General features: G+C 66.6%; 44 protein-coding genes and 2 riboswitches. Of the genes, 21 read left to right on the top strand and 23 right to left on the bottom strand.

Going from position 1 to position 45,175, the window contains the following annotated elements; genetic code table 11:
- A partial coding sequence (locus LPN03_RS10935; protein WP_262454254.1) for a threonine/serine exporter family protein occupies positions 1-816 on the top strand: 816 nt, incomplete at its 5' end.
- Between the two features lie 30 nt (positions 817-846).
- On the opposite strand, the gene LPN03_RS10930 is transcribed toward LPN03_RS10935, so the two are convergent.
- Positions 847-1,701 carry a siderophore-interacting protein gene (locus tag LPN03_RS10930; protein WP_262454253.1) on the bottom strand — a complete coding sequence of 285 codons (855 nt, stop codon included), beginning with the start codon at positions 1,699-1,701 and terminating at the stop codon, positions 847-849.
- A 68-nt stretch (positions 1,702-1,769) separates the two neighbouring features.
- A complete protein-coding gene (locus LPN03_RS10925; RefSeq protein WP_240902003.1) occupies positions 1,770-2,435 on the bottom strand; it encodes a uracil-DNA glycosylase in 666 nt (221 codons plus the stop codon).
- A 314-nt stretch (positions 2,436-2,749) separates the two neighbouring features.
- On the opposite strand from LPN03_RS10925, the gene LPN03_RS10920 reads away from it, so the two are divergent.
- Entirely contained in the window at positions 2,750-3,019 is a 270-nt protein-coding gene (locus LPN03_RS10920) for a DUF3263 domain-containing protein (RefSeq protein ID WP_165182304.1), read from the top strand.
- A gap of 42 nt (positions 3,020-3,061) precedes the next feature.
- Positions 3,062-3,664: a LytR C-terminal domain-containing protein gene (locus LPN03_RS10915; RefSeq protein ID WP_165182273.1), complete on the top strand. Its 603-nt coding sequence runs from the start codon at positions 3,062-3,064 to the stop codon at positions 3,662-3,664.
- Positions 3,665-4,177: 513 nt separating this feature from the next.
- Here LPN03_RS10915 and LPN03_RS10910 read toward each other — a convergent pair.
- A complete protein-coding gene (locus LPN03_RS10910; RefSeq protein ID WP_240901986.1) occupies positions 4,178-4,630 on the bottom strand; it encodes a TM2 domain-containing protein in 453 nt (150 codons plus the stop codon).
- A 424-nt stretch (positions 4,631-5,054) separates the two neighbouring features.
- Here LPN03_RS10910 and groL point away from each other — a divergent pair, with 424 nt between their 5' ends.
- Together groL and LPN03_RS10900 are read left to right on the top strand one after the other, a co-directional pair.
- Positions 5,055-6,683 carry a chaperonin GroEL gene (groL, locus tag LPN03_RS10905; RefSeq protein WP_165182274.1) on the top strand — a complete coding sequence of 543 codons (1,629 nt, stop codon included), beginning with the start codon at positions 5,055-5,057 and terminating at the stop codon, positions 6,681-6,683.
- Between the two features lie 89 nt (positions 6,684-6,772).
- On the top strand, positions 6,773-7,747 hold the full coding sequence (locus LPN03_RS10900; protein WP_165182275.1) for a ribonuclease HI family protein: 975 nt from the start codon (positions 6,773-6,775) through the stop codon (positions 7,745-7,747).
- 30 nt (positions 7,748-7,777) lie between these two features.
- Here the strand turns inward: LPN03_RS10900 and LPN03_RS10895 are convergent, their stop codons facing one another.
- The 3 genes from LPN03_RS10895 to LPN03_RS10885 all read right to left on the bottom strand — a co-directional run bounded on the left by LPN03_RS10895 (position 7,778) and on the right by LPN03_RS10885 (position 10,398).
- Positions 7,778-8,071 (bottom strand): WXG100 family type VII secretion target, encoded by a 294-nt coding sequence (locus LPN03_RS10895; protein WP_165182276.1) that lies wholly within the window; start codon positions 8,069-8,071, stop codon positions 7,778-7,780.
- 110 nt (positions 8,072-8,181) lie between these two features.
- The gene (locus LPN03_RS10890; protein WP_165182277.1) at positions 8,182-9,681 is read right to left on the bottom strand and encodes a sensor histidine kinase; all 1,500 of its coding nucleotides are present in this window, start codon (positions 9,679-9,681) and stop codon (positions 8,182-8,184) included.
- A 6-nt stretch (positions 9,682-9,687) separates the two neighbouring features.
- On the bottom strand, positions 9,688-10,398 hold the full coding sequence (locus LPN03_RS10885; RefSeq protein WP_165182306.1) for a response regulator transcription factor: 711 nt from the start codon (positions 10,396-10,398) through the stop codon (positions 9,688-9,690).
- A 245-nt stretch (positions 10,399-10,643) separates the two neighbouring features.
- Here LPN03_RS10885 and LPN03_RS10880 point away from each other — a divergent pair, with 245 nt between their 5' ends.
- The gene (locus tag LPN03_RS10880) at positions 10,644-11,279 is read left to right on the top strand and encodes a TetR/AcrR family transcriptional regulator (RefSeq protein WP_165182278.1); all 636 of its coding nucleotides are present in this window, start codon (positions 10,644-10,646) and stop codon (positions 11,277-11,279) included.
- Positions 11,280-11,288: 9 nt separating this feature from the next.
- Complete coding sequence (locus LPN03_RS10875; RefSeq protein ID WP_165182279.1) at positions 11,289-12,125, top strand: maleylpyruvate isomerase family mycothiol-dependent enzyme; 837 nt, start codon at positions 11,289-11,291, stop codon at positions 12,123-12,125.
- Between the two features lie 19 nt (positions 12,126-12,144).
- Here LPN03_RS10875 and LPN03_RS10870 read toward each other — a convergent pair whose 3' ends face one another.
- The 4 genes from LPN03_RS10870 to LPN03_RS10855 all read right to left on the bottom strand — a co-directional run bounded on the left by LPN03_RS10870 (position 12,145) and on the right by LPN03_RS10855 (position 17,942).
- Positions 12,145-12,936, bottom strand: coding sequence for a class I SAM-dependent methyltransferase (locus LPN03_RS10870; RefSeq protein WP_262454252.1), 792 nt, complete (start codon positions 12,934-12,936; stop codon positions 12,145-12,147).
- 312 nt (positions 12,937-13,248) lie between these two features.
- Positions 13,249-14,907: a DNA repair helicase XPB gene (locus LPN03_RS10865; RefSeq protein WP_262454251.1), complete on the bottom strand. Its 1,659-nt coding sequence runs from the start codon at positions 14,905-14,907 to the stop codon at positions 13,249-13,251.
- Positions 14,904-17,669, bottom strand: a complete 2,766-nt coding sequence (locus LPN03_RS10860) for a helicase-associated domain-containing protein (RefSeq protein WP_262454250.1) — start codon at positions 17,667-17,669, stop codon at positions 14,904-14,906. Before LPN03_RS10860 ends, LPN03_RS10865 begins: the two co-directional genes overlap by 4 nt.
- A gap of 36 nt (positions 17,670-17,705) precedes the next feature.
- The gene (locus LPN03_RS10855) at positions 17,706-17,942 is read right to left on the bottom strand and encodes a hypothetical protein (protein WP_165182283.1); all 237 of its coding nucleotides are present in this window, start codon (positions 17,940-17,942) and stop codon (positions 17,706-17,708) included.
- 198 nt (positions 17,943-18,140) lie between these two features.
- Between LPN03_RS10855 and LPN03_RS10850 the strand changes: the two genes are divergently transcribed.
- From LPN03_RS10850 to LPN03_RS10840, 3 genes are all read left to right on the top strand, one after another.
- Positions 18,141-18,521: a cold-shock protein gene (locus LPN03_RS10850; protein WP_165182284.1), complete on the top strand. Its 381-nt coding sequence runs from the start codon at positions 18,141-18,143 to the stop codon at positions 18,519-18,521.
- An 11-nt stretch (positions 18,522-18,532) separates the two neighbouring features.
- On the top strand, positions 18,533-19,153 hold the full coding sequence (locus LPN03_RS10845; RefSeq protein ID WP_165182285.1) for a DUF3027 domain-containing protein: 621 nt from the start codon (positions 18,533-18,535) through the stop codon (positions 19,151-19,153).
- A 68-nt stretch (positions 19,154-19,221) separates the two neighbouring features.
- The gene (locus LPN03_RS10840) at positions 19,222-19,623 is read left to right on the top strand and encodes a nuclear transport factor 2 family protein (protein ID WP_165182286.1); all 402 of its coding nucleotides are present in this window, start codon (positions 19,222-19,224) and stop codon (positions 19,621-19,623) included.
- Positions 19,624-19,710: 87 nt separating this feature from the next.
- Here LPN03_RS10840 and serC read toward each other — a convergent pair whose 3' ends face one another.
- Positions 19,711-20,838 (bottom strand): phosphoserine transaminase, encoded by a 1,128-nt coding sequence (gene serC, locus LPN03_RS10835; protein WP_262454249.1) that lies wholly within the window; start codon positions 20,836-20,838, stop codon positions 19,711-19,713.
- A 226-nt stretch (positions 20,839-21,064) separates the two neighbouring features.
- On the opposite strand from serC, the gene LPN03_RS10830 reads away from it, so the two are divergent.
- From LPN03_RS10830 to LPN03_RS10820, 3 genes are all read left to right on the top strand, one after another.
- Positions 21,065-21,760: a metal-dependent transcriptional regulator gene (locus tag LPN03_RS10830; protein WP_165182288.1), complete on the top strand. Its 696-nt coding sequence runs from the start codon at positions 21,065-21,067 to the stop codon at positions 21,758-21,760.
- A gap of 144 nt (positions 21,761-21,904) precedes the next feature.
- Positions 21,905-22,130, top strand: a riboswitch (cyclic di-AMP (ydaO/yuaA leader).
- 2 nt (positions 22,131-22,132) lie between these two features.
- Positions 22,133-22,975, top strand: coding sequence for a M23 family metallopeptidase (locus LPN03_RS20815; protein WP_306987322.1), 843 nt, complete (start codon positions 22,133-22,135; stop codon positions 22,973-22,975).
- Between the two features lie 142 nt (positions 22,976-23,117).
- Positions 23,118-23,316, top strand: a riboswitch (cyclic di-AMP (ydaO/yuaA leader).
- Positions 23,317-23,319: 3 nt separating this feature from the next.
- Positions 23,320-24,102, top strand: coding sequence for an NlpC/P60 family protein (locus LPN03_RS10820; protein WP_240901987.1), 783 nt, complete (start codon positions 23,320-23,322; stop codon positions 24,100-24,102).
- Between the two features lie 62 nt (positions 24,103-24,164).
- On the opposite strand, the gene LPN03_RS10815 is transcribed toward LPN03_RS10820, so the two are convergent.
- Together LPN03_RS10815 and LPN03_RS10810 are read right to left on the bottom strand one after the other, a co-directional pair.
- Entirely contained in the window at positions 24,165-25,781 is a 1,617-nt protein-coding gene (locus tag LPN03_RS10815) for an MDR family MFS transporter (protein WP_262454248.1), read from the bottom strand.
- 116 nt (positions 25,782-25,897) lie between these two features.
- A complete protein-coding gene (locus tag LPN03_RS10810; protein WP_165182291.1) occupies positions 25,898-26,524 on the bottom strand; it encodes a TetR/AcrR family transcriptional regulator in 627 nt (208 codons plus the stop codon).
- A gap of 100 nt (positions 26,525-26,624) precedes the next feature.
- On the opposite strand from LPN03_RS10810, the gene LPN03_RS10805 reads away from it, so the two are divergent.
- The 4 genes from LPN03_RS10805 to LPN03_RS10790 are packed head-to-tail and all read left to right on the top strand — an operon-like array spanning position 26,625 to position 29,877.
- A complete protein-coding gene (locus LPN03_RS10805; RefSeq protein ID WP_262454247.1) occupies positions 26,625-27,422 on the top strand; it encodes a molybdenum cofactor guanylyltransferase in 798 nt (265 codons plus the stop codon).
- A gap of 29 nt (positions 27,423-27,451) precedes the next feature.
- Positions 27,452-27,778 carry a DUF6457 domain-containing protein gene (locus LPN03_RS10800; protein ID WP_240901989.1) on the top strand — a complete coding sequence of 109 codons (327 nt, stop codon included), beginning with the start codon at positions 27,452-27,454 and terminating at the stop codon, positions 27,776-27,778.
- Between the two features lie 6 nt (positions 27,779-27,784).
- Complete coding sequence (locus tag LPN03_RS10795; RefSeq protein ID WP_262454246.1) at positions 27,785-29,002, top strand: molybdopterin molybdotransferase MoeA; 1,218 nt, start codon at positions 27,785-27,787, stop codon at positions 29,000-29,002.
- Positions 28,993-29,877: an alpha/beta fold hydrolase gene (locus LPN03_RS10790; RefSeq protein WP_262454244.1), complete on the top strand. Its 885-nt coding sequence runs from the start codon at positions 28,993-28,995 to the stop codon at positions 29,875-29,877. Before LPN03_RS10795 ends, LPN03_RS10790 begins: the two co-directional genes overlap by 10 nt.
- Before the next feature lie 64 nt (positions 29,878-29,941).
- On the opposite strand, the gene LPN03_RS10785 is transcribed toward LPN03_RS10790, so the two are convergent.
- Positions 29,942-31,384, bottom strand: coding sequence for an MFS transporter (locus LPN03_RS10785; protein ID WP_165182292.1), 1,443 nt, complete (start codon positions 31,382-31,384; stop codon positions 29,942-29,944).
- Positions 31,385-31,461: 77 nt separating this feature from the next.
- On the opposite strand from LPN03_RS10785, the gene LPN03_RS10780 reads away from it, so the two are divergent.
- Positions 31,462-32,133 (top strand): TetR/AcrR family transcriptional regulator, encoded by a 672-nt coding sequence (locus tag LPN03_RS10780; RefSeq protein ID WP_165182293.1) that lies wholly within the window; start codon positions 31,462-31,464, stop codon positions 32,131-32,133.
- A gap of 14 nt (positions 32,134-32,147) precedes the next feature.
- Here the strand turns inward: LPN03_RS10780 and LPN03_RS10775 are convergent, their stop codons facing one another.
- A complete protein-coding gene (locus LPN03_RS10775; RefSeq protein ID WP_165182294.1) occupies positions 32,148-32,579 on the bottom strand; it encodes an Lrp/AsnC family transcriptional regulator in 432 nt (143 codons plus the stop codon).
- Positions 32,580-32,707: 128 nt separating this feature from the next.
- Here LPN03_RS10775 and LPN03_RS10770 point away from each other — a divergent pair, with 128 nt between their 5' ends.
- Entirely contained in the window at positions 32,708-33,742 is a 1,035-nt protein-coding gene (locus LPN03_RS10770) for an ornithine cyclodeaminase (RefSeq protein ID WP_165182295.1), read from the top strand.
- A gap of 67 nt (positions 33,743-33,809) precedes the next feature.
- Here the strand turns inward: LPN03_RS10770 and LPN03_RS10765 are convergent, their stop codons facing one another.
- On the bottom strand, positions 33,810-36,155 hold the full coding sequence (locus tag LPN03_RS10765) for an FdhF/YdeP family oxidoreductase (protein WP_262454243.1): 2,346 nt from the start codon (positions 36,153-36,155) through the stop codon (positions 33,810-33,812).
- A gap of 142 nt (positions 36,156-36,297) precedes the next feature.
- Between LPN03_RS10765 and fdhD the strand changes: the two genes are divergently transcribed.
- Entirely contained in the window at positions 36,298-37,134 is an 837-nt protein-coding gene (gene fdhD, locus LPN03_RS10760; protein WP_262454242.1) for a formate dehydrogenase accessory sulfurtransferase FdhD, read from the top strand.
- A gap of 52 nt (positions 37,135-37,186) precedes the next feature.
- On the opposite strand, the gene LPN03_RS10755 is transcribed toward fdhD, so the two are convergent.
- The 6 genes from LPN03_RS10755 to LPN03_RS10730 form a co-directional block, all read right to left on the bottom strand.
- Positions 37,187-37,555 carry a hypothetical protein gene (locus tag LPN03_RS10755; RefSeq protein ID WP_165183543.1) on the bottom strand — a complete coding sequence of 123 codons (369 nt, stop codon included), beginning with the start codon at positions 37,553-37,555 and terminating at the stop codon, positions 37,187-37,189.
- A gap of 46 nt (positions 37,556-37,601) precedes the next feature.
- Positions 37,602-39,053, bottom strand: a complete 1,452-nt coding sequence (locus tag LPN03_RS10750; RefSeq protein ID WP_262454241.1) for a hypothetical protein — start codon at positions 39,051-39,053, stop codon at positions 37,602-37,604.
- On the bottom strand, positions 39,050-39,925 hold the full coding sequence (locus LPN03_RS10745; protein WP_262454240.1) for a hypothetical protein: 876 nt from the start codon (positions 39,923-39,925) through the stop codon (positions 39,050-39,052). The genes LPN03_RS10750 and LPN03_RS10745 overlap by 4 nt, the downstream gene beginning before the upstream one ends.
- Positions 39,926-40,178: 253 nt before the next feature.
- Positions 40,179-41,027: an amino acid ABC transporter ATP-binding protein gene (locus tag LPN03_RS10740; protein WP_165183540.1), complete on the bottom strand. Its 849-nt coding sequence runs from the start codon at positions 41,025-41,027 to the stop codon at positions 40,179-40,181.
- Positions 41,014-41,667 carry an amino acid ABC transporter permease gene (locus tag LPN03_RS10735; RefSeq protein ID WP_262454239.1) on the bottom strand — a complete coding sequence of 218 codons (654 nt, stop codon included), beginning with the start codon at positions 41,665-41,667 and terminating at the stop codon, positions 41,014-41,016. Before LPN03_RS10735 ends, LPN03_RS10740 begins: the two co-directional genes overlap by 14 nt.
- A gap of 35 nt (positions 41,668-41,702) precedes the next feature.
- The gene (locus tag LPN03_RS10730) at positions 41,703-42,533 is read right to left on the bottom strand and encodes an amino acid ABC transporter substrate-binding protein (RefSeq protein ID WP_165183538.1); all 831 of its coding nucleotides are present in this window, start codon (positions 42,531-42,533) and stop codon (positions 41,703-41,705) included.
- Between the two features lie 309 nt (positions 42,534-42,842).
- Between LPN03_RS10730 and LPN03_RS10725 the strand changes: the two genes are divergently transcribed.
- A complete protein-coding gene (locus LPN03_RS10725) occupies positions 42,843-44,744 on the top strand; it encodes an ABC transporter ATP-binding protein (RefSeq protein ID WP_165183537.1) in 1,902 nt (633 codons plus the stop codon).
- Positions 44,745-44,799: 55 nt separating this feature from the next.
- Here the strand turns inward: LPN03_RS10725 and LPN03_RS10720 are convergent.
- A partial coding sequence (locus LPN03_RS10720) for an NUDIX hydrolase (RefSeq protein WP_262454238.1) occupies positions 44,800-45,175 on the bottom strand: 376 nt, incomplete at its 5' end.

The following is a 45,175-nucleotide window of genomic DNA, read 5'->3' as shown; positions in this document are numbered from 1 at the left end:
GCCGGCCAGGTGGCCCGCGTGCTGGGCAAATGGCGGGTGCCGGACTTCTTCGTCACCGCGATCAGCTCCTTCATTGTCACCGTGGTGGCCGTGCTGTGCTTCATGTTCCACGTCCCGCTGAGCCCCTCCGTGGTGGTGGCCGGCGGGATCCTGCTCATGCTGCCCTCGGGGCGGCTGGTCTCCGCCGTGCAGGACGCCATCAACGGCTTCCCCGTCACGGCCGCCGGGCGCTTCCTCTCCGCTTTTTTGACCTTTGGGGCCATAGTTTCCGGCATCGCCGTCGCACTTGTCATCGGGGCGCTCTTCGGCACGGACAGGCTCAACGTGGCCGAGCCCATCGCGGCCACCCTGCCGCTGTACGTGGTGTTGCTGCTGGTGGCGCTGTCCACCGTGGCGATCTGCATTGCCGAGCAAACCTCGGTGCGGCTGCTGCTGCCCACCACGGCGGTGGCGCTGGCGGGCTACCTGGCCTACTACTACGGCATGGAATTTGGCCTCGGCGCACGGTTTGCGCCCGCGCTGGCAGCCATTGTGGTGGGCATCCTGGCCCGGGTCATCGCCCTCCGCCTGGGCGCCCCGCAGCTGGTGGTGGCCGTTCCGTCCATCATTTTCCTGCTGGTGGGGCTTTCCATTTTCCGGGCCATGTTTGTCATGACCCTCACGCCCAACGACTCCGTGACGGGCGCCGTCGGCATCTTCAACGCCCTGGTGGTGATCCTGGCCGTCGCGGCCGGCGTGGTCCTGGGCGACAACATGGCCCGCCCGCTGACCCGCTCCAACGGCCAGAAGGACAGGCGCCGCAACCGCCGGCGGTAGAACCGCTGGCGCCGCAACCGCCGGCGGTAGTTAGAGGATCTGGCCGATGGGCTGCTTCTTTTCGGCCTGGAAGTAGTCCTCCGTGCGCCCGTAGGCCCAGTAGCCGGACAGGGAGACCTGGGAGCGGTCCAGTCCGCGCTGCTTGAACAGGACGTCACGCAGCTGCTTCATGTACTCCCGTTCGCCGTGGATGAAGGCATCCACGCGCCCGGCCGGCCATGTCCCCGAGGCCACGGCGTCGACCAGTGCCGTGCACCGGCCCGGGGTGGCGCCTTCGCGGAACAGCCAGGTGACGTCGACGCCGTCGGGCGCGTCAATTGGCTGGATGTCCGCCGCGGTGTCCACCTCAAGGTAGGCCAGCCCGGAGGCCCCGGCGGGCAGGGCCTCGAGGGCGGCCGCGATGGCCGGCAGGGCGGCCTCATCCCCGGCGAAAAGGTACCAGTCGGCATCCGGATTGGGCCGGTAGGCGCCGCCGGGCCCGGAAAAGATGATCCTGTCCCCGGGGGCTGCTGCCGCGGCCCACGGCCCGGCCAGCCCGGAGTCGCCGTGGACCACAAAGTCAATGGCGATTTCCTGCGCTGCCAGGTCCACCCAGCGGACGGTGTACGTGCGCGTGGCCGGCCACTGCTCGCGCGGCATGAACTCACGCAGGGCAAACACGTCCACCGGCTCCGCGTATTCCACGCCCGGCTGCAAGAAGTGGATCTTGACGTACATGTCCGTGGCATCCTTGGGCACAAACGCCGCCAGCCCGGGCCCGCCGGCCACCACGCGCACCATGTGGGGGCTGAGCCGTTCGGTGCGGACCACGGCCAGGGACACCTGCGTGCGGGGCTTGACGGCGGGGGCAACAAACGGTTCCGGGCTGGTGCCAGCGGGATTCACAAAATACTCCTGGGGGTTGGTGCCGCCGCGCGGCCGCGTGAGATGGGCCTAAGAATATCAGCCGCCGCTCAGGCCGCCGGCAGCGCCCAGTCGATGGGGGAGGCGCCCTGCGCGCGCAGTGAATCGTTGATGCGGCTGAACGGGCGCGAGCCGAAGAAGCCCCTGGACGCCGACAACGGGCTGGGGTGTGCCGATTCAATGATGGCCGTGCCGCCCAGCAGCGGCGCCAGTTTTTGCGCGTCGCGGCCCCACAGCACGCTGACCAGGGGCCGGTCCCGGGCCGCCAGCGTCCGGATCACGGCCTCGGTGACCTTTTCCCACCCACGACGGCGGTGCGAACCCGCCGCTCCCGGCGCCACCGTGAGCACCCGGTTCAGCAGGAGGACGCCCTGCCCGGCCCAGGCGCTCAGGTCGCCATGGGCGGCCGGCGGGATGCCCAGATCCGCCTGGAGCTCCTTGTAAATGTTGTTCAGGCTGCGCGGCAGGGGGCGCGTGGCCTTGTCCACGGCAAAGGCCAGGCCCACGGAGTGGCCCGGCGTGGGGTACGGGTCCTGGCCAACTATCAGCACCTTGACCCCTGAAAGGGGTGCTCCCAAAGCACGCAGCACACCGGTGGGCGGCGGCAGGAAGGAGGCACCGGCGTCGTACTCCCGGCGCAGCATGGTGCCGAGGCCGCGCAGCGTGTCCTCCTGGGGCGCAAGGGCCTCCGCCCAGTCCGGGGCCATGAGCGCCATGGGATGGGACGCCAGGGTTTCCAGGGCCTGCAGCTGGGCGCCGTCCCAACCGGCGGGGGAAGCGGGTTCGGGCAGTTCGAACAGTGCAGGCAGGGAATCCATGGTTCCATTCTCGCCCCCTGCCGTGCAGGCTTCATCCCTCCACAGGCGCGGCCCGCTGCCTGCCTGTCCACAACCTCCCAAATGACACTCGTGTGATTCGCCATTATCATGGTAGAAGGAGCGGTGCCTGCCGGGCGCGGCCGTGTGGACAGGAAAGAGAGCGTGTTGTGACGCAAGCAGCTGAACCCCTGCCACCTGCACACGGCGGAAACATGGTGCCGGATGCGGGCCGGGAGCACGGGCTGACCGAGCGGGACACGCAAATGCTGGCACTGGAACGGCAGTGGTGGAAGTACGCCGGGGCCAAGGAGCAGGCCATCCGCGACTTGTTCGACCTGTCCGCGACACACTACTACCAAATCCTCAATGCGCTGATCGACACGGAGGCCGCCCTGGCCCATGACCCCATGCTGGTCAAGCGGTTGCGTAGACTACGTACGTCGCGACAAAAGGCCCGGACCGCGCGCCGGCTGGGCAACTGACGCACGCCCTTACTGCCTCACCCACAAGGACAGCACTGCACTATGAGCAATTACCCGCGGGATGAATTTGACCGTGTCCTGGAGAACTCGGCCCGTCATGGCGTCCACCGTGCCTCCCTTGAGGCGCCGCCCCGGAGCCTGATGCCGCTCATGACCTTCGGTGTGGCAGCCCTGTGCATTGGCCTGCTGGCGTTCCTGATTGTGCCCAAGCTGAGCGGCAACCACGCCGTGACCAATCCTCCCGCGGCCGTGTCGTCGACCTCCGCCAAGGCCACCACGCCCAGCCCGCTGCCCTCCAGCGCCGCCCCCCACACCACGGCTGCCGCGGAAACGCCGACACCGACCCCCACGCCAACGCCCGACTCGGTCCTGAACAAGGCCACCCCCGTTGCGATCTACAACGCCACGGGCATCGGCGGGCTGGCGGCCAAGTATTCCGGAATAGTCATGACGGACGGCTGGACCGTGTCGCAGGCGGCCAACTGGGCGGGCCGGCCGCAGGGGGCGTCGTCCATTGTCTACAACGGCGTGGCCCAGAAGGCGAACGCCGAGGAATTGGGCAAGCTCCTGAACATCCCCACCCTGCTGGACAGCGCCGAAATCGGGACGCCCCTGGCTGTAATCCTGGGCCCCGGCGCCCAGTAGCCCGCAACTGGGCCGGGTTGGGGTCCGCCGATTTGTACGCTGGATTCAGGACGGGTTTGGCGCCGGGAGTCCCGAGCGTTCCGTCCAGGCTGAGTGCACGACGCCGGGTCCCCGCCCTTCGCTTGCGGCCACGTTGCGCTTGCGGCCACGTGGGGAAGACGAAGCCCCTTCGCGTAGTTGGCATGTGGCGACGGCGGGGGAAAGCAGCCGCAAGCCAAGCCCTGCTCGCCGATAACGGGGCCAAACCGCCGCAAGCTGGGCTCTGCTCGCCGATAACGGGGCCACTCCGCGGTGCCGGGGTATCTTGTCGGTGCGTTCGCGGGTTCGCCCCGCAGTTTAGAAATCTGCCCGGGGACCCACCGTTCTCATGGCTTGCCCCTGGTTCGGCGGGGTTCGGCCTCACTGCGCGGCACCCCGCGTTCACCTTTTACCGCCGACAGCACAGATATGGCGGGCGAACTGATGGTTCGCCCGCCATATCTGCGCTGTCGTCATGCGATTGCGCCCGTGAATTCAATCCTTCAGCGGTACACCGTTTGCGTCGCGCTTGAAGGGATCTGCGCCGACAAGGATCATGATGCCTTCGATAAAGCCCCAGATGCCGCCGAATCCGATGGTCACAAATGTCACGACGATCTGGATGATGCCGATCTTCGTGTAGCCAAGGTAAAAGCGGTGGATGCCGAGGCTGCCCAACAGGATGCCCAGTATGCCGGCCACGATCTTTGACTTTTGCTCATAGCCGGGCTGCTGGAAGCCGGGCTGCTGCGGGTAGCCCTGCTGCTGGTACGGCTGGGCCTGGTAGGCAGGGGGTGCCTGGTCCATGGGCTGCTGGTACGGCTGTTCCTGGTAGACCGGAGGTGGCGGTGCATCGGCATAAGCTGCCGGAGCTTCGGGGGCGGGAAATGGGGGAGCCGGCGCGGGCTCTGGTTCTGCAGGCAAATCGGGGTTTTGGTTCTCACTCATGGTGACTCCTTCAGTGGTGCCGTTGATGTTGGTGAACGGGTGCATTGAGTTCGTATGTCACAGGTGCGGAATGCGATGCTGCACGCCCCACGCTAGCCGGTTGTGTTGGCCCGGGGAAGTATTTGCAAGATGGCGGCGGCCGTTCGTGGCAGAAATGGCGCAGCATTCCGTTCGCCGTCAGCACATCGGGACAATCCGCGCTTGCACTCTAGGGTGTCGAGTGCTAATTATTGACTTAGCACTCTGTGGTGGTGACTGCTAGTTCCTAGCCAGGCAGCCGCCGTCGGAGGTAATAACTTTCCTCATGTGGTGAGGATTCCGCTGCCGGGGTGAAATAGATCGCCGGTGCCGGGTCCGTCCGTCGCGGGCACCACTGTGGGGAACAAGAGTCCAAAATGACTGTCCCGAAAGGACTGAAGCCTAAATGGCCAAGATCATTGCATTCGATGAAGAGGCACGCCGCGGCCTTGAGCGGGGCCTGAACATCCTCGCCGACGCCGTCAAGGTCACCTTGGGCCCGCGCGGCCGCAACGTCGTTCTCGAAAAGAAGTGGGGCGCCCCCACGATCACCAACGACGGCGTTTCCATCGCCAAGGAGATCGAGCTGGACGACCCCTACGAGAAGATCGGCGCCGAGCTGGTCAAGGAAGTTGCCAAGAAGACCGACGACATCGCCGGTGACGGCACGACGACGGCAACCGTGCTGGCCCAGGCACTGGTCAAGGAAGGCCTGCGCAACGTTGCGGCCGGAGCAGACCCGCTCTCGCTCAAGCGCGGCATCGAGAAGGCTGTTGCAGCCGTCATCGAGCAGCTGCTGATCTCCGCCAAGGAGATTGAGACGAAGGAAGAGATCGCGGCCACGGCCTCCATCTCCGCCGGCGACACCGAAATTGGCGCACTCATTGCCGAAGCCCTCGACAAGGTTGGCAAGGAAGGCGTCATCACTGTCGAGGAGTCCAACACCTTCGGCCTGGAACTGGAACTCACCGAAGGCATGCGCTTCGACAAGGGCTACATTTCCGCTTACTTCGTCACGGACACCGAGCGCCAGGAAACGGTCCTCGAAGACCCGTACATCCTGATCGTCAATTCCAAGATCTCCAACGTCAAGGACCTGGTTGCGGTCCTGGAAAAGGTCATGGCGTCCAACAAGCCGCTGCTGATCATCGCCGAAGACGTTGAGGGCGAGGCCCTGGCCACGCTGATCGTGAACAAGATCCGCGGCCTGTTCAAGTCCGTTGCTGTCAAGGCCCCCGGCTTTGGCGACCGCCGCAAGGCACAGCTCGCTGACATCGCCATCCTCACCGGTGGCCAGGTCATCTCCGAGGAAGTCGGCCTCAAGCTGGAGAACACCACCCTTGACCTGCTGGGCAAGGCCCGCAAGGTTGTTGTCACCAAGGACGAGACCACCATTGTTGAAGGTGCCGGCGAAGCCGACGCCATCGCAGGGCGCGTGGCGCAGATCCGTGCCGAGATCGAGAACTCCGATTCCGACTACGACCGCGAGAAGCTGCAGGAGCGCCTGGCCAAGCTGGCCGGCGGCGTTGCAGTCATCAAGGCCGGCGCGGCAACCGAAGTTGAGCTCAAGGAACGCAAGCACCGCATTGAGGACGCAGTCCGCAACGCGAAGGCTGCCGTTGAAGAAGGTATCGTCCCCGGCGGTGGCGTTGCCCTGATCCAGGCCGGCGTGAAGGCCTTCGACAGCCTGAACCTGGAAGGCGACGAGGCCACTGGTGCCAACATCGTCAAGGTTGCCATCGACGCCCCGCTGAAGCAGATCGCCTTCAACGCCGGCTTCGAGCCCGGCGTGGTTGTCGACAAGGTTCGCGGCCTGCCCGTGGGCCACGGCCTCAATGCCGCCACCGGCGTGTACGAGGACCTGCTGGCTGCCGGCGTCAACGACCCGGTAAAGGTGACCCGTTCCGCACTGCAGAACGCGGCGTCCATCGCCGGGCTGTTCCTGACCACCGAAGCCGTAGTGGCCGACAAGCCCGAAAAGGCTGCACCGGCTGCCGGCGGCGGAGACGACATGGGCGGCATGGGCGGCTTCTAGCCCTCAGCTGCCAGCACCAGGGCGCACTTTCCACTTCGGAAGGTGCGCCCTGGCGTTTAAGTATCGGTGGCATCTGAAAGTATGGACATATGACTATTGTTGCGGCAGCCGACGGTTCGGCATTGGGAAATCCTGGCCCCGCGGGCTGGGCCTGGTACGTGAACGACGACTGCTGGCGTGCAGGGGGCTGGCCGCACGGCACCAACAACATGGGAGAGCTCATGGCAGTGCTGGACCTTTTCCTCTCCACCGCCCATGTCCCGCAGGAGCCGCTGCACATCCTGTGCGACAGCCAGTACGTCATCAACTGCGTGACCAAGTGGATGCCGGGCTGGAAGCGCAAGGGGTGGCGGAAGTCCGACGGCAAGCCGGTGCTCAACGTGGACCTGCTCAAGCAGATTGACGCCGCCATTGTGGGCCGCAATTTCACGTTCGAATGGGTCAAGGGCCACGCGGGCCACGACCTCAACGAGGCTGCCGACGACCGTGCCCGGGATGCGGCCACGGCGTACCAGGGCAGGCGCGCCCCCGACGAAGGCCCGGGCTTTCCCGGCGCGGCAAGCGGCGGGCCACAGGCGCCGGCACCCGCTTTAGTGCAGGCTGACGTTCCCCCTGTAACCGCCGCAGCAGCACCCGCAGCGGGGCCGGCGGAGGCCGTGGCGCAGCTCGATTTATTCTCCAGCCTCGACGATGAGCCGGACCCCGCCTTTGCCCCGTCCCCGGATGGCGGCCTGGGCATCCTGGTGGAGCTGGAACGCGAGCTCATGGACCCCGAGGTGCGCGCCGACCCCACGAGGGTGGGCCGCCTGCTGCACCGCGACTTTGTGGAGTTCGGCGCTTCCGGCCGTTCCTGGTCCCGCGAGGACCTGATTGTCTCCCTCGCCGAAGAGGACGGCAGCCCGGCCACGCTTGACGTCCTGACGCTTGACAGCGTGGACACCGATACGGCCCTGCTGACCTACAGGTGCGTCGGGCTGCACGGCACTTCGCTGCGCAGTTCCCTCTGGCGCCGGGACAACGGCCGGTGGCAGCTGCGCTTCCACCAAGGGACCCGCGAAGCATAGCCGCCTGGCTGCTCCCGAATCAGACACGCATCAACGTGCGCTGAACATCCTGGCGTTGGCGTCCTCGGCCTGTGCGTATTGGGTGGCTGCCATCGACAGGGCCGAATTGATGCTCTCCAGGGAAGCTTCCACCTTGACCTGGGTGGCATGCCATTCCTGCAGCAGGGCCTGGAAGTTGGTGGCGGCCGACCCCGTCCAGGTGCCTTCCAGGTCCAGCAGGTTGCGCTTCATGGCGTCCACTTCCATGCGGATGCGCTCCACTGAACCCTTGACGGCCGTACTCTTGATCGCGAGGTCGTCGGAGTTGACGTTGAACTGTGCCATGGCGGGGGTTCCTTAACTGCAGTGTCCCGTGCGGGAATGTTTGTTGGATGCCTCCACCATAGGGTCCCCGTAGCCGACAGACGGAGCCGCCGCCGCAATCTGTGGATGGGTTAGTCGTTGCTGCCGTCTGTGGAGGGGGCATCGGCGCCGTCGTCCGTGAATGGCAGCTCAATGGCCATGGTGGCGCCGCCTCCAGCGGTCTGCTCCAGGCGGACCGTGCCCCCGTGCGAGGCCACAATGGCCGAGACGATCGCCAGCCCCAGCCCGCTGCCGCCCGTGTTGCGGTCGCGGGAGGTGTCGGCGCGGTAGAAGCGTTCAAAGATGCGCGGCGAATCGTCCTCGGAGATGCCGGGGCCGTGGTCGCGGATCTTGATGACAGACATCTTTTGCCCAACCTCCTGCCGCGTGCCAACCACAATTTCCACGGGAGAGCCGGCCGGGGTGTAGCGCAGGGCGTTGCCCATGAGGTTGGCCACCACCTGCCGCAACTTGGCCTCGTCTCCCAGCGTGGGGGCCGGGGCCCCGCGGCCGCCGTCGAGCCCCACCACGGAGAACGTCCGGTCCCTGGCGGATGCCCGGGCGTCCAGAACCGCGTCGTGGCCGATGAGCAGCAGGTCCACGGGACGCAGCTGGAGGGGGCGCTGCTCGTCAATGCGGGCCAGCATGAGCAGGTCCTCAACAAGTTCGCCCATGCGCTTGGCCTCGCTTTCAATGCGCCCCATGGCCGTGCCGACGTCGTCCGGGGTTTGCAGCGCGCCGTGGCGGTACAGCTCGGAGAATCCCCGGATGGTGACCAGGGGGGTGCGAAGCTCGTGGGAAGCGTCCGCCACGAAGCGGCGCATCCGTTTCTCCGACGCAGTCCTGGCGGCAAAGGCCTGCTCAATGTGCGCCAGCATGGTGTTCAGCGATCCGGAGAGGCGCCCCACCTCGGTGGCGGGGTTTTCAATGTCCACGCGCCGGGTCAGGTCTCCGGCAGCAATCGCGGCGGCCGTCTTTTCAACCCTGCCCAGCGGCTGAAAGGAGCGGGTGACCGTCCAGTACGCGATCATGGTGCCCAGGGTGACGGCCAGAATGGCCACGCCGGCGATGACCACGGCCAGGCGTTCCAGGGTGATGTTGAGGCCTTCATAGGGCAGCCCGACCACCACGTAGCCAAGGTATTCAGGCGGGCTTCCCACCAAATTGGGCGGTCCGTAGGAGAAAGCCTGCGGGGCGATGATCGTGATCCGCCACGGCGCCCCGCCGTCGGTGCTGGGGACGGTGAACATCTTCCCGTTCAGGGCAGCTGCCTGCTTCATCGAGTAGGCCGGGTATACCGGTTTGTCCTGCCCGGAGCGGTTTTGGGACGCCAGCACCGAGTCCGAGTACCGGAAACCCACGTAATAGTCGAAGCCAAACACTGAACGTCCGGCGCTGGTCGAATCCACCGTGCCAATGTTCACAATGGACTTTTGGAAGGTGGACAGCTGGGCATCCATCTGTTCTTCCAGAAAGGAGTGGAGCAGCAGGAACGTTGAGGCGGCCAGCGCCAGCAGCGACAGCGTCAACAGCGCGCTGATGATTGCCACCAGCTGCGAACGCAGGGATGCGTTCTTCCACAACTTGATCAAGGCGTGTTAGCGCTTGTCGGCCGTTCGCAGCACATAACCCACGCCGCGCTTGGTCTGGATGAGGGCAGGCAGCGAGGCATCCGTGTCCACCTTGCGGCGAAGGTAGGAGATGTACGACTCCACAATGGAGGCGTCGCCGTTGAAGTCGTACTCCCACACGTGGTCAAGAATTTGCGCCTTCGAAAGCACCCTGTTGGGGTTGAGCATCAGGTAGCGCAGCAGCTTGAACTCGGTCGGGGAGAGCTCCACGGTCTGGCCGGCGCGGCGGACCTCGTGGGCGTCGTCGTCGAGCTCCAGGTCGGCAACGCGCAGCACGGCGTCGTCGTCCTCCATGGGTTGGGTGCGGCGCAGCACGGCACGGATGCGGGCCACCACCTCGTCCAGGCTGAACGGCTTCGTCACGTAGTCGTCCCCGCCCACGGTCAGGCCCGTGACCTTGTCCTCGGTGTCGTCACGTGCCGTCAGGAACAGGACGGGAAAGTGCCTTCCGGCCGCGCGGAGGCGCCGCGTGACAGTAAACCCGTCCATGTCCGGGAGCATGACATCCAGCACGGCCAGGTCAGGGTTGTACTCTTCAGCGGCGGCCAGGGCTTCGCGGCCATTGGCGGCGGCCACCACTTCGAAACCGGCAAACCGGAGGGAAGTGGAGAGCAGTTCGCGAATATTGGGCTCGTCGTCCACAACGAGCAGCTTTGCTTCAGGTCCGGTCTTCTTCACCATCTAAGTCTCCGACCATTGGCTGGGAATAAGCTGGCTATTCCTTGGGTAAGTTCTGTCAGCTTACGCTCAGGCAGCTCCCAGCGGCTAGTGGGGCGGGTGAAAACTTGTCCCTGCCCCGGGAAGTTCGACGGCGGACGCGGCCCGCGCGGGCCGGCGGCGGTTGGGCAGGGGTTGAGTCAGGGGCCGGGATATTTCCTAATGGCCTATTGATTTCCTAATGCCATTAGGTAGATGATAAGGGCATGGAGCCAGAACAGGAACACCGCCCGGTGCTGGACCGGCGCAAAGCCCGCCGGGACGCCACCATGGGTGAAATCCTGGCCGCGGCAGTGGAGCTGATGGCCCGGGACGGCGTGGCGGGCATGTCCCTGTCGGCCGTGGCCCGCAGCGTGGGCATGCGCCCGCCGTCGCTCTACGAATACTTTCCCTCCAAAAATGCCGTCTACGACGCACTCTTTGAAAGGGCTGCCGCCGGACTCCGCGACGCCGTCGGCGAGGCCGGCGGCAGGCACCCGGACCAGCCCCTCGCGGCCCTTCGCGCGGGGGCGCAGGCGTTTGTGGCGTGGTCGGTGGGGAATCCAATCGTCGCGCAGCTGATCAACTGGCGGCCGGTGCCGGGGTTTGAACCGTCGCCGCGGGCCTTCGCGCCCAGCCAGGAGATGGTCGCCCGGTTGCAGGAACAGATCGTGCTCGCCGTCGCACGCCGGGAACTGCGGGCGTCCGCAGCCACCGAGGAAGCCGTACTGCTGTTCACCACGGTGGTGGCGGGAGTCGTCTCACAACAACTGGCCAACGAGCCCGCGGGAGGGGGGTCCGGGCGCTACGCGCGCCTGGCCGAGCCCGCGGTCGAGCTGTGGCTCGAACACTACGCACCCTAAGAAGGAACCATGAGCGCCATGACCATTTCCGCAACGTCAATCCCGGCTGCCGGCAGCGAATCCGCCGCTGCAGGCTACCTCACCGTCATGAAGGCCGTGACCGGCCAGCTGCGCGCCCTGCCCGCTGCCAGCTGGGGTGCCGGCACGGACTGCACCGGATGGACGGTCCGCGACATGGCGGCCCACCTGCTCGGGGCGCAGGAGGATGTGATGGGCGTTCGCGCCACCTTGCGGCACCGCAGGCAGGGGCACAAGAGGCACCCATCACTTTCACCCCTGGATGCCGCAAACCAGGCGCAAATCGACGCCCACGCGGAATTGTCCCCGGCTGCGCTGGTGCAGGCCTACGAGGCCAACTTTGCCAAGGTCTCCCACCGGGTCCGCACGTTTCCCAGGGTGCTGGCAGGGATTCCGGTGGACAAGTCCATGGCGCCCGGCCACTCGCCGTTGCGGCTGGGCTACCTGTACAACGTCATCTACCTGCGCGACGCCTGGATGCACGCCATTGACCTGGCCCGCGCCACAGGGGTGCCCCGCGGAACCGCTGGCGCGGACCAATTGGTGGTGGAGCAGATCATGCGCGACGTTGCGGTGGAATGGGCTTCCGGGCCGGCTGCAGCCGGCGGAATTGAGCCGGCCTCCGGACCCGGCCTGGAATTGGAACTCACCGGGGAGATTTCCGGAAGTTGGCACCTGGGTGGGGCCGGCCTGCAAACCCGGGCGGCCGGCGTCGGGCTTGAATTTGTCAGGGGACTCTCCGGGCGGACTCCTGACTCAGGTCTGGCCTGCGTGGCGGGCGACCCCCGCCAGGTGGAACGGCTGGCCGCGCTGCGCATCTTGTTCTGACGTGCCCCGGTGAGGGACTTCAGGGGCGGTGGGCATAGATTTCAACGGGTGCCAAAATGCCCGCGCGGAAGGCAGTCAGCAAGTTTGCCAGGGCGGACCCGGCCAGCCCCACGGGACCTCCGGCGTCAAGCGCGTGCTCCAGGAAGGCGATCCCCTCGGGCAGCGGCTTGGCTTCATGGCCGACGTCGAATCCAGCCTGGGCCAGCGCATCCGAATAGGCGAGCGGGGGCTGGACAAAGGACGTCTCCGCGGTGGGGGCCCAGGGCATCGGGTAGGCCTCGATGTCCCCGCCCGTGACCATGATGTCGTAGACGGCAAGGACGCCGCCGGGCCGCAGGACGCGGGCTGCCTCGGCAAACAGCCGGTCCTTGTCGCGGATGTTCATGCCCACGTGGACCAGCACGGCAGCGTCAAATGAAGCGTCCGCCAGGGGGAGGGCAAGGGCGCTGGCCTGGGTGAATTCCAGCTGTCCGGCCAGCCCGGTTCGCTCGGACAGGTTCTGCGCGGCGGCCACAAATTCCGGCGTAAGGTCCACCCCGTGCACTGTGGCGCCGAAGTCGCCGGCCAGGTGCCGTGCCACCCCACCCAGCCCGGAGCCGATGTCCAACACGCGGGCGCCCGCCCTGATTCCGGCCCTTGTGGCCACCCTGGACGTGGCGGCCGGGCCGCCAATGTGGAGCTGGTCCGCGCCGCGGAGGTCCGCCGGCGCAAAGTGTTCAGGATTGCCCCCGGCATTGCGCACCACGGCCAGCATCCGCTCCAGGACGCCGCCGCTCCCATAGTGTGCGGCAACGGAATCTTCATAATCCATGACGCCTCCAGCTGGAACGGACCTGTGTGAAGCGATCCTACTCCGCACCACTCCCGGACGCTCGGTTGCGATCGGGGCGTTTTTTCAAGACGCTCGCTCGCAATTGGGGGTGTTTTCGCGAACGCTCCCTCAGCGGCATGCGGGAGGGTCGGGGCTTAGTGCCCCGGTTGCAACCGAGCGTCGGGGATTAGTGCCTCGGTTGGAACCGAGGGTCGGGGCTTAGTGCCCCGGTTGGAACCGAGGGTCGGGGAAAAGTGCCCCGGTTGGAACCGAGGGTCGGGGAAAAGTGCCCCGTTTGGAACCGAGGGTCGGCTAGGGGGCGTCGATGATGCGGTAGGCGTAGCCCTGCTCGGCCAGGAAGCGCTGGCGCTTCGCAGCGAAATCCGCGTCGATCGTGTCGCGGGCCACGAGGGCGTAAAAGCGCGCGGTGCGGCCGTCCGCCTTGGGGCGCATGAGCCGGCCCAGCCGCTGGGCCTCCTCCTGGCGGGAGCCAAAGGAGCCGGAGACCTGGATGGCCACGGATGCCTCGGGCAGGTCGATGGAAAAGTTGGCCACCTTGGAGACCACCAGCGTTTTCAGCAGCCCCTGCCGGAATTCCCCAAACAGCCGTTCGCGTTCCTTCACTGTGGTGCTGCCCTTGATCAGCGGGGCATCCAGCCGCCCGGCAATCTCATCCAGCTGGTCAATGTACTGGCCGATCACCAGGATTTGTTCCCCGGCGTGTTGGGCCACCAGCTTTTCAACGACGTCGGACTTGCTCTCGCTGGAGGCGCACAGCCGGTACTTGTCGGAGTCGTCGGCCATGGCATAGGCCATCCGCTCGTCCCTCGGCAGGTCAATCCGCACTTCCACGCAGTCCGCCGGGGCAATGTAGCCCTGCGACTCGATGTCCTTCCACGGGGCGTCGTACCTCTTGGGCCCAATCAGCGAAAACACCTCTCCTTCGCGGCCGTCCTCGCGCACCAGGGTGGCGGTCAGGCCCAGGCGGCGGCGCGCCTGGAGATCCGCCGTCATGCGGAAAATGGGGGCCGGAAGCAGGTGGACCTCGTCGTAGATGATCAGGCCCCAGTCGTTGTCATTGAGCAGTTCCAGGTGCGGGTGGAGGCCGCCGCGGCGCATGGTCAGAACCTGGTACGTGGCAATCGTGACGGGCCGGACCTCCTTGGCGGCGCCGGAATATTCGCCAATTTCCGCCTCCGTCAGGGAAGTGCGCTTGAGCAGTTCGGCCTTCCACTGCCGGGCCGAGACGGTGTTCGTGACCAAAATCAGGGTGGTGGTGCCGGAGACCGCCATGGCTGCCGCGCCCACAATGGTTTTCCCGGCCCCGCAGGGCAGCACCACCACGCCGGAGCCGCCGGCCCAAAAATTCTCCACCGCCAGGTTTTGGTACGGGCGCAGCGACCAGGCGCCGTCCTTCGGCGCCACGGCGTCGGCATCCCCTGCCGTCAGCTCAATCGGGTGCGGCGTGCCGTCCACGTAGCCGGCCAGATCCTCCGCGGGCCAGCCCGCCTTCAGCAGCAGCTGCTTCAGGGCGCCGCGCTGCGAGGAATGCACCACCACGGTGGAGGCGTCAATCCGCGGCCCCAGCAGCGGCCCCACCTTCTTGGCATGCATGACTTCCTCGAGCACGGGAAAGTCGGTGGTGCGCATGACCAGCCCGTGGACGGGGTCTTTTTCCAGGCGCAGCCGCCCGTACCGGGACATGACGTCCTCGATGTCCACCAGGAGCGGATGCGGCACGGGAAAACGGGAATACGTCAGCAGCGTGTCAAGCACCTGCTCGGCGTCCAGCCCGGCAGCCCGCGCATTCCACAGCCCCAGCGGCGTGATGCGGTAGGTGTGCATGTGTTCCGGCGCCCGTTCCAGCTCGGCAAACGCGGCAATGGCGTGCCGTGCCTCGGTGGCCTGGGGGTGGTCCACCTCCAGCAGGATGGTCTTGTCGCTTTGGACGATCAGCGGCCCGTCCGTCATGGCGCCCCTTTCCGTTTCGCAATAATTTCCACACCCATCACGCGGTGGATGCCGATGGCCCGTTCCCTGCCGCTGCCCGGATCGAACACCCGCACCCGTCCGCCCGCCACCGACACCGGGAAAAGCTGCCGCCGCTCCGGGTGTCCGTCACTTCCGACGGCGGTCAGCCAGACTGCCTGCTTGCCCCGGACTGCCGCGTGCAGCTGTTCCAGGGCCAGGGCAGGTGCCGATTCCCCCGTGCCGGGCGTCCAGGCCGGCCGGCTGCGCAGCAGTCCCAGTTGCGCTGCGGCAGCGGCTTCGGCCGCACTGGCAAGAACGACGGCGGCAGTGGCGGCGCCGCTGTCTGCATCCGGTCCGGCGCCGCCTTCAAAAGTTTCGTCGGCTTCCTCGGCCAGGAGCCGGGCCACCTCGTGTGGGGCCAGCATTTCGGGCCCGGACTGCGCCGCCCTGTCCCGGCTGCGCGGGGCGCCGGACGTGGTGCCCCGCCGGGTGCCGCCGTCGTCCGAGCCAGCGGCAAGGGGTGTGCCGGGCGCAATGCCGGGGGAGTGCCCTGCTTCCCGCAGGGCGGAAACCACCTCCGCCGGGCTGCGCGGGCTGACAGCCGCGGTGGGGGAAATTGCCGTCAATTCCAGGGCGGCCGCGGCACCCCCGGCCAACAGCTCGGCCAGGGCGGCGGCGTCCGCAGCCGTGAGGAACGTCCCGGCCTGGCCAACGGTGAACCGGCCGTGCCGGGACTGGGCATCCCTGAGCAGGTACTCGAGGGGCTGCGGCACGGGGGTGGCTGAATGCTGCGCGAGGAAGGAGAGGATGCCTTCCGCCGTGCGGCCGGCAGAGAACGCCCGCTGGATGGACGCGGCACTGAAGCGGTAGACGCCTGCCGCGCCCCGGCCCTCCGGATCGGCCAGCAGGGCCAGTTCCGCAGCGAGGTCCGGGGCCAGGAATCCGGGGGCCACTGCCGTGAGATCGCCCTGGAGCAGCAGGTGCTCCACGGGTTCGGGCAGAGCCGCGGCGACCAGGGCGAGGGCGCCGTCCCAGTCCCGGTGCACAATGGCCCTGCCATGGTCCGTCAGTGCGCCCGCACCGCTGAGCCCCAGCAGCTCCGCTTCGGACAGGAACCCCGCCAGCGCCTTGGCGACCCTGCGGGCCGGGCGCGGGTGGTGCCAGCCGAAGTGGGCCAGCACCTGGTCCCCGCGGGGTGAGGGCACGTTTGCCCGGCTTGTCGGGGAGGTGCCCGCCGGGGCCGGCCCGGCGCCGTCCGCGGGTGGCCCGGCTGCATCCTCAGCCGCCGTGCCGGCTGCCGTGCACAAAGTTTCCAAAACCTGCAAGGTGGAGCCGCGGAGCATGGGGGCGTCGGACCGGAAGGCTTCCCCGGAAAGGACGTTGACCACGGGCTGGCTGGTCCCCACCAGTGACGGCATCCGATCCGAGTCGAGCCACGCGGCCGCCAGCCACACCCACTGGGCCGCCCTGTCGCGGGCCAGCCAGCCGTCCGCCACCGCATGCCACTGGGAGGTGTCCGGGTTGAGCTTGATGAGTTTCGCCAGGGCCGCCAGTTCAAGGTAGAAGTACGACTGTGCCACATCAATGCCCAGGTCCCTGGCAAGCTGTCGCACGGCGCGCACGCCAACACCCCCGGCACGCAGCGTCGCCAGGGGATTGCCGGCTACGGATTCGAGCAGTGAATTCATGGTCCGCAGCACGGCGGCCACCGACCCCATGGCCGCGTTGTCGCGCACCGACAGGCGGATTTCCGGCACCTCCAGCGCCGGGGGAGTTGGGGCAAAGCCCGGAATCACCTGTCCGTTGCGCAGCAGCAGCCCCACCTCGGCAGGCAGCTCCACATGTCCGCCATCAAGCGGGACCAGCAGTCCCCGGGCCGTCAGCCAGTCGATGGCTTCGGCCGCCGGGTGGCCCTGAATGCCGCCAGTTTGCCGGGATCCTTCCTGCCGGGACCCGGCCTGCCGCGTGGACCCAGCCAGCCGGGCCTCCTCCTGCGTGGACCCTGCCTGCCGGGACCCTGTTTGCCTGGACCCCTCCTGCCGGGCCTCCGCATCCCGAAATGCGTGGGCCACCGATCCCATGGGGACGTGGCGGAACTGGGCCAGCAGTTCCGCCGTTCCCTCGGGCGCTCCGGCCAACAGGGCAGCGGGGGACGGACAGGCCGTCACGGCGTCGTGCAAGGCGGCTGCGGGATCCCAGGTTGCTGGATCCGGCGGGTCTCCGTGGGCTGCAGCGGTACGGCCGGCGGCCATGGCGAGTCGCTCTCGGCAGCCGGGGACGGAGGCGGCCAGTTCCGCGTAGCTGCGGCCCAGCCCGGCGGGGTGCGCGCCCAACACTTCGCGCAGGGAGGCGACTGGCAGGAAATGGGCGGGACCGGCGTCGTCCGTTGTTCGGGACGGAACCGGCGGGGACTGAACCACAGGGGACTGGACCGGCACCACCAGCGCCAGCGCGCACAGTTCCGCCAGCCAGGGTGCCAGCTGTTCTTCGGTGGCACCGGCCACGGCGGCCGCCAGTTGCCCCGCAGTGGCCCCCTGCAGGGGATCGGCCACCACAAACAAGGCTGTCAGCAGCTGCAGCTGGGGCAGGTTCAGCCGGTCCAGGGCACGGGCCACGCCCAGCCGGCTGGAGGCCCGGGCGGCCAGGGCGGAAAAGTCGGCCACGGGCGGGTCCATCAAGTCCGGACGGCGCGCCAACAGCCACAACAGCTCCGCATCGGGCGCGGCGGCCAGCCGGGAAGTCAAAAGCTGCAGGGTGGACATCAGCTCAACGCTACCCCCACGAGTGCCCCGGCGAAACTACAGCCTGCGGCGGCGGGAAACGGCATGCAGCACACTGGCGCCCATCATGAAGAACGCGGCGGGAAGGCCCAGCATGGCAATCCAGTCGAACCCGGGCCAGGGCGTCCCGCCAGCCCATTTGCCCAGCAGCACGTAGGCCAGGGATGCCAGCCCCGCCACGGCCAGCACCATGGCTGCCGCGCTGAAGGCCTGCCAGGCGCGCTCGCGGCGGGGCGAAATTGGTGAAGGGGTCATGTCCATAACGCTAACAGCGGACAGGTGCGGCACAAAGCGGCCGGGCATTGCCCAACGCGGTAATCTAGAGGGAATAGACCAGCACGCCATGTGCCTGTTTGTACCAGCTGCACATTTCACAGCCCACAGGTACTGCGATTAAACCTCGCGCAGGTGTCAAGCGTGATTCCCACGGATGAAATACACGAGGTAAAGCAAGTGCCGATCGGCAAAGTTAAGTGGTACGACAATGACAAGGGCTTCGGCATCCTGACGGCCGACGACGGCCGCGAGGTGTTCCTGCGTGCCAACGCCCTGGCCCCCGGGACGGGCGAGATCAAGCCGGGCACGCGAATGGAATTTGGCGTGGCTGACGGCCGCAAGGGTGCCCAGGCCATGGCCGCCAAGGTGATTGACCGCGGCCCGTCCGTGGCCAAGGCCAAGCGCATGCCCGCCCGCGACCTGGCCCCCATTGTGCAGGACCTGGTGTCGCTGCTGGAGCATTCCGTAGGATCCTTGACCAACGGCAAATACCCGGAAGGCGACGCGAGCAAGATTGCGGCGGCCTTGCGCAAGGTTGCCGACAACTTCGACGCGTAACGGTGCCCACCATGACCGAACTTCCCACCGATTCCCCCCAGCTGGCAGCCCCTGCCCCGCAGCGCCCCGGCGTGCCGCTCTGGCGGGTGGGCAAGCCGGACTCCTTCTTGGCCGAAGCCGTCGCCACGGCGCGCACGGCCATCCTGGACATTGCCGCCGACGGCGACATTGGCCGCCATGTGGGAGCCCGCAGCGAGGGGATCCGCTGCGTCACCCACCTTTTTGAGTGCAATTTACCCGGCTACACGGGGTGGGAGTGGTTTGCCACGATCACCCGTGTTTCGCGGTCCAAGGAGGCCACGGTCAATGAGGTGGGCCTGTTGCCAACCAACGGCTCCGTGCTGGCCCCGCCGTGGGTGCCGTGGGCCGAGCGCGTCCGGCCCGAGGACGCTGCGGCCCTGGCTGCCGCGGAGGGTCCAGTTGACGGCGGCGAGGAGCAGGCTGATGCCAAGGACGACGGCGGCGATGCGGGAGAGGCTGCTGCCGAGGACGGCGGCGACTCCGCGGACGTTGCCGACGGCGACGACAGTGACGCGGGCACCGACGACGATGACGAGGCCACCGAGGCCGACGCCGTCGCCGACGGCGGCGACGACGACTCCTACTCTGACGGCGAGTTTTCGCGCAACTGACCGGCCCTGTCGACTCGGCAACCAAGCGGCTGTTGACGGGGGCCCGGCCACGGGTCCATGCTTTGCGCATGGATGATGCAGCAGTTGATGTGGTGCGCCGTTTCTATACTGCCGTTGCCGACCGTGACATGGCCGCGGCGCAGGGTTGTTTTGCTGCCGATGCGTTGTGGCACCTGCCCGGCAGCAGCCCAATTTCGGGCGACCACATTGGCTGGGCGGCCATCCGGGACGAGTTCCTGGCGAAGCTTGGCCCACTCTCCGGCGGCACGTTCAAGGCCGAGCTCCTCGACGTTGCCGTGGGTGAGAAATACGTGGTGGCCATCCAACACGCCACGGGGGACTTTGGCGGGCGCATCCTGGACATCACCGGCTGTCAGCTGATGCGCGTGCAGGACGGCCTCATTCACGCCGTCCGCGGACATTACTCCGACCAGGCCCAGCTGGATGCGTTCTGGGAAGAACCGGCCTGACCCTCCGCGGCGCTGAGGAGGCCGAAACGGATAATTGAGCCTAATATATCGGGATCAATTATCCGTTCCGGCCTCCCGGCGGGATGCCTAGAGGTTTTCCACCACGTAGTCGATGCATTTGGTCAGTGCCGTGATGTCATCCGGATCGATCGCGACGAACGTGGCGATGCGCAGCTGGTTGCGGCCCAGCTTGCGGTAGGGCTCGGTGTCCACGATCCCGTTGGCGCGCAGCACCTTGGCAACGGCGGCCGCGTCGACGGAGTCATCGAAGTCGATCGTGACGATGACATTGGAGCGGTCCTCGGCCCGGGCCACAAACGGGGTGGCCACGCTGGAGGCCTCGGCCCAGGAATACAGGCGCCCTGCGGAGTCCGCCGTTCGCTTGGCGGCGAAGTCGAGCCCGCCGTTGCCGTTGAGCCACTTGACCTGCTCGTTTAGCGTGACGAGCGTGGACAGCGCGGGCGTGTTGTACGTCTGGTTCTTGAGGGAGTTGTCAATGGCCGTGTTCAGGTTCAGGAAGTCCGGCACCCAACGGTCCGTGGCGCCAATGCGGGCGGCACGTTCCAACGCGGCCGGGGAGAAAAGGCCCAGCCACAGGCCGCCGTCGGAGGCAAAGTTCTTCTGCGGCGCGAAGTAGTACACGTCCGCCTCGGTGATGTCCACGGCCAGCCCGCCAGCCGCCGAGGTGGCGTCGACCACGACCAGAGCGCCGCCGTCGGCCCCTGCAACGCGCTTGACGGGGGCGGCGACGCCGGTGGACGTCTCGTTCTGGGGCCAGGCGTAAACATCCACGCCGGCCTCGGCTGCCGGCTCGGGGCGTGTCCCCGGGGCGGAGGTGATGATGGAGGAGGCATCCAGGAAGGGTGCCTTGTTGGTGGCAGAGGCAAACTTTGAACCGAACTCGCCAAACGAGAGGTGCTGGGCCTTCTTCTCAACCAGGCCGAAGGAGGCCACGTCCCAGAAAGCGGTGGAGCCGCCCACGCCCAGGATGACCTCGTAGCCGTCCGGTGCCCCGAAGAATTCCTTGAGGCCGCTGCGGACCTCGCCCACGAGGTTCTTCACGGGAGCCTGGCGGTGGGAGGTCCCCAGCAGGGAGGCACCGGCGGCGGACAGAGCAGCCACCTGCTCGGGACGGACTTTGGACGGGCCGGCACCGAAGCGGCCGTCGGCCGGGCGAAGATTGGCAGGGATGGTGAGGGGCGTGGATTCGCTCACGTGTTTGCTCCAAAATTTAAGCGATGGAAGTAAAGGCGCCAAGGGCCTGGTGCCAATTCTGCCGCAAAATGGCGCCCATCCCGAAATGCGGGCCGCATGCCGAAACAATCGGGCTGTGGGTGCCGGCCGGGAACAAAGGACCGTTTTCATCCCTTGTATTAAGCACGATAACGTAGGGAGTCAGGCCCCTGCCCGGAATCTCGCTCAACATTAGGAGGAATCTGACGTGACAGATTTGATTGACACGACGGAAATGTATTTGCGAACCATTCTGGAGCTGGAAGAAGAGAACATCGTTGCCCTGCGGGCCCGCATTGCAGAGCGCCTGCACCATTCCGGTCCCACCGTGTCCCAGACCATCGGGCGCATGGAGCGTGACGGCCTGGTGATAGTTTCCGGGGACCGGCACCTCGAGCTCACCCCCGCCGGTCGGGACAAGGCCACCCGCGTGATGCGCAAGCACCGCCTGGCCGAACGCTTGCTTTCCGACGTCATTGGCCTGGACTGGGCCTACGTGCATGAGGAGGCCTGCCGGTGGGAGCACGTCATGAGTGAACGCGTGGAGCAGCGGCTGTATGACCTGCTGGGCAAGCCTGAGGAATCGCCCTACGGCAACCCCATCCCGGGCCTGGAGGAACTGGGCGGGGAAGTGGCGCCGGAGTTCTCTGCCGGGCTGGTGACCCTGGTGGAGGCCATGGGCACCTACTCCCCGGACCAGTCCGTCACCATCCACCGGCTCTCGGAGCGCATTCAGGTGGAACCGGAGCTTCTTGGCCAGCTGGACGAGGGCGGCCTGCGCCCCGGCGCGCAGATTTCGCTGGCCCAGGTGGGCGAATACATCTCGGTTCGCGTCCCAGGCATCGAAGGCGCCTTGGAACTGCCTCCCGAAGTTGCCTCACATGTTTTTGTTTCCATGAGCTGACTAGCCCTGAAGGCGCCCTCCATGGCCCCGGCGCCAGCCGCCCAGGAGATAACGGAATTATCACGGCGGCCAGATTTACCGTATAGTAGCCAACGGCGCTGTAACCAAAGCGTTACCAACTTTTGACACCGAGCCTTGCCTTCAAAAGATGGTTTGCAAGCAATTCAGGCAAGGACGGGGGAACCACAAGCGGCGGACCCAACAGTCCGCCTTGGGGTGAAGCCCGCAGGCCACGCACTTAAATCCCATCCACGCACTCCGCCAGGACTGCAACGGGATGCCAATGTGCCGGGCGCGGGCCGGATCAACAAGCTGCACTCAGATCCGAATCCGACAGCTAACCTCGCAGGTGCCTTTATAGAGAGGTATTGAGTGTCAGAGGCAATTCAGCACGGCCGCCGTCGCGTGGTTGTGCAGGCCACCTGTGTGCCCGAGGGCGTCCCGGCCAGCCGCCGGGAAGCGCTCGCCGCAGAGCGGGGCAGGGCCAAGCCGCAAACTGCGCACGGCCACCCGGCCCGCTCCGGATCCCGTTACAGGGTCCGTGCCGGCCGAAAGCCCGGCTTCCCCAGTGGCGCGGGGCAGACAGCGGGAATTGTGCTGGCCGCGACAGGACTGGCGCTGGCCGTCGCCCTTCCCTCCGCCGGCGGCGCACTCCCGGCCGTGGACGCCCAACCGGCCCTGGCGGTGCAATCCCTGGTGACAGCGGCCGCGGACGTGCCCATCAGCTTTGCCACCCCGGCCGTGGGCAGCTCGCTCAACCTTGATGGTCAGCTGAAGCAGACACTGCAGGTCGAGGCCGCCAAGGTGACACCCCAGGCAGCCAAGGGGACGCTGTCGGCACCCCTGAAAAACCTGGTACAGACATCGCCGTTTGGAGCCCGCATCAATCCCGTGACCGGAGCCGCAGGAGACTTCCATACCGGCCAGGACTTTGCCATCCAGTGCTCGACCGAGGTATTTGCTTCTGCCGGCGGCACCGTGAGCTACGCGCAATGGCATGAGTTTGGCGGTGGCAACCGGGTGGTCATCAACCATGGCAACGGCCTCTCAACCAGCTACAGCCACCTCAGCTCAATCGGCGTCAAAGTCGGGCAAAAAGTGGAGCGTGGCGACCTCATTGCGCTGAGCGGCACCACCGGCAACTCCACCGGCTGCCACCTGCACTTTGAGGTGCTGGTGGATGACGAAACCGTTGACCCGCAAGGCTGGCTTTAATCCCTCCACAGGGGGTGCCAGGTCACGGCTTTGACACCGCACCGTGACCGGAACGTGACATTGGCGAAAATCTGTTGTACCGTCGTAACCGCGCCTGCTTCGAATCAAGCGGGCGCCCATGAGTGGATTGCCTAGCTCTGCCACTGCTCATGGTCCGTTCGTAACAATCGTCTGGCAGGGGCGGGGGAACCAATATCGGGCTTCGTTTTCACGAGAAGTCCTAGGGGTGAAGTCGCACTACATCCGCACAGAAGATTCGTCTTCAGCGGTGGATGGGAATGCGGCCGGGTGACTCCCATCCGAATCCGACAGCTTACCTCGCAGGCTTTGGGAGAGGATCCTTCTTGTCTTCAAACACTGCCCTTGGGCGCCACCGCGCCGAGGTTGTTAAGACCAGCCCGATCTCCGTCATCTCGAAAGCCGTCAGCTCCAACGTCGGTGGTGTCGGACGCCAGGCCGCTGTAATCGCAGCAGCTTCAGGGCTTGTCCTTACTTCTGGTATCGCAGCAAACGCATCAACCCCCACCGTGGAGCGTGCATCTGACGGTGGAACCACGCTTAGCCTGAACTCGGAGCTGGCCTCCGGCGTAACGGCGGCATCCACAGTAAAGATTTCCTTCGCAAGCCCTGTGGTCACTTCCACGCCGGCTCCTGCTGTGCAGGCACCCGTCGTGGCAGCACAGAGCAACGATGTTGCAGCAGCCCCGGCTGCCGCAGTCGCAGCAACTCCCGCAACCGCAGCTCCCGTCATCACAACCACTGAAGCTCCTGCGCCGGCCGCCAAGCCTGCTGTCAAGAGCGGCATTGGGGCAACCATTGCAGCTGCGGCTTACGCCCAGCTGGGTGTTGCACAGGACTGCACCGCGCTGGCCTCCAACTCCCTGGCGGCCGCAGGCATCAACTTCCACGGCTGGCCGGCGGACTACATGTCCCTGGGCCGCACCGTGGGCCAGGCCGAAGCACAGCCCGGTGACCTCATCTACTACGCAAACGGTGGCGGCGGCATGGCCCACATCGCTGTTTACGTAGGCAACGGCATGGCCGTCCACGGCGGATTCAACGGTTCAACCGTTCTGTACTCCGTGAACGTCGGCTCCGGCCCGGTCTTCATCGCGATCGGCCACTAAGCCAAGCAGCAACCACGTCAAAGGGCCCCGTCACCATGACGGGGCCCTTTGACGTGTCGAGGCTAACCGTCCACCGTTGCGGAGCCGGCCTCCGCAACGCCGACCACCGCAACGCCGACCACCGCAACGCCGGCGTCTTCCGGTGAGGGCTGCCGGTCAATGCTGGTTGCCAGCGGAATCTCCTTCACGAACATCAACAGCACCGCAGCAACCAGCAGCAGCGGCACCATGTAGGCGAAGATCGGCGTCAGGGCGTCGTTGTAGCCGCCAATGATGATGCTGCGCACCTGCTCGGGCAGTTGCCGGACAATCTGCGGCGTCAGGGAATTGATGCCGCCACCCTGCTGGCCGCCGCCGGCGGACATCCGCTCGGTGAGGATTTGCGCCAGCCGGTGGGCAAACAAGCTGCCGACGACGGCGGAACCCAGCGAGGCTCCCACCTGGCGGAAGTAGTTGTTGGACGCCGTGGCCATGCCCACCTGTGAATTGGGGAACTGGTTTTGGACTATCAACACCAGGATCTGCATGCTGGTCCCCAGCCCGATGCCCATGACTGCCAGGTAGACGCAGATGAGCCAAACCGGCATGGCGGTGGTCATCGTGGAAAGCAGCACCAGGGCACCCGCCACAATCAACATGCCGGCCACGGGCAGCCACTTGTACCTGCCGGTCTTGCTGACAAACTGCCCGGAGACGATGGAAGTGACCAGCAGCCCGGCCATCATGGGGATCATCAAAAAGCCCGCTTGCGTGGCGTTGGCACCCGTGACCATCTGCAAATAGGTGGGCAGGTAGGCCAGCGTGCCGAACATGGCGATCCCGGTGATGAGGCCTGCCGCCGTGGTCAGGTTGAAGTTGCGGTCCTTGAAAAGGTGCAAGGACATGATGGGGTGCACTGCCCGGTGTTCGATCCACACGAATGCCGCCCCCGCGGCCAACGTGCCAATGGCCATGCCGATGATCTGTGGCGAGCCCCAGTCGTACTTGGTGCCGCCCCAGGTGCTCACCAGCACCAGCAGCGTGGAGGTGATGCCCAGCACGGCCATGCCGGCAACGTCCACGCGGGCATTTCCGTGGGGGTGCTTGGGCAGGCGCAGGAAGAACACCGCGGAAATGATGGCCATGATGCCCAGCGGAATGTTCATCCACAGGCCCCAGCGCCAGCCGATTCCGTCGGTGAACCAGCCGCCCAGCAGCGGCCCGGCCACGGATGACAGTGCAAACACGCCGCCCATGATGCCCATGTAGCGCCCGCGCTCACGGGCCGGCACCACGTCGGCAATGATGGCCTGCGAGAGCAGCATCAAGCCGCCGCCGCCCAGCCCCTGGACGCCGCGGCCAATGATGAGCCACGTCATGTCCTGCGCAAAACCGCCCACGATCGAGCCGAGGATGAAGATGGAAATCGCGGAGATGAACAGGCCTTTGCGCCCCATCAAATCGCCCAGCTTGCCATAAATGGGCAGCATGATGGTGGAAGCGAGAATGTAGATGGTGATGACCCACAGCATCTCGCTGACGCCGTTGAGCTCGCCAACAATGGTCGGCAGGGCGGTGCTGAAAATGGTCTGGTCCAGCGATGCCAGCAACATGGTCAGCATCAGGCCGGCAAAAACCAGCAGGATGCTGCGGCGGTCGCCCGTTGTGGGAGGATGGGCAATTTTGGTGGTCGACGTCATGAAAGGTTCCTTGCACGCGAACGGGTAAAAGTGGAAGGGCGGCGGATTGCCGGCCAAGTACGACGGCGCGCTGCCGCGGCTTGCGCTGCGCAGCAACTGGCCGTTGCGGCGCCGGATTAGGGCCAGTGCTCACTGCTGGTGATGCGCTGGATCAGGCTGGAGGCCGAGCGGACCAATTCCTCACGGGTGTCGGTGAAATTGCCGGCCACCCACTTCTGCATGGCGAAGCGCATGGCGCCCGAGACCAGGGAGACCACCATGCGGGCTTCGTCCTCAAGGTCGGGGGTTTGTTCTTCGGTGCGTCCCTGGAAATGGAAGCGGTCCATGACGTAGCGCACGAACGTTTCCTCGACCTCGCCAATGCGTGCCTTTTCCCGTTTGAGCAGTTCCGGGCTTTGGTGGATCAACTGGTGCCGGGCCTGGAACAGGGCAAGGTCCGGCTCGGTGCTGACTATGGTCTGGGCCAGCATGCTGAAAAGGTCCCCAAACACGCTGCTGCCCTTGCCCTCAACAAAGCCCTGGATGAGTTCCGGCGTGGGCATGGCCTTTTCGGCGCCGACATAGACGCCCTCCTTCGAACCAAAATAGTTGAAGAAGGTGCGCTGGGAGACCATGCTGGCCGCGCAGATCATGTCCACGGTGACATTTTCGTAGCCCTGCTGCAGGGCCAGCTCGACGGCGGCCCTGCGGATCGCCTGGCTCGTGGCGGCGCGTTTTCTGCTGCGCAGGGTTTCCATGGACATGGGACCAGTATAAATGCAGTTCCTGTAAATATGCGGTGAGTGCACATTTATGGCCGGGTGGCACGGAGCCGAACGTTCCGGACGGGCTAGCATGAACTTCATGGACACTGGATGCCGCGACGGGGACTTCGGCAGTGAACGCAAGCACGCACCCATGCAGGCTGTGATCCTCGCCGGGGGACTGTCCCGGCGTCTGGGCGGGGTGCCGAAGGCCGGGCTCACAGTTGGGGGCATTACCCTGCTGGCCCGGACCGTGGAGGCTGCCCTCGCCCTCATTGACAGCGAGGGGCCGGGCAGGGACGCCCGGCCGGAGTGCGAGGGGCCGGAGTGCGAGGACTCGGGCCGGGCCACAGCCCCCGCCGTCGCCGTCGTCGGGCCGGCGGAACTGCTGGCACCCTGGCTGGGCCCGTTGGCGGGCCGGGTGGTTTTTGCGCGGGAGAATCCGCCCTATTCCGGGCCCGCAGCGGGGCTGGCGGCCGGGCTCGCGGAACTGGCCGGAGCCCTCCCTGGGGCATCCGGGGCCCGGCCGCGGGCACCGGCAGGTGCAGACGGCGGCCATGTGCTGGTCCTGGCGTGCGACATGCCCCAGGCAAGCGAACTGGTGCGCTTTTTGGCGGCAGGGCTGGAGGGCGACGATCCCGGCACCGGCGTCATGGCCGTGGACGGCGGCCGGCGGCAGCCCCTCGCGGCAATATACCCGCTGGGCCCCCTGCGCGCGGCTGTGGATGCGGCGCGGGCGTCACACCGCCTCAGCAACGCGTCAGTGTTCTCGCTGCTTGCTAGTGTGAACACCAAGGAATGCGCAGTGCCCCCGGGGTTGACGGCGGACATTGACACGTGGGAAGACGCCCGGATGCATGGAATCGCCGCCAAGGATCAAGATCCGGCGCCGCGGTGACAGGCGGCCGGGCCAGGAGAGGTGGAACCATGGAAAACCATGACGACGTGCTGGAGGCCTGGCTCGCCAAGCTGCTTGCCGCCTTTGAGCTCGCAGATGTAAAGGTCGACACCCACGCAGTGCTCAACCTCGCCGGCGTGGCAGCCCACGCCGTGGTTCGGCCCGCCGCGCCGCTGACCACTTTTGTGGCCGGGCTGGCCGCGGGGCTTGCCGCCGGCTCCGGCCAGGCCACCGACCAGGCCGCCATGGCGGCGGCCCTCGGCCTGGCCAAACAGCTGGCCGCAGCCGAAGCCCCCGCCCCGGAATCACCGGCGGCCGGCGCGGCGGACGCAGCCCCGCAGCGCGCAGCGGAGTAGCCGGCCGTGGAGCCCCCCATCGAGGAACCGGCCACCGCGCCGCGCCCGCTGCCCCACACGTGGGAGGAGGCGCGGGCGCTGGCCTATGGCGTGGCACAACCGCTCCCGGCCCACGACGTGCCGCTGGCTCAGGCCGCCGGGCGGAAACTGGCCGCGGACGTACATTCGCTCCACGCCATGCCGCACTACGCGTCGTCCGCCATGGACGGCTGGGCAGTTGCCGGCAGCCCGCCCTGGATCCTGGCCGAGCCCGGGCGCCGCCTGTCCCCGGGACAGGCCGTGCCCGTGGTGACCGGCGGACTGATTCCGGCCGGTGCCAAGGCCGTCCTACGCAGCGAGTCGGGGACGCTTTCCACGGACGACGACGGCCTGCCGGTCCTGGTGCGCAACGGCGCGGCCCGGCCCGGCGAGCCAAAAAACGGCCAGCACATCCGCCCGGCGGGCCAGGAGGCAGCGGCCGGCGAGCTCCTGGTCAAGGCCGGGGTGCGGCTGAATCCGGCCCATCTTGCCCTTGCCGCGCTGGGCGGGCTGGACTTCCTGTCCGTCCTGGGCCGTCCCGCCGTCTCCCTGGTCCTGACCGGCGACGAGGTGGTCTCCAGCGGAATTCCGGACCCCGGCCACGTCCGCGACGCCTTCTCGCCCCAGCTGGGAGGCGTGGTGGAAGCGTTGGGGGGCTCCGTCGTCGGGCTTCAGCGTGCAGGCGACAGCCTGCCTTCCATGCTGGACGCCCTGGCGGACTTCGACGACGACCCGGCCGATGTTGTCATCACCACCGGTGCCACGGGCCATTCGCGCGTGGACTTCCTGCGGCCCGCGCTGCGACAGATGGGCGCCACCCTCCATATTGACGGCATCGCCATGCGCCCGGGCCACCCCACCCTGCTGGCGGAACTGCCCGATGGCCGCTTTGTGGTGGGGCTGCCGGGGAACCCCCTCGCGGCCATGACCAGCCTCATTTCGATCGGCGCGCCCCTGCTCGCCAGGCTTGCCAGCCTGCCCATGCCGGCCACGGTGGAGGTGGTGTGCGGATCGCCCGTCAAGGAATACCACGGGCCCACGCGCCTCATGCCGTACCGGCTGCTTTACGGCCTCGCCTCGCCATGCGCCTTCACGGACTCCGCCATGATGCGCGGGCTTGCGGCAGCCGACGGCATCATGGTGGTGCCGCCGCACGGGGCGAAGATGGGGGAGACCCTCACGGCATTCGGCCTCCCGTGGGCGTGATTTCCGGGGCCCCTGCCGCCTTGTCGGTCAGGTGCGCCGACGGGCGGGAGGTGCACGGGCACGTCTTTGCGGTGCCGGACGGGGTGGCCCGGCTGGGAACGGTGGTGGTGGCCTGCGCCACCGCAGTGAAGGCCAACTACTACCACCGGTATGCGGCCTTCCTGGCGGAACACGGCTTCACGGCCGTCACCTTTGACTATCGGGGCATCGGGGAATCCCGCGGCGGGCCCCTGCGCGGCCAGCAGGTCCGCTGGCATGAGTGGGGTTCGCTGGACATCGACGCCGTGGTGGGCTGGGCAATGGCGCAGGCGGAAGGGCTGCCGGTGAACCTGGTGGGCCACAGCTACGGCGGCTACGGCGTGGGCCTGGCAGCAAATGCCGCTGCCCTGTCCCGGATCCTGACTGTGGGGGCGCAACATGCCTACTGGCGCGACCTCCGCTTCAGGCACCAGCTGGGCCATTGGGCCCGCGCGGCGCTCATGCTGCCGCTCGTGGCAGCTTGTGGGTATTTTCCGGCCAAGCGGCTGGGCCTGATGGAGGACCTGCCCGCCGGTGTGGCCCTGGATTGGGCGCGCAGCCGCAAGGACTTTACCGCATCGGCCGCAGCTTCCCAGCGTGCCGCCCTCCGCGGGCACCAGTTTGCCGTCACGGCGCCCATCCTTGCCCTGGCGCCCACCGACGATTCCTACGCAACACTGCCAGCCATGCGGCGGGCCGTGGCGTATACGCCGAACAGCCCGTCCCGGATTGTCCGGCTGCACCCGTCGCAGTACGGCGAGGCGTCCCTGGGCCACTTCGCCCTGTTCCACAGCCGCTACCGGGACACCTTCTGGGAGCAGACCCTGGCCTGGCTGCGCGGGGGCGACTGGGCTTAGCGGGTGCCGCCGCTGCGGACACAGTGCGGCGGCCCGGTATTTTTCCGGCGTCAGGTGGGCGGCGTCAGGCGTGCGCTGGCAGCGGGACCGGTGCGCCGCCGTCGTGCGTGTCCCCGGGGATGGCGGCGGCCAGCTCGCGGGAGCGCTTGAGGGATGGCAGCCAGAAGGCGGACGCTGTGGCCACCACCAGGACGGCGGCACCCACATAGATCGCCGGAATGGCGGCATTCACGTAGCCCGTGGGGGTGAGCTGCCCGCCGGCCCCGGTGAACACGGCGGTCAGGACGGCGACCCCCAGGGCCACGCCCACCTCACGCAGGGTGGCATTTGCGCCGGAGGACTTGGCGTGGTCGTCCTGGTGCATGTTGGCGAGTACGGCGGTGGACATGGGGGCGAAGACCAGGCCCATGCCGATGCCCGCAGCGAGGAAGCCGGGCACCATCACCGGGTAGGCGACAGTGGAGCTCAGTGAGGCGGCGAGCCAGAACATGCCGGCCGTCAACAGGGCAAGGCCGGTGATCATCAGGGTGCGGGTGCCCAGCCGGGGGGCCAGGAGGCCGGCCAGCGGGGCCACAAACATGGGCGCCAGGGTCCACGGCATGGTGAGCACGCCGGCCTCGAGCGGGCTGTAGCCCTGGACCACCTGCAGGAACTGGATCAGGATGAACACGGATCCGAAGATGCCAAAGCTGAAGGTGAAGCCCACGATGTTGGCCACCGTGAAGCTGCGGTCGCGGAACAGCCGCAGGGGAAGCAGGGGTGCCTCGGCGCGCCATTCGCGGACGACGAAAGCGAGCAACAGGGCGCCGCCGCCAATCAGGGGAAGCAGCACCTCGGTGCTGGTCCAGCCGGCGGTGTTGCCCCGGACTATCCCGAACACCAGCCCCAGCAGGCCCAGGCCGGACAGCACCAGGCCGGCGACGTCGGCCTTCAGCCGTGCGCCGAAGCTGTTGGGCAGGCCCAGGAGCACCAAAGGGACGGCAACGAAGCCGAAGGGGACGTTCAGCCAGAAGATGGCCTGCCAGTTCCAGCCCTCCACCACGGCGCCGCCGATCAGCGGGCCGAGGGCGACCCCCAGCCCCGAGACGCCGCCCCAGATGCCAATGGCCAGCGGGCGCCGTTCCCGGCTGACTGATCCGGCCAGCAGCGTCAGCGACAGGGGCATGATGGCGGCCGCGCCCAGTCCCTGCACGGCCCGGGCGGCGATGAGCGCCGTGGGGTCGGGACTCAGGGCGGCAGCTGCGGATGCCAGCGTGAAAATGGAGAGCCCGGCGAGAAAGACCCGGCGCCGGCCCAGCCTGTCGCCGAGGCCCACGGCCAGCAGCATGAAGGTGGCAAAGCTGAGTGCGTAGGCGTTGACCACCCATTGCAGCTCTTCGACGCCGGCGCCGAGCTTCTCGTGGATGACGGGCAGGGCGTTGGTGACCACCAGGTTGTCCAGGGTGGCCATGAATACAGGGAGCGAGGCGGCCGTGATGGCCAGCCAGGCCGGGATGGGGCGTTTCATGAGAACTTCTTCACAGTTGAGGTAATTGGATGATTACTTATCAGCAAATGTAGTTATCAACTGATAACATGTCAAGTATGGTGAAGAAAATTGTCCGGGAATCCGGGGCCCGGCCCGCGCGCATGCCGGCAGCTGAACGCCGTGAGCTCATCCTGCAGGCGGCCACGGCCGTGTTTGCCGAACGCGGGTACTCCGGTGCAACCACTGACCAGGTGGCCAAGGCGGCGCACATCAGCCAGCCCTACGTGGTGAGAATGTTTGGCACCAAGGAGAACCTGTTCCTGGAGGCGCTGGACCGGGCGCTGGGCAAGCTGATGGACAGCTTCCGTTCCGTCATTGCCGATTACGACGCCGGACGGCTCGCCGGGAAGGTGGCGTTGCTCGACCCGGACAAGGGTTCCAGCCGGGAGGTTCAGCTCAAGCAGCTCATGTCGCTGGCTTATGCCGACCTGGTCCAGGACCGCGGCATTCTCTTGATGATGATGCAGTCGTTCATTGCGGGGCACGAACCCGTCATTGGGGCGTGCGCCCGCGACGGCTTCGTGGGCATCTACCGCTTGGTGCGTGACGAGGCCGGGCTGGGTGAGGAAATGACACGTGACTTCCTGGCCCACGGGATGCTCATGAACACACTCATCAGCCTGCGCCTGACCGATCTCTACGAGACGAATTCCGCAGTTGCGGAGTTGCTTGAATGCACCATGGGCGCCAAGTTGCCGCTGCTATTTGCCTCCGGCAAGGCGGGCTGAGCGGAAGGCGTCCGCTAGCGCAGCACGGAGCTGAGCAGCAGGCTGCTTTCGCTGTTGACGATGCCTTCGATGGAGCGGATCCGGCCCAGCACCTGGTCAAACGCCGCCAAGTTGTCCATGGCGAGCTCGGCCACCAGGTCCCAGGCGCCGTTGGTGGTGTGCAGGGCCCTGATTTCAGGCAGGCCCTTGAGGGCGCGGATCACCTTGTCGGTGGCGCGGCCCTCGACTTCCAGCAGGGAGATGGCCCGGATCGAGCCGGCGTTGGTTTCGTCACGGACGCGGACGGAAAAGCCCACGATGGTGCCGGAATCCACCAGCCGCGCCAGCCTGCTGTTCACTGTTGCCCTGGAAACGTCCAGGCGGCGGGCAAGGGCGGCCACCGGCTCCCTGCCGTTCTCGCGCAGCGCGGACAGCAGCCGCCGGTCCAGGTCATCCAAGCTAGTCATGATCACATTGTATGGATTGCCTGTCAGATATGTGCAATATCTGCGCTGAATGTAGGTTGATTGCTCATTGAACATGCAAATCGACCAGACCTACAGTGGAAGCATCAATGACTTTTGGAAGGATCGCAATGACGCGTTTTGTGGATGTCGGGAACATGGTCCGGTGGGCGGCCGCCCAGGGAACCGAACACATACTGGCCGAAATGGTGGGCTATGTTGAGGATGATTTTCGCCGCTGGGAAGATTTCGACAAAAAGCCCCGCGTGGCCAGCCACACGCCTTTTGGTGTCATCGAACTGATGCCGGCCAGCGACCATGAAACGTACGGCTTCAAGTACGTCAACGGGCACCCGTCCAATCCCTCCCGCGGCTTCCAGACCGTGACGGCCTTCGGGGTTCTGGCCGACGTCAGCAACGGCTACCCCACGTTTGTTTCGGAAATGACCCTCCTGACGGCTTTCCGTACCGCCGCAACGTCCGCCATGGTGGCCAGGAAGCTGGCCCGTCCCGACTCGAAGCGGCTGGCACTCATCGGTGCCGGCAGCCAATCTGAATTCCAGTCCCTGGCGTTCCGCAGCGTGCTGGGCATCAATGAGGTTTCCGTGTGGGACACCGATCCTGCCGCCGTCGAAAAGTATGTGCGGAACATGGCCCCGCTTGGCTTTGACATCATCGTGGCAAGCTCTGCTGCCGACGCTGTCCGCGGTGCCGACATCATCACCACCTGCACGGCTGACAAGGCAAAAGCCGTCATCCTCACGGCGGACATGATTGAAGCCGGCGTGCACATCAACGCCATGGGCGGGGACTGCCCCGGCAAGACCGAGCTGGACCCGGCCATTCTGGCCCGGGGCGACGTCTTTGTCGAATTTGATCCACAGACCCGGATTGAAGGGGAAATTCAGCAAATGCCGGCCGATTTCCCGGCGACGGAATTCTGGCGCGTGCTTACCGGCCAGGCCGCCGGCCGCACGACGGCGGAACAAGTGACCATCTTCGATTCCGTGGGGTTCGCCATCGAGGACTTCTCAGCCCTTCGTTACGTTCGCGACGCCGTTGCCGGGACCGATTTCTTCGACGAGATCGACCTCGTGGCCAGTCCGGAGGATCCGAAGAACCTGTTTGGCCTCATCGGCGCCCGGGCTCCGCACCTGATCCGCTGACGGGCCTGCCGACGCCCACCCCTGCCCCGCCGTCGAGATTCGAGATAACCACCAATGAGGGCGGTGGTTATCTCGAATCTCGACGGGAGGCGGCGGGTTCCAGTCGGATCACCACGGATTTGGATGTTGGTGTGCCGCTCGTGTCGGCGGTGGAATCGAGCGGCACCAGCACATTGGTCTCGGGGTAGTAGGCTGCGGCACAGCCCACGGGGGTGGGGTAGGCGACAGCGCGGAACTCGGGTGCGCGGCGGTCCACGCCGTCCTTCCATTCTGAGACCAGGTCCACCATGTCGCCGTTGGCGATCTCCAGGGCGTCCAGGTCCGCCTGGTTGACGAAAACCACGCGGCGGCCGTTTTTGATGCCGCGGTAGCGGTCGTCCTTGCCGTAGATGGTGGTGTTGTATTGGTCGTGGGAGCGCAGGGTCTGCAGCAGCAGCCGGCCGGCGGGCACCAACGGATATTCCAGCATGTTGGCGGTGAAATGCGCCTTGCCGGATTCGGTGGTGAAGGTGCGGGAGTCGCGGGGTCCGTGGGGCAGGATGAATCCGCCGGGGCGCTCGATCTTCGCCTCGAAGTCCTCAAAACCCGGAACCACACGGGCAATGTGGGCGCGGATGCGGGAATAGTCCGCAGCCAGCCCCGCCCAGTCCGCCGCGGGCGCTCCCTGCCGGGTGCCGCCGTCGGGCGTGGAAAACATCAGGGCGGCGAGCCGGCACACAATGGCGACTTCGGAGAGCAGCGACGCCGACGCCGGGGCCAGGCGCCCGCGGGAGGCATGGACGGCGCCCATGGAGTCCTCGACGGTGACGCGCTGGTCGCCGCCGGCCTGCGTGTCGCGCTCGGTGCGGCCCAGGGTGGGCAGGATGAGCGCCTGGCGGCCGGTGTGCAGGTGGGACTTGTTGAGCTTGGTGGAGATCTGCACGGTCAGGGACAGCTTGCCCAGGGCGGCCTCGGTGACGAGCGAGTCCGGGGTGGCGCGCACAAAGTTCCCGCCCATCCCGAGGAATACGCGGGCCTTGCCGTCGCGCATGGCCGCGATGGCCGCGACGGTGTCGTAGCCGTTGGCGCGGGGCGAGGTGAAGGAAAACTCGGCGTCCAGGGCGTCGTGGAAATCGGCGGGCATGCGTTCAAAGATGCCCATGGTCCGGTCGCCCTGGACGTTGGAGTGGCCGCGGACCGGGCAGACGCCGGCGCCGGGCTTGCCGATGTTGCCCTGTAACAGCAGCACGTTGACCACGTCGCGCAGCGTGGCCACGGAGTGCTTGTGCTGGGTCAGGCCCATGGCCCAGCAGACAACGGTGGCGCGGGAGGCGAGCAGGCGGGCGCCCGTGGCCCGGATCTGTTCCTCGGTCAGCCCCGTGGCCGTGAGAATTTCCGCCCAGTCGGCGGCCTCGAGCTGCGTCAGGTAGTCGCCCAGCCCTGTGGTGTGTTCGTCGATGAACGCGGTGTCGAACACGCGGCCTCCGTGCGGTGAGCCGGGGCGGCGCTGCTCCTCGAGCAGGACCTTGCCGAGCCCCTGGAACAGCGCCTGGTCCCCGCCGAGCCGGATCTGCAGGAAGTCGTCGGCCAGCGCCGTGCCGCCGCCCACCAGCCCGCGCACCGTCTGAGGGTTCTCAAAGCGCATCAGCCCGGCCTCCGGCAGCGGGTTCACGGCCACGATCACGGCACCGTTCTTCTTCGCCCTCTCCAGCGCGGAGAGCATGCGGGGGTGGTTCGTGCCCGGGTTCTGGCCGGCGACGATGATCAGCTCGGCCTGGTGCATGTCCGCCAGCGACACCGAGCCCTTGCCGATGCCGATGGTCTCCGTTAGCGCCGAACCGGACGATTCGTGGCACATGTTGGAGCAGTCAGGCAGGTTGTTGGTCCCCAGCCCGCGGACCATGAGCTGGTACAGGAACGCGGCCTCGTTGGAGGTGCGCCCGGAGGTGTAAAAAATGGCCTCGTTGGGATCCGCCAGCGCCGTGAGTTCCTCGGCCAGCATGCCCAGGGCCTGCTCCCAGGAGACGGGCACATAGTGCTCGCTCCCCTCGGCCAGGAACATCGGCTCCGTCAGCCGGCCCTGCTGCCCCAGCCGGAAGTCGTCCCATTCCCGCAGTTCGCTGACGCTGTGTTCGGCAAAGAACGACGGCGGCACGCGCCTTTTCGTGGCTTCCTCGGCCACCGCCTTGGCCCCGTTTTCGCAAAACTCGGCCGCGTGGCGCGTCTCGCCCTCGGGCCAGGCGCAGCCGGGGCAGTCAAAGCCGTCCTTCTGGTTGATTCGCAGCAGGGTTTGGGCGGTGCGCAGCGGGCCCATCTGGTTCAGGGAGACCTCCATGGAGTGCAGGATGCCGGGGATGCCCACGGCCCTGTGCTTCACCGGGCCCACGGTGAGCTGCTGTTCGTCAATGTTTTCCTGTGGCAGCTTGCCCGCCATTTCTGCATCCCTCGTTGCCGGTGAAAAGTCGTTCCGGCCAGCCTATCCCTCCATGGCCGAATTCAGGCCTACCGGACGGCGCTGTGACTTTCCCGGGAACGATCTACCCTTGGAAGGAGGGGCACAGTCAATTGGAGGACCCATGGGACGCCTGATTCTTAGAGTAAAGGCAACAAAACTGGACATTGCAGGCCACCGGCGCGTGGTGCGCGAGGAGGCCCTCGCCGCAGAGGAACCTCTGGAGATTCGGCTGGGCCACGAACCGTTCACGGTGAGCATGCGCACGCCCGGGGACGACTTTGACCTGGTGGCGGGATTCCTGGTTTCCGAGGGGATCATTTATGAGCCCGATGAACTCATCTCCCTGCGGTTTTGTGCGGGCGAGGATGAGAACGGGCAGCAGACGTTCAACGTGGTGGAGGCCCAGTTGCGCCCGGACGTGGTCCTGCCATCATTGGCCGCGCAGCGCAATGTGACCACCACCAGTGCCTGCGGAATCTGCGGCACCGCCTCCATCGACGCAGTGCGGAAATCCTCGCATTACGCCATCACCGCCCCGGTGGACCAGCCGCTGGTCAAGGCGGAAGTGCTCGCATCGCTGCCGGACATCCTGCGTGAACAGCAGAAACTGTTTGAAAAGACAGGCGGTGTGCATGCCGCAGGACTGTTTGCCCCGGATGGCGAGCTGTTGATCCTGCGCGAGGACGTGGGCCGCCACAACGCCGTCGACAAGGTGGTGGGTGCGGCGTTCCGGGAGCGCCAGCTGCCCCTGGCAAACACCATCCTGCAGGTTTCCGGGAGGGCGTCCTTCGAGCTCGTCCAAAAGGCCGCGATGGCGGGGGTGCCGCTGCTCGCGGCCGTGAGTGCGCCGTCGTCCCTGTCCGTGGAGCTGGCCCGGGAGTCCGGGGTGACGCTGGTGGGCTTTAGCCGCGGTGACACCTTGAACGTATACACGCATGGCGGGCGGATCGGCGACTGAAGCTAGCCCGCGGAGCCGGCCCATTCGATGAATTCAGGGACGGTGCGCTGAATCAATTGTTTGAACCGGCGTACTGGCGGATTTGGTCCACGCTGGGGGAGACGCTCATGCCGTACACTTCGGGTCCGATGCCGTCGTTCTCGGCACCGGAAGGGAAAACATAGAAGGCGACCGAAACCGAGCCGTCGACCGAAGCGGATGACTTCGCAAAGGCGCGCAGCGCTCCGTCCAGGATGGTTTTGAGATCGGCGCCGGAGTCTGCCGTGACCCGCACCCCCATGGTGGTGGTCATGCCTGCAGTGTTCTTGTATGTCGTTGTCGTCGCGACAACGCCGGGCACCTGGTTGATTGCGGCGTCGACGTCCTTCACCACTCCGGAGCTTCCACTGCAGGCGGCGAGGATTGCGGCGATGAGTCCCATGAGTAAAACGATACTAAATCTGCGTGTCATGATGGCCCGTCCCCTATCATTTCCGGCCCACGGGCACGTCTACAGCGGTGACCTTCGAAGGGTCGGCACTGAGAAACGGCCTCATGGACGGACTTTGTTCGTAGGCACCGACAGACGGGTACTTGGACGTATTGGCCAGGTCTGACTGGTAGCTGCCGTTGGCGTGGTTGCTCCCAATGTCCCGGACATCCTGAATCAGGTTTCCAACGGGCGACGGCGCATAGTGGAGGATGTTCCCCAGGGTGTCCCGCGGCGGATCGTCCATGGTGACCAGCGTGACGTTGGGCTGCGGTCCCGGCATGCCGAGGTCTGCGCCCATGCCGCCCAGGTCAAGTTTCGGCACAATGTCGCCGTGGTGCTGGGCGCCGAGCACCTGGATGCCTGGTGCAATGGCGTCATTGTCGATGGGCGAGCCGGCCGTCAGGATATTCGTGACATTGAACTGTGAGGTGAAGGCGGGATCGGAGGCCAGCTGGCCGGCTATCACGCCTCCCTGGCTGTGCCCCACCATCATGACAGGTGCCCCGGGCGGGATCCCCGCCTTGTGCATGGCAAGGGCCACGTCCTGGCAGGCCGTAGTGGACTGGCCCGCCACGAGCATCAGGTTGCCGGTAAGGTCCCGGGCATTGCTGTTGCCATTGATGCCCCAGTTTTCCGTGCCGGGGATGTTGACGATGTAGGCGGATGAACCGTCGTCCTGTTTGATCTTGACAATACGGATGTCCCCGTCAGGGCTCACAGCTGTGCCATTCATGGCGTAGGCGTCGTCCACGCCCCCCAAGATTTCACTGAGGGAGCTGGGCAGGCGCACCCGCCGCTCGGAATTGTTGCCAACCGGCACGGGTTCGCCCACCTTGGGTGACCCGTCGTCGAACAGGTTCAGGTTGATGGTGCCGCCGCTCAGGCCGAGCACGCCCGCACTCAGGCCGGTGCCCGCCGCCAGGGCCAGCTGGGAAACCAGCCCGGCCATTGACGGCGGTTTTCCGGCAAGGGCGTCGGCACCCATCACGCCCAGGTGGTTCAGCTGGTCCAGGAAGTTCAGTCCCGACTTGGCGAAAGCTGCGCCCGGGCCCCGCTCGATGAGCCAGCCGACGCCGTTCTCAACCTCAGTGACAATGTGGCCGGCCCCTGTGGTGAGGTCGTCCCATAGGCCGTGGGCGCCGTCGAACAATTTGTCCAGCAGGCCCCCGCCCCCTTCCTCGGCGGCGCTGGCGCGTTCCTGCTCGGCAACATTGCGCAGCACCACGGAGGCGAGATCGCCCAGGGCCGAGGCGGTTTGCAGCATTTGGGCGCGCTGGCCGGGCCACTGCGCGCGGAAGCGCTGGCTGTCCGGCCCCTGCCAGCCCGTCCGGGCCACCGACTGGTTCAGCTGCGAACTGCTCTGTTCCAACCGGTGCGCGGAATCCTTGAGCAGCTTCACCAGGTCAAGGCAGTCCTTGGGGTCCAGGCCCAGCATCGTTTCGCTCATCGTGCCGCCTCCGCCCGGGCTGCACTGAGGACATCGTGCCCGCCCACCACGGCGAAAATCAGCTCGTGCGCAATGTGTCCCGCCGGAACTTCCGTAATCAAGGCTTCCGTGGACGTCGAATCCGGGGTGCCAGCCGTCCGTGTGCGGACGGAATACAAATGGCCGTCCTTGGCGCTCCACATGCCCGCCCAAACGTGCGCCGGTCCGCCCTCGGGAGCGGCTGTGACGCTCAGCGTGACGTTGGCGTCCTCGCTGCGCACCAGGCCGTCTGCCGGTTCCGGCAGGGCGTTCAAGTCCGTGTCGGCGCCCAGCACGGCTGCCGGCGTCGAACCCAACGGGGCAGCCTTCGCGGGAGCGCGAACCGCATCGAGCGGCGGGAGCAGCCGCCGGAGGGCCGGCCACAGCTTGTCCTCGTCAAACAGCGTCACCTCCACCAGGTCCTCGCTGCCGGTCACCACGGTGCCGGCTCCCGTGGCTTCGGAAAGCTGGCGCTGGTGGACGGCAATGCCGCGGCCGCTCCTCAGCCCGATGGCGCTGGTGGTGCTGGTGCCCTGGTACGTTGCCCGGGCAGCCACGGTCAGGGGTGCGGCGAAGAGAAGTGCGACGGCGGCCAGCCACTCCCGCTGCACCTCGCCGGCCGCCGGGGAAAGTCCCAGCCCGGCGAGCTCGGCCCACGCCGCGGCGGCGGCTTCTTCGGTGAGCGGCACGGCTGCTTGTCCGTTGGACTGCCCTGCTTCCTGCCCCTTGGGCTGGTCCGTGGGCTGCGGCAGTTTCAGTGCCGTTTGCGCGCTTTCCGCCAGCAGCTGCCAGGCGGCGAGGCTGAGCTCGAGCCGGCGCAGTATTACTGGGCGCGGCGTGGCTGGATCGGTCATTTATTTCCCCCGGTGCAAGGTGTGATTGCCGTGGAAGCCGGCAATGCCATCAACTGAGTACCAAGCTACGCGACGGCGCGCCGGTCCGCGATGGGGTGCACTGCCCATCTGCCGGTGATTGAGCGTCGAAATCTTTGGTCTCGACGCGCCTGGTCTCGACGCGCTCGCAGGGCTCGCTGCTCGACCACCGGGTGTGGGGTCCAGGGTCTCGATGCTCGCAGAGCTCGCTGCTCGACCACCGGGACTGCCGGAACTAAATTTCGTGCAGCAGCCTGCGCACGAACGCCTGGGTGCGCTCCTCCTGCGGGTTGCGCAGCACCTGGCTGGCCGGGCCGCGCTCCACCACCACGCCGCCGGCCATGAACACCACCTCATCCGCGGTCTGCCGGGCGAAGGCGAGCTCGTGCGTGACAATCACCATGGTCCAGCCTTCCTCGGCGAGTTCCTTGATGACCTCCAGCACGTCATCCACCAGCTCAGGGTCCAGCGCGGACGTGGGCTCGTCGAAAAGCAGCAGCTGCGGCTTGAGCGCCAGGGCACGCACAATGCCCACGCGCTGTTGCTGCCCGCCGGACAGTTCAAAGGGGTGGGCGTCCTTCTTCTCCAGCAGCCCCACCCGGTCCAGCAGCTTTTCGGCCTCCGCCACCACCTCGGCACGGGGCCGCTTTTGCACGCGCACCGGCCCTTCAATGACGTTTTGCAGCACCGTCAGGTGCGGGAAAAGGTTGTAGTGCTGGAACACCATGGCGCTGCGGTCGCGCAGCGCAGCAACCTCCCTGGGGGTCACCTTCGCCCCAAAGTCCAGCGTCAGCGCCGGCAGGACAGGCTCGACGCCGGTGCCCCCTTCGCTGCCCGGCCCGCCGGCCGCGCCTGCCGCACCATCCGCAGAGGTGCCGCGGGCACCCACGGTGACCGAACCGGCGTCGGGCGTCTCCAGGCCGTTGAGGGAGCGCAGGATGGTGGTCTTGCCGGAACCGGAGGGGCCGATGAGCGCCACCACCTTGCCGCGGGGGACGTCCAGGTCGATTCCGCGCAGCACCGTGTTGGCGCCAAAGGACTTGCTCAGGCCCCGGACCTGCAGGACGGGTTCAGTGGGCGACATAGCGGTCCAACCTCTTTTCCAGCTGGGTCTGAGCCGTGGACAGCACCAGGCAGATGACCCAGTAAATGAGTGCAGCCTCAAGGTAGAGCAGCATGAATTCCTGGCTGAACGCCGCCACCTGCTGGGCCACCCGGAACATCTCGGTGACCAGGATCAGGGATGCCAGCGAAGTGTCCTTGACCAGCGAAATGAAGGTGTTGGACAGCGGCGGGACGGACACGCGGGCGGCCTGCGGCAAGATGATGCGCAGCAGGGTCTGTCCGCGGGACATGCCGATCATGTGCCCGGCCTCCCACTGCCCCTGGGGGACGGAGAGGATCGCGGCGCGGATCACCTCCGCCGCATAGCCGCCCACATTGATCGAGAACGCGATGATGGCGCTGGGCCAGGGGTCCAGTTTCACGCCCACTGCCGGCAGCCCGTAGAAAATCACGAACAGCTGCACCAGCAGGGGCGTGCCGCGGATCACCGAGACGTAGAACCGGCCCGCCCCGTTGGCGATCCGGCTGCGGCTGATCCGCAGCATGGCCACCAGGAGGGCCAGCACCAGCCCGATGGCAAAGGATGCCAACGCCAGCGGGATGGTGCCCTTGACGGCGCCCAGGAGCATTGGCCCGAGCGAACTCCAAAATAAATCCATGGCTGAACCTTAGCGCCCGGGTGCTTTTCCGGGGCCTATTTGGAGACGTCCTGGCCGAAGTACTTTTCGCTCAGCTTGGTCAGCGTGCCGTCCGCTGCGAGTTCCTTCAGGGCCGTGTTCACTGCCGCGTCCAGGGCCTTGGAGCCCTTGTGGAAGGCGAAGACGGAGTCCGAGGAATCCTTCGTGGTGGCCGCAATTTTCAGGCCGGAGTTCGGGTTCGTGACCTGGTAGTCGAGGAAGGTGAGCTTGTCATTGACGATCGCGTCGACGCGGCCGTCCTTGAGCAGCGACACGGACTGGGCCCAGCCTTCCACCGCCTGCACCGTGGCGCCGCTGTCCTTGGCGAGCGTGTACCAGTTGCTGGTCAGGGACTGCGCGGTGGACTTGCCCTTGAGGTCGGCGAAGGAGTTGATGGAGGTGTTGTCCGCCTTCGTGACAATGACGCCCTGGGACACGGTGTACGGCGTGGAGAGCTCGTACTTGGCCTGGCGTTCCGGGGTGGAGGTGACCTGGTTGGAGATGGCGTCAAAGCGCCTGGCTTCCAGGCCCGCGAAGATGGAGTCCCACTGGGTTTCCTCAAACTTCGCCTTCACGCCCAGCTTGGCGGCAACCGCCGTGGCCACCTCGACGTCGTAGCCCGTCAGGTCACCCGCGCCGCCCTGGTGGTAGCTGAACGGCTTGTAGGTCCCCTCCGTGGCAAACACGATCTGGCCTGCTGCCTTGACGCTGCTCAGGGACGTGTCGCCGCCGGAGGCGTTGGAGGACGAACCGCCAGTGCCGGCACCCGCGCCCGTGCCGCCGCACGCGGCAAGGGCGATCGATGCCGCTGCAAGCATGCCAACAAGTCCGAAAGTACGACGATTCATGGGGGGTCCCTAACTGTGAAAAAGTGCGAAGGCGCTGCGAAGTTCCGCACGCCGCCCGTCCTGTGACGCTACCACTGTGGAACGGCAAAGCAAGAGGTAATATTTCCGCAGGTTACGTCCCTTGGCGGAGCGTGATTTGACTCACGGGTTCCAGCTGCGCTAGGCACACCACCCCGGGGCGACGGTGCCCGCCCGGGCCGCGGCAGCCCGGCGTCGTGCCTGCAGCGGAATGGGCTGCCCGGAATTCCCCGGAGGCCGCGGGGCGATTAGGCTGGTAGCTTGCCCGCCAAGTATTAAGGAAGCACGCGAATGAGTATGGAAGGCGCCGCCTGGAGCTCGCTGTGGAGCACCATGCGCTCGGACAAGAGCAACAGCGGCATTTCGAAGGACACCTTCCGCCGGACGGTCAGCTTTGCCAAGCCGTACGGCCGCAAGCTGCTGGTGTTCGTGGTGCTGTCGGTGGTCTCGGCAGCGCTCGCCGTGGCCACGCCGGTGCTGGCCGGGAAGGTGGTTGACGCGATCGTGGCGAAGACCGCCGTGGACGTGGTGGTCAACCTGGCGCTGCTCATTGCGCTGGTGGCCGTGCTGGATGCGGGGCTGTCGCTGGTGATCCGCTGGATTTCCGCGAATCTGGGCGAGGGCGTCATCCTGGACCTGCGCACCGCCGTGTTTGATCACGTGCAGCGCATGCCCATTGCGTTCTTCACCCGAACCCGCACGGGCGCGCTGGTCAGCCGGCTGAACAATGACGTCATTGGTGCGCAGCAGGCATTTTCCGGCACGCTTTCAGGCATCGTCTCCAACTCCGTGCAGCTGGTGCTGACCCTGATTGTCATGCTGAACACGTCCTGGATCGTGACGCTGCTGGCCCTGGTCCTGTTGCCGATCTTCCTCATGCCCGCCCGCCGCTTTGGCCGCCGGCTGGCCGGGCTGCGCCGCGAAGCAGCGGACCTGAACGCGGACATGAGCACCCAGATGACGGAGCGCTTCTCCGCCCCGGGCGCCACCCTGGTCAAGCTCTTTGGCCGGCCCGCGGAGGAGTCGCGCGAATTCGCCTCCCGGGCCAGCCGGGTCCGCGACATCGGCGTGCGGACGGCCATCATGCAGTTCGTGTTCTTCACCGCGCTTATGCTGGTGTCCTCCCTGGCCCTGGCGCTGGTGTACGGCCTGGGCGGCACCCTGGCCATCGGCGGATCGCTGAAGCCGGGCGACGTCGTCGTGCTGGCACTGCTTTTGACCCGCCTTTATGCCCCGCTCACCGCCCTGGCCAACGCCCGCGTGGACATCATGAGCGCGCTGGTCTCCTTTGACCGCGTGTTTGAGATCCTCGATTTGAAGCCGTTGATTGCGGAGAAGCCCTCCGCGGTTTCGGTGCCGGCCGGGCCGCTGGCCATTGAATTTTCCGACGTGAAGTTCGCCTACCCCTCCGCCGACAAGGTTTCCCTGGCATCCCTGGAGGACGTGGCCGTGCTGGACACCCGCGGCGGCGAGCAGGTGCTCCACGGCATCTCCTTCCGCGCCGAACCCGGGCAGACTGTGGCGCTGGTCGGTTCCTCCGGTGCGGGGAAGTCCACCATTGCGCAGCTGCTTTCACGCCTGTACGACGTCGACTCCGGGTCGGTTTCCATTGGCGGCGTGGACGTGCGGGACCTGACCTTTGACGGGCTGCGCGCGGGCGTGGGCATGGTGACCCAGGACGGGCATCTGTTCCACGAATCCATCCGTTCGAACCTGCGCCTGGCCAAGCCGACGGCCACGGATGCCGAGCTGTGGGACGTGCTGAAGCGGGCGCGGCTTTCGGCATTTGCGGAAGCGCTGCCGGACGGCCTGGACACCGTGGTGGGGGAGCGCGGCTACCGGCTTTCAGGCGGTGAACGCCAGCGCCTGACCATTGCCCGGCTGCTGCTGGTCCAGCCTGCCGTGGTGATTTTGGATGAGGCGACGGCGGCCCTGGACTCCACGAACGAGGCCGCCGTGCAGGCTGCCCTGGGCGAGGCCTTGGAGGGCCGCACCGCGCTGGTTATTGCCCACCGGCTTTCCACCATCCGCTCCGCCGACGCCATCCTGGTGGTTGAGGCCGGGCAGATCGTGGAGCGGGGCACCCACGACGAGCTCATGGCCCGCGGGGGGCGTTACGCCGAGCTGCACGACACCCAGTTTGCCCAGGCAGTGGCGGCTGTTTCCGACGCGGCGGTGCCCGGAGAGGCCTGACGGGCTGGTTTCCGGTGGTCGAGCAGCGAGCTCTGCGAGCGCGTCGAGACCCGGGTCAGCGGCCCAGCCGGGGAAGGACGTACTCGGTGAGAAGCGGTGCGAGGTCGTCAAAGTTGCTGGCATCAGCCACGTCCATCCACCGCAGCTCCGCGATTTCGGCAGCTGCTTCGATGCCGCTGGCGTCCCATGTCCCCGGCGCAGTGAAGACCGTGGCCTCAATGTCGGTATTGGATTCGTTGGCGGCGGTCCCTGTCCAAACGCCCATGAGTTCAAGGCTGGTGGCGTCTACACGGACACCGATTTCTTCGGCTAATTCACGCGAGCCGGCCTGCGCGGCGCTTTCGCCTGCCTCGGGCTTGCCGCCTGGGTGCATGAACTTGCTGGTGCCATGTTTGCGGACTGTCAGCAGGCGCCCGTTCAAATCGTAGAGG

The sequence above is a fragment of the Arthrobacter sp. A2-55 genome (genome assembly GCF_025548615.1).
Lineage (GTDB): Bacteria > Actinomycetota > Actinomycetes > Actinomycetales > Micrococcaceae > Specibacter > Specibacter silviterrae.
The sequence above is the reverse complement of the archived record's forward strand: the minus strand, read 5'-3'. Positions and strand labels throughout refer to the sequence as shown.

Coding starts and splice junctions, on each gene's coding strand:
- LPN03_RS10925 (WP_240902003.1), bottom strand. CDS start 2,435: ATGGCGCTCATGGCCCCGGACTGGGCGGAGGCCCTTGCGCCCCAGGAG.
- LPN03_RS10920 (WP_165182304.1), top strand. CDS start 2,750: ATGGTGCCGGATGCGGGCCGGGAGCACGGGCTGACCGAGCGGGACACG.
- LPN03_RS10915 (WP_165182273.1), top strand. CDS start 3,062: ATGAGCAATTACCCGCGGGATGAATTTGACCGTGTCCTGGAGAACTCG.
- LPN03_RS10910 (WP_240901986.1), bottom strand. CDS start 4,630: ATGAGTGAGAACCAAAACCCCGATTTGCCTGCAGAACCAGAGCCCGCG.
- groL (WP_165182274.1), top strand. CDS start 5,055: ATGGCCAAGATCATTGCATTCGATGAAGAGGCACGCCGCGGCCTTGAG.
- LPN03_RS10900 (WP_165182275.1), top strand. CDS start 6,773: ATGACTATTGTTGCGGCAGCCGACGGTTCGGCATTGGGAAATCCTGGC.
- LPN03_RS10895 (WP_165182276.1), bottom strand. CDS start 8,071: ATGGCACAGTTCAACGTCAACTCCGACGACCTCGCGATCAAGAGTACG.
- LPN03_RS10880 (WP_165182278.1), top strand. CDS start 10,644: ATGGAGCCAGAACAGGAACACCGCCCGGTGCTGGACCGGCGCAAAGCC.
- LPN03_RS10875 (WP_165182279.1), top strand. CDS start 11,289: ATGAGCGCCATGACCATTTCCGCAACGTCAATCCCGGCTGCCGGCAGC.
- LPN03_RS10870 (WP_262454252.1), bottom strand. CDS start 12,936: ATGGATTATGAAGATTCCGTTGCCGCACACTATGGGAGCGGCGGCGTC.
- LPN03_RS10865 (WP_262454251.1), bottom strand. CDS start 14,907: ATGACGGACGGGCCGCTGATCGTCCAAAGCGACAAGACCATCCTGCTG.
- LPN03_RS10860 (WP_262454250.1), bottom strand. CDS start 17,669: ATGTCCACCCTGCAGCTTTTGACTTCCCGGCTGGCCGCCGCGCCCGAT.
- LPN03_RS10855 (WP_165182283.1), bottom strand. CDS start 17,942: ATGACCCCTTCACCAATTTCGCCCCGCCGCGAGCGCGCCTGGCAGGCC.
- LPN03_RS10845 (WP_165182285.1), top strand. CDS start 18,533: ATGACCGAACTTCCCACCGATTCCCCCCAGCTGGCAGCCCCTGCCCCG.
- LPN03_RS10840 (WP_165182286.1), top strand. CDS start 19,222: ATGGATGATGCAGCAGTTGATGTGGTGCGCCGTTTCTATACTGCCGTT.
- LPN03_RS10815 (WP_262454248.1), bottom strand. CDS start 25,781: ATGACGTCGACCACCAAAATTGCCCATCCTCCCACAACGGGCGACCGC.
- LPN03_RS10810 (WP_165182291.1), bottom strand. CDS start 26,524: ATGTCCATGGAAACCCTGCGCAGCAGAAAACGCGCCGCCACGAGCCAG.
- LPN03_RS10805 (WP_262454247.1), top strand. CDS start 26,625: ATGGACACTGGATGCCGCGACGGGGACTTCGGCAGTGAACGCAAGCAC.
- LPN03_RS10800 (WP_240901989.1), top strand. CDS start 27,452: ATGGAAAACCATGACGACGTGCTGGAGGCCTGGCTCGCCAAGCTGCTT.
- LPN03_RS10785 (WP_165182292.1), bottom strand. CDS start 31,384: ATGAAACGCCCCATCCCGGCCTGGCTGGCCATCACGGCCGCCTCGCTC.
- LPN03_RS10780 (WP_165182293.1), top strand. CDS start 31,462: ATGGTGAAGAAAATTGTCCGGGAATCCGGGGCCCGGCCCGCGCGCATG.
- LPN03_RS10775 (WP_165182294.1), bottom strand. CDS start 32,579: ATGACTAGCTTGGATGACCTGGACCGGCGGCTGCTGTCCGCGCTGCGC.
- LPN03_RS10770 (WP_165182295.1), top strand. CDS start 32,708: ATGACGCGTTTTGTGGATGTCGGGAACATGGTCCGGTGGGCGGCCGCC.
- LPN03_RS10765 (WP_262454243.1), bottom strand. CDS start 36,155: ATGGCGGGCAAGCTGCCACAGGAAAACATTGACGAACAGCAGCTCACC.
- fdhD (WP_262454242.1), top strand. CDS start 36,298: ATGGGACGCCTGATTCTTAGAGTAAAGGCAACAAAACTGGACATTGCA.
- LPN03_RS10755 (WP_165183543.1), bottom strand. CDS start 37,555: ATGGGACTCATCGCCGCAATCCTCGCCGCCTGCAGTGGAAGCTCCGGA.
- LPN03_RS10750 (WP_262454241.1), bottom strand. CDS start 39,053: ATGAGCGAAACGATGCTGGGCCTGGACCCCAAGGACTGCCTTGACCTG.
- LPN03_RS10745 (WP_262454240.1), bottom strand. CDS start 39,925: ATGACCGATCCAGCCACGCCGCGCCCAGTAATACTGCGCCGGCTCGAG.
- LPN03_RS10740 (WP_165183540.1), bottom strand. CDS start 41,027: ATGTCGCCCACTGAACCCGTCCTGCAGGTCCGGGGCCTGAGCAAGTCC.
- LPN03_RS10735 (WP_262454239.1), bottom strand. CDS start 41,667: ATGGATTTATTTTGGAGTTCGCTCGGGCCAATGCTCCTGGGCGCCGTC.
- LPN03_RS10730 (WP_165183538.1), bottom strand. CDS start 42,533: ATGAATCGTCGTACTTTCGGACTTGTTGGCATGCTTGCAGCGGCATCG.
- LPN03_RS10725 (WP_165183537.1), top strand. CDS start 42,843: ATGAGTATGGAAGGCGCCGCCTGGAGCTCGCTGTGGAGCACCATGCGC.